This window comes from Paenibacillus albidus, from assembly GCF_014644435.1.
In the GTDB taxonomy this organism is placed as follows: Bacteria; Bacillota; Bacilli; order Paenibacillales; family Paenibacillaceae; genus Paenibacillus_AQ; species Paenibacillus_AQ albidus.
In genome coordinates this window covers 1-57444 of record NZ_BMKR01000030.1, presented here as the reverse complement: position 1 = coordinate 57444, position 57444 = coordinate 1, and the positions used below count along the sequence as shown (strand labels likewise).

Below are 57444 nucleotides of genomic sequence, written 5' to 3'. Positions count from 1 at the left end.
ATGACCGAATGAGTCTCGGCGCGTTCCTTGCCGATGAAACGGACACCGTTCAGGAATTCACCGGAGGTGACACCTGTGGCGGCAAAGATGACGTCGCCTGTGCCTACCATGTCCTCCATATAGAGCACACGTGTAGGGTCGGCGATGCCCATGCGGAGACAACGCTGCATCTCATAGGGCCCGTCCGGCAGCAGGCGTCCCTGCATTTCTCCGCCCAGGCATTTCATGGCGGCAGCGGCGAGTACACCTTCCGGCGCTCCGCCGGAGCCCATGTACAGATCCACATCGCTGTCCGGCAGTGCCGCAGCGATGGCTCCGGCCACATCACCGTGGCTGAGCAGCTTGATCCGTACGCCAGCTTCGCGCAGGCTGCCGATCAACTTCTCATGGCGTTTGCGGTCCAGCACCATGACGGTCAGCTCGGAGAGTGATTTGCCGCTGAACCGGCTCGCCTTCTGGAGAGTAAGCTCCACAGGATCTTCAATACTCAGCTTTCCTGCTAGCTCGGGGCCGCAGGCCAGCTTCTCCATATAAATATCGGGAGCATGTAGCAAGCTGCCCTTGTCGGCAATGGCAATCACGGACTGGGCGTTGTGCAGCCCGCAGGCCACCACCTCGGTGCCTTCCAGCGGGTCAACGGCTACATCGACCGAAGGGCCGTTCCGGTTCCCGACTTTTTCCCCGATATAAAGCATAGGAGCTTCATCCATTTCCCCTTCGCCAATGACCACGGTGCCGTCGATGGAGACGGAATCGAACATGGAACGGATGGCGGTGGTTGCCGCATCGTCGGCTGCATTTTTATCCCCGCGTCCAATCCAGCGGGCTGAAGACAAAGCGCCCAGTTCAGTTACCCGTACAATCTCAAGTGCCAATTCGCGTTCCATAATGTTTCCCTCCAGTGCGATTTTTGTATAATAGCCGTTCCTTCTGTACTATCCCGGGGGCCCCGCAAAGTAATCGGGCTAAGCATCGTAAGCATTAGCTTCACTTTGTGGGGTTTCTTTAGATGTAGCCCATAATAATTCCGGCAGTTTCTTCAATGGCTTTGTCGGTGATATCGATCACCGGGCAGCCCAGCTTGGCGAAAAGCGCTGTGGCATATTCCATTTCCTCGGTAATGCGGGCCAGGCTTGCATATTGGGAGCCGACGGGCAGGCCGAGCACCTTGAGCCGCTCGGAGCGGATCTTCAGCATATGCTCGGGGTCCATACTGAGCCCGATCAGCCGATTGGGCGGCAGACTGAGCAGCTGCTGCGGCGGTCCGATCTCCGGCACAATCGGATAATTGACCACTTTCTTGCCCCTGTGGGCCAGGAAGATGCTGAGCGGTGTCTTTGAGGTGCGCGACATGCCGAGCAGCACAATATCGGCTTTCAGCATGGCGCCGAGATCGCGGCCGTCATCACAGGCGACGGTGAATTCAATCGCCTCGATCCGGCGGAAATAATTCTCGTCGAGCTGATGGAGCAGTCCGGGCCGCTGCTGGGGCGAGTCATCGAAGGTGTCGATGAAGGCTTGCATCATCGGGCCCATGATGTCTACGATGCGCAGATCAAGCCGAACCGCTTCTTCGCGGATCATCTCCCGAAGCTCCGGCTGTACCAGCGTATAAGCGACAAATCCTTGATGCTGGGCCGCTTCTTCCATCAGCTTGCGCAGCTCCTCTTCATGCCTTACGTTGCCATATCTTCTCAGGGTGACCCGCTGATTCTGGAATTGGTGCAGGACCGCCTGTACTACAGCCTCGGCTGTGTCCCCTATTGAATCCGAGCAGATCGTTACGAAATGTGACGGTTCCTCCATGCGCTTTAGATTCCTCCCGTTATCCTTTGGCTTCAAGTTCGAGGAGAAGTTTTATGATGGAAGTTTTCGTCAGGCGCCCTATCACGTCCAGCTTCCCTCCGGCGTTCTCGCCGCTGCAGGGAACAACCACCGGCAAACTGTCTACCTCGTGAAAAATCATTTGGTGTGCGGCATCAAGCACCGCGTCATCCGGAGAAATCGTCACTACCTTGGGCTGGCGCGTCATAACCATGCTGACAGGCATGGAGACTGCACCGGGATTGCCGAGTGTTACTTTCAGGAAATCCTTGCGGGAAGCGACCCCGGCGAGCTTGCCGTCCCCGTCGCAGATAATCAGCGTGCCGACATCCTGCAGGAACAACATCACAACGGCATCCTGAATGGTTGTCGTCTCACGGACAATAATCGGCACGCTCTGGATGTCCTTGACCTTCGTCTCCTGGAGCAGATAGCTGCTGCCGAGACCGGACGAGGATTTTTTGCCGGGAAAATAACCTACCTTGGGTTTGGCGTCAATATATTCGAGCATGACCAGCACAGACAGGTCGGAGCGGATCGTTGGCCGGGTAAGATGCAGGCTTTCTGCGATCTGTTCGCCGGTAATCGGTGCTCTTTTCTTCACAATATCAATAATTTGCAATTGACGGGATGTCAGTTCGATCACAAGTTCCCTCCACTTTCCGGATACATGCGGCATTCCTGTTCTGAAAAGGAGCGCCGGATTGTCGTTCCCCCTTTCATTAATGCGTCATATTAGAAGTTTATATCCCTTTTCTTGGTTATATAATACGCAATAATGGTCATTAATGCAACATATAGTACGTCATATATCGGATTTTTTAGCAAAAGAGGCGTTAATCTTCGGTTTGGGCAGCATTTTTCTTAAAGCGCTCGCGTTCACCAGCACCGTCCCGGCGATAATCGTGACAATACCCAGGATCGTGATTACATTAACGGTTTCATTGTAAAAAAGTACGCCGACACCCACCGCTATCGGAGGGGAAACGTAAAGCCAGGTGGAAGGAAAGACCGGATTCGTTTTGCTGACTAGCCAATAGAACAGACTGTGTCCAACCATGGAGCCGACCACGGTCAGGTAGAGCAGGGAGCCGGCGGTGGGCAGCGACAGCAGGAATTCCGGATGGACCCGTTCGGTTGCGAGTGACAGAATGAACAAAAGCGCTCCGCCATACATCATTTGGGCCGCATTCAGGGCGATGGGCGAGACCTCGGACATGTTTGTGGATACTTTTTTGGAATAGATTGCCCCTATGGCATAGCCGAATTCCCCGATCAGAATAACAATGCAGCCGACGATCCACAGCGGTGAGACATCTACCGCGAGGTTGGGCAGCACCAGCAGCATAACACCGATGAAGCCGATGATGCAGCCATAGAGCGAGTGGGCTGGAGCTTTTTGACGGAGAAGGGCCGTTTGCAGCAGCAGAATCATAATCGGGCCGGTCGCCGACAGGATGGCGGCAAGTCCTGAGGAGACATATTGTTCGGCCCAATAAAGGGCGGCAAAGGTGGCGAAGGTTAAGGTCGCTCCGGTGAAGAGCATCTCTTTGCGCAGTAGCAGGGAGAAGCGGACTTTGCGTTTATAGACCATCCATAGAAACAGTACCGCTCCCGCCACAAAAAAACGCAGTCCGGCCGAGAAGAACGGAGGCGCCCCGGCATCCACGCCGATTTTGATCGCCAGAAAGGTAGTGCCAAAGACCAGACAGACAAGAGTGTACGCCAAAAGAATCATGTTATTCATATCCCCTTTAGAAGTTGTTCGTTAATCATATAGGCAAGGGGACAGAACAGATGGTAAGAAACAGAACAGATTTCAGCTGGAATCGTGTACAATACAATAATATGATTACTTCTGAAAAGGAGCTGAAGGTAAGGATGGAAAATACAACGGGGACAGAAACGAGCTACCCCTTATTCTTGCAGATTTATGAATTCATCCGGAACCGCATGGAGCGGGGGGAGTGGAAGGCGCATGATAAGCTGCCGTCTATCCGGGGACTGGCGGAAGAGCTCAAGGTGCACCGGCTGACGGTATTTAAGGCCTATCGGCAGCTGGCGGAGGATGGCAAGGTGTATGTCAAAGATAAATCCGGATATTATGTATCGCAAGGCGGCTCCCCGTCTCTTGTTGCAATGGATGGGGCAGACTTGACGATGGCGGCCGCCTTGAACTCCAACCGCCTGTCCGACATTCAGCGGCTGCCGGCGCAATATCAATTTTCGCAGGCGCTGATTGATCCGGGGCTGCTGCCGAACCTGTTCCTGTCCGAGTATGTCAAAAAAGTGTTCGATCTCTACCCAAAGGTGATGGGCACGTATTCCAGTGTGCAGGGAGATGAGGAGCTGCGCGAGACGCTCAGCTTGCATTTCCGGGAGCATCACCGGCTGCAGCTGTCCCGGGAGGAGCTGCTGATTACTTCCGGAGCGCAGCAGGCCATTAACCTGGTCGCGGACATCCTGCTTGGGCCTATGGACAGCATACTGGTGGAACGGCCTACGTACAGTCTGGCTATGGATATCTTTCGGCGGAAGGGGGCCCGGCTTGTTCCGGTGACCATTACACCGGAGGGCTACGACCTTGCGGAGGTGGAGGATTTGATGGCCCGGCATAAGCCGCGTTTGTTCTATATGAACCCTACTCATCACAACCCAACCGGGTATACGGTGCCCGCCTGGCAGCGCAAGCTGCTGGTGGAGCTGGCCGAGCGCTACCATTGTCTGCTGGTCGAGGATGATCCTTTCCGTGATATTTATTTTGCTGAACCGCCGCCGTTGCCTTTTTTTGCCTACGATACGGAGGGCTGGGTGATTTATATCAGCAGCTTCAGCAAGTATGTGGCACCTGGCCTCAGGATTTGTGCCGTGGCTTGCCGCTACCCGCTGATGGAGCGCCTGATTACGGCCAAAGCGTTGGCGGACAACGGGACATCACTGCTGAACCAGAAGATCTTCCTCCATTATTACACTTCACCCCGGCTCCAGCAGCACCTTGGCAAGCTGCGGATTGCACTTCAGGTCCATAAGGAGATTATGGAGGAGGAGCTGGCGGGGACAGGCTGGGAATGGACCGCTCCGCAGGGCGGGCTTAATCTGTGGGTGAAGCTGCCGGAGCAGCTTAAGGTGGAGGCTCTTTTTAGAGCAAGCCTCCGGGAATCGATTGTGTTTGTTCCGGGCGAGATTTGTGATGCGCTGGGGGAGATGAAGTCCTGGGTCCGCCTCAGCTACTCGTTCGTTAATGAAATCACGCTGCGTGAAGGGATGCGGCGTTTGACGGCACTCGCGAACCAGATCGAGTGAACATGCTCCCCGGTGGTTAACTTGGAATAATGATGTCCGGAACCTTGTAACTATCCTGCCATCCGGGTCGTCTGTAAGGAAAAGGAGGAGGGTGATGGCTATAAAAAACCTGTTTCGGAGTCCGCTTTTGATAATAATGAGTGTGCTGCTGATGGCAACGGCGCTGCTGACAGTGCGTCCGGAGGTCACATATGCATGTTCCTGTGTGGTGCCGGGAGCACCGCTTGAAGAGCTGGAGCGAAGCGCTGCTGTCTTTAGCGGAGAAGTGGTGTCCGTGGAAGCTAAACCGTCTGTTGTGCAATCCAGCGGTGACCCGGTCACCGTTACGTTTAACGTCCAGACCATCTGGAAGGGGGAGGTCGGGAGCACGGTTACAGTGACTACTGCGATGTCCTCGGCCAGCTGTGGCTTCGAATTTACGGAAGGGGAGAGTTATCTCGTCTACAGCCATAAAGGAGAGGGGAGTGATGGATTAAAGGTGAGTCTGTGCAGCCGGACCACACTGTTGTCCGGGGCTGCCGAGGATAAAGAGGCGCTTGGGCCGGGAATCTCTCCGGGGTCGCGGGCTACGCCTGCGGGTACAGACAATACCGGGATTAGCAAAGGCACTGCTGACGACAAAGGGACACCGATTCTCCTGTATGCAGGTTTGAGTCTGGCTGCAGTCCTGCTGATCGCTGTCATTCTGAGGGTCGTACGCCAAACAAACGGACGCGGGAAGAAGTAACGGGCGGCTTAAGCGGTTTGGTCACAACATAACCTCTCCCTATATCACGAAAAAGAGGCTGTCTCATTCGTAGAAATATCTACTCATGGGACAGCCTTGTATTTATCAAAGGTGATTAACCCTCACTTATACCCACCCGAACAACTGGGCAAGCTGGGCGACAGCAAACGTAACACCGATGGCGATGCCAAGCGGAATAACAGCGGAGAGCACGGACCATTTCAGGCTTTTGGTCTCCTTGTAAATATTCACGAGCGTGGTGCCGCATGGATAGTGCAGCAGCGAGAACAGCATCATATTGAGCGCGGTCAGCCACGTCCAGCCATGGCTCAGGAAGACCTCCTTGATGCTGCCCAGACTGTCGATGTCAACCATGGCACCCGAAGACATATAGCCCATCAGCAGGATCGGCAGCACGATTTCGTTCGCAGGCAGCCCTAGGATAAACGCCATGATAATAAAGCCATCCATGCCCAGCAGGTGGGCGAACGGATCGAAAAAAGCAGCCATATGATTCAGAACGCTTTCGCCGCCAATGAACACATTGCCCAGAATCCAGGTGATAATTCCGGCAGGGGCAGCAACGATGATAGCCCGGGTAAGCACATTAAGCGATTTGTCTTTGGACGAGATGAGAATCGTCTTCCAGATTTGCGGACGGCGGTAGGGCGGGAGCTCCAGCGTATAGTGCGTAGGAACACCGCGCAGCGCGGTCTTGGATAGGACCCAGGATACTGACAGGGTCACGATGATGCCGATCAGCACCATTCCCATCAGTACGGCAGCCGTGGTAAGTGTACGGAATGCGCCGGTCGCAGCGCCGCCGGCCATGAACAGCGAGGCCAGCAGAATCAGTGTTGGCCAGCGTCCGTTGCACGGCACAAAGTTATTGGTAAGAATCGCCAGCATCCGTTCCCGGGGGGATTCAATAATTCGGGTGGAGAGAATGGCGGCGGCATTGCAGCCGAAGCCCATGGACATCGTCAGGGCCTGCTTGCCGTGCCCGCCCGATTTCTTGAACAACCGGTCCATATTAAAAGCGACCCGCGGCAGATAACCGAAATTCTCCAGCAGCGCAAATACGGGGAAGAAGATCATCATTGGCGGCAGCATGACGCTGATCACCCAGGAGGTCCCCCGGTATAAGCCAAGCACCAGAACCCCATGCAGCCAGTCGGGGGCATGCAGGGCCGTGAAGCCGGCCGTCAGGTAGCCTTCGATGAAGCCAAATAAGGAAGCCAGCCAGCTCGAAGGATAGTTTGCCCCGGCGATGGTGATCCAGAAGACTACACCAAGGATCGCCAGCATGATCGGGAAACCCCAGATTCGGGAGGTGGCAATATTATCGAGTTTATAAGTGCTGTTCAGTTTCTTCCGGTCCTGGTAGCTGACGGCTTCGGCGCAGATCTCTGCGGATACACCGTAAATCCCGCTGACAATCTCGTCGCGGATAGTGCCGCCATCTGCAAGCTTTTGGGCTGCCGACAGCAGGGATTGAAGTGCATCAGGCCCCTTAGTGGCAGGCAGTGACTCCATGGCGGACCGCCTCCTTTGGATCTGGGATGGTTTGGCTGTTCATTCTATTCTGAAGCGAAGCCATCAGGCTCTCATCACCGTCCAGCAGCCGCAGGGCAATCCAGCGTGCAGGATAGCTTCTTCCTACAGTCTGTTCGACCATGGGCAGGAGCTGGGCAATTCCCCGCTCAATCTCCTCATTGTAGGCAATATGCAGCGGTTCTGCCGTATAGGTACCGCTTGCAACACGTTCGATCTGGTCCAGCAGGGCTTCTATACCGATTTTGTTCCGGGCTGATATGGCGACGACTGGAACACCAAGTCTTGCCGATATGGCCTCTAGGTTAATTTCGATGCCAAGCTTGTGTGCTTCATCGATCAGGTTGATGCACACCACGGCCCGTCCGGTAATTTCCAGCACCTGCAAGGCAAGATTGAGGTTGCGCTCCAGCGACGTTGCGTCAAGAACCACGAGTGTCACATCGGGCTGTTCAAAAATAATATAATCGCGGGCCGCCTCTTCATCGGCGGAGTTGGAGTACAGCGAATACGTGCCGGGCAGATCAATGGCGCGGTACAAACGGTTGTTATGGGTGAACTCGCCTTCCGCAGTAATGACCGTCTTGCCGGCCCAGTTTCCTGTATGCTGGCGCATGCCGGTCAGCAGGTTGAAAAGTGTGCTTTTGCCCGTGTTGGGGTTGCCTGCAAAAGCTACAGTATAAGGGGTCATATCTGCGCACCTCCAATCCTTTCTCCGAAAATCAACGAGCTTTCTTCCCTGCGCAAGGCAATCGTGGTATTGCTGATCCGAAAAGCGGTGGGGTCTCCAAGCGGACTGCGCCGGAGCACTTCAACCACATTGCCGGCCACAAAGCCGAGATCGAGCAGCCTTCTCCTCAGAACACCCTGCACTTCAATGCTGCGGATGCGTAAGCGGCTGCCATTCTCCGCTTCTGACAATGGAATAAGTATCGGCTTAGTCATCAGGCTCCCCCTTTTCATCTATGCGTTCATACGTTTTATATGATAAATCAAGCCCTCTGTTGTAGTTAGCCACAATAGTAGTATACGTATATAACTTTGTCCTTGCAACAAAAAAGTTTCCGCAGGGCAAAACAAAAACGGACATACCAAAAGCCCTTTGGGGAACCGGGTAATCCGATTCCCCAAAGGGGTACTGTTCCAGTTTAGTATCAGCTGTGCAACCGGAATTGGAGTTATCCTGCTAGCTCAAAAGCTGCCGAAATCCAGAGTGCGCCCGGTCTCCACCAAGGTTTTAATGTTGCTCATTATTTGTGGCCAGGCGTTGTCGCTGGGACCATAAGAGGGGTCGTCAGGGTGCCATTCATCATGGAGCAGCGTGAGCTTCGTGCAGCCTCCGACTGGCTCCAGCAGCCAGGAGATGCGGGACTCGTGGTTTTCTCCGCCTTTAAGGTATGAAGGGCCTACCTTATGTGTAAACCGCAGCGCCTTTTGCGGAGTAAGCTCCAGTAAGGTGCCGAAGACATGGAGCGTTTCCGGGCCTTCGGCACCGGGGCCGACATATTCGAACCGCTCACCGATCTGGAAGCTGGAGCGGATGACGCTCCCATAATAGATCTGCTTCACCATCTCCGGAGAGATGAGGCTCTCCCATACTTGTTCCGGTGTTCCGCCAACGTAGAAATCATATTTAAGCTCTTTCATCCATATTTGCCTCCTAAAAGTTGTCCTTAATGTCCAGGTCCCGGGCATAGTTCTACTATACAAAAAGATCACTGACAGTTGCGGTCAGTGATCTGCGGAATATTCATAAGGTGTAATGCTGCGCCACTTTCAGCGCAACGGCAGACATACGCTGCTTCAGGACAGCAGGCTCCGGAATATGCAGCGCTGTTCCATAAGGAAGCAGGAAATAGGGAACATAAGTTAGCAAGGATTCCTCATCCAGCAGGAACCGTGCCCTCCCTGGTCCACGCTCCGCCAGGGTATGCCCGAACAGCCAATGGCTGCATAGTTCATTCAAGACCCCCTCTGAAGCCTCAATGACAACGGGGATCAGGGGGGTTGCAGGGTCCTGGCCGGGAAGCAGGCTGCGCAGCAGGAATTCGCGGGCCGAGAATCCGGCAGGGCGCTCGAAGCTTGTCCCGGTACGGCATAATCCGCTGATCCGGTCCACCCGGAAGCTGCGGATTTCCCCGCGCAGGCGGCAATAAGCGACAAGATACCACTGGCCTTTCCACAGGACCAGCCCGTAAGGATCAACATCGCGCGGGGAAGGGGCTGTATGATTGCCTTTGCTGTATTCCATCTGCAGGGTGAAGCCGCCCGCCGCCCCTGCTTCCAGTTCGCGAAGGTTATCCTCCTGGGCTGCATTCGGCGTATGGAGCATTTCAATCCCTTGTTCATGGCGTTCCATCTGCAGCACTTGCCCGGGATTGCTGTACCGCTTTAATTTGGCAATGGCCCGGTCCAAAGCGGCAACATAAGGATAGCCGGTACCCCGGGCAAAGGTGGAGGCTTGCACAAGGGCCTGCTGTTCACCGGCATCGAAGAACAGGGGCGTTTCCTTGAAATGCTCGGGCAGGCTGTAGCCACCGCCATAACCGGCATCGGCCATGACCGGAACCCCGCTGGCACACAGCGCATCCACATAACGGTATACCGAGCGGACGCTGATCTCCAGTTCATCCGCAAGTTCTCCGGCGGTTCTTCTCCGCTGCTTAAGCATCCAGAGAATGGACAGCATATGATCGGCTTTGGACAATGAGATTCAAACCTCCTGCACGATCAACTCTTTTATACTTCAGTTGGACCGCTTTTTTCAAATTTCTTGACGTTATTCACCAGATGGGTCAGCAGGTTCAATTCTTCCCGCTTCACCTCCACAGCCCGGTTTATCTGTCTCAGCTCATCTTTAGCTTTACGGGAAGCAAGCTCGGCCTTTTGCACCTGTTTTTCATACTCCATCCTCTGTCTCAAGGGGATCAGAATACAATCATACACCTGTTCTCCATTCCGTTCTCTGACACCCAGGTTCACAAGCATGGGCACCTCATCGCCGTTGCTGGTTTTGAACAGCAAATTCATCTCTTCCACTTTCCCGTGGAGCTTAATCAGGGGTTCAAAGTAAATTTGAAAAATAATCCGGCTGGCACGGGTTAAGATCGACTCGAACGGCATTCCCGGAAGCTGGTTGACTTCATAATCGAGCAAATAACATAACGTTAAGTTTACGTCTATGATAACGCGGCTATGCGATAAAGAAAGGTAACCACATGGGGCTTCATCTATTCGTTTATCCATACTTCTACTGGACTTCCGTGACTGGGTGGGTGTGAGACAAATGTTCGGTGATCAACAGAATGGTCTCCTCCGGATGACTGACATGGGGACAATGGCCTGTCGCATCCATCAGCTGAAGCCTGCTGCCGGGAATCTTATGATGGACATAAGCTCCCACCTCAAGCGGTGCGATCATGTCTTCAGCGCATAAAAGAATAAGCGAAGGAACCGTGACCTTTGGCAGCACATCTCTGTAATCAGACAGAAAGGTTGCTTTGGCGAACCGCCGGGCAATTTTGGGGTCCGTAGCACAGAAGTTTTCTTCCAGCTCGCGGGCCAATCCGGGCCGCTCAGGATTGCCCATGACCACGGGGGCGAGATAATTGGCCCATCCCTGATAGTTGAGATCCATTAATTCAAACAAGGCCGCCATATCTTCCTGTTCGAAACCGCCTATATAATCAGGGAGATCATTAATGTAGCAAGGGGAAGGTCCGATGAGAATAAGCTGGTCGAAATGAACGGCGTTGCGGATGGAAGCAAGGATACCGATCATAGCCCCTACGGAATGACCGACAAAGATGGCATCTTGTATGTCGAGGGCTTCGCATATATCCAGCACATCCTGTGCGTAGCCGTGAAGATCACTGTAACGATCAGGGTCGTAAGCCCGGAGATCGGACTTGCCTGAACCGACGAAATCAAATAAAACAACCTTATAGTTATCTTCAAAGGCCGGGGACACATAACGCCACATGTTCTGGTCACAGCCGAATCCATGGGCAAAAATAATATGCTGTGTTCCTTTACCTGTTACCTTCACATGATTGCGAGTGAGGATCTGTTCCTTATTCACTAAAAAACTCCTCTGTAAGGTTATTTTATAGCATACTATAAGTTTTTTGTAGATGGATTGCTTGGAGTTTAGTATAGCATACTCGTATTCAAAGTTTTAAATTTAAAGCAAAGAAGACATTCGCAGCCGCAGATTTCCCTGCGAATACGAACGCCTCTTTCCTCTTCATAAAAGGCATGGATTACACCATCATTTTTTTGAGACTCCAAATATAACGCGATTTAACAATCAGGAAGAATACGCTTTGCAGAACCAAGTAGGCGGCGAATGTGACCAGCACGGAGCTGCCTACACCTGTATTCACCAGAGACGACATGACCGGGCGGACCACTACATAACTCTGAAGGGCCGAGACAAAGACTGGGATATAGAACAGGACGGCGATCTGTTTCGTTGCTGTAGCTGACATTTCCCGTGTGCTGAGCCCGATTTTGGATAAAGCGCGATACATCCGGATGTCCGCAGTCAGCTCGCTGTGAAGCTTGAAGTACAGAAAGCTTGCCGAGGACACGGAGAAGATCAAAGCCACAAAAATACTGACGAAGCTGATCATGGCTGTACTTTGTTTAAGAAGCATATACGTATTGGCCCGTGTGGTGAGGAAAAACGGCGTCTCGCTTTTTTTGCTCATCTCCGCATTCCATTTTCCGAGATTAGCCCCGGCAATGGCTTCCGGACTGTCAGCTTTGGGCAGTGCGCCCGTATCCCAGGCGGGCACTTTGTACGCATATTCGATCATCGGTGAAGCATTGGCTTCGGATTCGGCAGCAAGTGCAGTCTGTACCGTGTCCATCCAAGGCTCCGGAACTACCAGAATCGGAGCGGAGCTCTGAAAGAAAGCAAAGGCATCGGTTTCCAGAGACTCCTTGACAGTAAGTGCCGCTGCGCTTTGCTCCTTCAGAGTGACCATGCCATTGACCACATAATCGGCAGCGACTTGCTCCTTGGAGTCAATGAAGATCGCTTCGGAGTCAATCAAGATCGCTTCGTTCCGGCCCAGCTTGTTGTCTTCTTTCAGACCCAGGGAGGAAGCGAGCTTGTTGAATTGCTGCAGGCCCATAAGACGCAGGGTATGCTCCTTGCCATCGCCGGTCACGGCGGAGCTGTACAGGGTATCGATGCGGATTTCAGTATATTCGACACCGGCCTGCTCCAGCTCCTGATGAATCCTGTTGAGTTCTGTCTTCGAGTCAGGAGTCTGGTAATACGTCATGTTAACCGAAAAAGGGTTTTCGTGGTAGACGTCCCGCCCGGCCTGATTCAGAGACAATACCACCCCGGCCCCCATGCTGGCTAGTGCAGTCACGACCGTGATCATGAACAGAATCCGTGAGTTGTCGCGTAATTTGTAGCTCATCTCCGAAATCCAGAGCAGGCGGGTACCGCGCCAGGTGGATTTACGGCTGCGCTGCAGGAGACGGACGATGAACACCGACAGCTGGGAGTAGAAGAAATACGTGCCGGCTATCCCTGTTATGGCGGCTACTAGTAAAACCGTCGGCGAGCCTATCTCTATCTGCAGAGTAAAGAATCCGGTCGCCAGTAGTGCGGTGCCCAGCAAAGTCAGGAGAATAGAAGCTTTTGGCTGCTTTTTGGGTTTGGCATTGCCCTGCAGCAGCTCCAGCACCCTGTTCTTGCGGATGAACAGCAAGGTGAAGATCGAAATCACCAGGAAAAGGCTGATGAAGGAAATGGAAGTAATGAGTATGGCTTTAACCGGCCAATAAAAAGGCAGATCGTCAATACCGATGACCCGGGTGCTGAGCAGCAGGAACAGCTTGGACAGCAGCATGCCTCCGGCAAGTCCGGTTACGATAGCGAAGAAGCCAATCAGCATATTTTCCATAAAAATCAGCTTGTTGATCTGCCCGGGGCGTGCGCCCAGAATGGTCAGGAGCCCAAACTCCAGATTACGGGACTTCAGAAACGAGCTGATCGAATACAGCACAAAGAAGAAAGCGAATATATAAACGATGAAAGCCGCAATCTGCATGCTGGTGGCCGAGCTTGGCCCCATCTCACTGTTCGCCACTCCCGGATGATAGATAAAGACGGAATAGGCGAAAAAGATCATGACCATAAAGGAGCTGCTCAAAAAATAGGCGATATACGCCCGCGCGTTCCGGCGCACATTGTTAAACGCGAATTGAGGAAAGTTCATGGCTATTCCCTCCCCAGAACGATAGTGTATCGATAATCTTCTGGAAGAATGCCTGGCGGTTATCGCCACGGTGGATCTCGGCGGCCAGTTTGCCATCCTTGATGAAGACGATCCGGTTGCAGTAGCTTGCCGCCAGCGGATCATGGGTTACCAGCATAAGCGTAGCACCTGCCTGGCGGTTGATCTCTTCCAGGGATTCCATTACGATCCGCGAGGAATTCGAATCAAGCGCGCCGGTTGGCTCGTCGGCCAGAATCATGGCGGGCGAGGTGATAATCGCCCGGGCGATGGCTGTCCGCTGCCGTTGACCGCCCGAAATTTCATAGGTGCGTTTGTTCAGGATGTCCGTAATGCCCAGCTGTCCGGCCACGCTCTCCAGCAGGGTTTCCATCTCGCTGAGCTTGCGGTTGTCGAGCGTCAAAGGCAGGACAATATTCTCGGCTACGGTTAAAGTCTCCAGCAGATTAAAGTCTTGAAAGACAAAACCTAGCTGTTTGCGGCGGAACAGGGCGAGTTCTTTCTTATTCATTAGATAGGGGTTGCTGCCATTAATCAGAACTTCGCCCGATGAGGGCTGGTCAATGGTGGATACCATATTCAGCAGTGTGGTTTTGCCGCTGCCGGAGGGGCCCATAATGCCTACAAATTCACCGCTTTCAATGCTGAGATGGATATCGGTAAGGGCCTGCGTATGCACTTTGCCCGCATAGACTTTATTCAGTGCTTTGACTTCCAATACGTTCATTCGGTTCAATCCTTTCCTGTGGGAAACTGGAGTCACCCTTTCGTTCCTGGGTGTTGTAATCCTGTTTCCAATGTACAGGATGGAGAGGGGGCTGCGCTATGTATTTACCTTAAAGTTACCTTACAGTGTGTTTAAGATTACGTTCGCTTTTGCGGAGAGGAGCGCTTGTTGGTGCGGCGCAGCAGGATGGAGAACGCTAGCAGCAGCGGAACAGCCACCTGGAACAAGGGGTCAATTTTGAGACTCGGCCCAAGCCCAATGGCGATATGCTCCGTATAATTACGCGCCAGAAAAGAAGTTCCATAGATGACGGCACCTACGGGAAATACCCACCATTGCTCCCGCTTGCCGGTCAGCACACTTATTCCTTTAACCGCACAAAGAAAAAAGAGCATCATCTTGATCAGCAGCCCGATGAAGAGCTGAATAGTGACGAGAATGTCGAGCCGTTCAATGAATTTCAGATTGGACAAGGTCCGTACCACCTTAAGCAGGGGCAGCTGGCTGATCCCGGCTATCGTTGGGCCAAGCACAGCCATATTAACAATGTTCATGAAGATTAAAAAGAGACTGATGAGCGCATAAGCAACCAGCGATTGCTTGTAGGGCACCCCGGGTTTGTCCCATAAGCTCCACAGCATCAGGAATACAATCATTTGGCCGAAGGGAAACGATAAAATATCCGGCAGGGCCGTTTGTACCAGCATTCCGGGACTGCTTTCAAAGACGGGCAACAGCCTGCCAAGATCAATAGCCCCCATAATGCCCAGCAGGAGCACAATCACACCATAAAAGAACAGCACTAAGGGCAGCAGGATTTCGGGCAGCCGGAAGATAACCTCCGTGCCCTTCCAGATGGCATACAAGGCAATCAGCACAAACAGCAGCATGGTAAGGGAGACCGGAGTCCTCGGGAGCAGAGTCATTGCAGTTAATTCGCCGAGGTCACGCACATTACGCATCGACTGATAGGCGAAATACAGGCAATAGATACCGCCTAGAAGGGACCCGGAGAAACGCCCGAAATGGGCAGTGAGCATATTCATCAGATTTTGCCCGGAAGAATGCTTTTGAATCCAGAGCAGCAATAGCAGCAGCAGGAAACCGGCTGCTGCGCCGATGCTCATGGCCAGCCATGAATCCTGCTTGACTGTGCCGCCAATCAGGAACAACGGGGTGCTGCCAATCTCAAACAGCATAGTCATAAATATGACCTGCAAAGTAGATATCCGTTCCTTTTTTTGCATGGATTTCATCCTCCCAACCACTGGACAATAGCTCTTCCTGCATCCTCGAAAAGGAAGCGGTAGAGTGTAGAAACACTAAGATGCGGGGTGTTCGTTATACCGCACAGGTGCACGTAGGCACACCAGGCCAGGATAAGGCCATACCACAGCCGATGTTGCTTTCGTTTGTTTCCCCGCAGCATTTTGATGCCTATATAGAACGCGAGGGCATATAGTGCCAGAATGACAGCGAATTTCATGGGTATTCTCCTTTAGTCCTGCTGAATGGACTTGAAGGATTTGCTGCTAAGCCCTGTTCGTTCTATATCCATATGAACATGCGGCCGGATCTCAATATTCTGGAAGACCGTATCCCAGTTTTTGTCCTGCCGGATGCTCCTCCATCTTTTTTTGTCGCTTCTGTGAATCCTGACGGCAAACCCTGTAACATCGGCATTCAGCTTCTTCACCGACTTCCACGACTGCTCGACAACCTCCAGAATGTTGTTCTCTATGGATGTTTCCATCTCCGCGAGGGCAGCCTGGTTATTCAGATCCACTTTGCTTCCAATCTCGTGGATTACGCCGCTCCCCTTAATATGGATGTCCATGATGAAGTGGTCCCTGGCCCATCTCGGCTGAACGATAGTGGTTGATTTCTGGATCATATAACTGCTGTCAAGCTGCTCGCTGATTTGGGGCCGGGAGGCGAACGGGATCATGGCAGACTTTATAGTATTGGTTAAAAAAGACAAGCCAAAGGCCTCCTTCTGCGATAACCAGCCCACCATCTTATCGCCCTTCAGCACGCCAAGCCGGCCGAGAGCCAGCCTTGAAGGCAGGTTCGTCTGTCCGGTCTCGCTGGTTTCATCCATAATTTTGGAATCGGTCAGCATTAGTTCGGGAACGGCTGCGCATCCGGATTCCGAGGCCAGGTTCATGGCCAGCTCAAACATCCGGATACCGGGATAATAGGAGAGCAGCTTGGATTCCTGTTCTATCATGAGCTGGATGCCGGCTCCCTGATTTTTGGTAAGCTGCATCAGCTGATCAAGAACGTCCCCGGCATCGCCTGAATGGATAAAGACGTAGACGGTCTCCCGGGCATCCTGCTTCCGCAGAAAAATATCAAGGAGCGGGTTGATTCCCCTTTTTGCGAGCCGGTCTCCAATCACGGTAACCCTCGAATGAGAGGGGAACATTTCCCGGATGCTGGTCAGGTTTGATTTCTGAATGGCTTCCATAATTGTTTTTCCTTTAACCGTAAAGGTGATGAACGGAGGTGAGCTTGTGCTGCCGCCTCCGCTGCCGCCCATGCTGCTGGATCCTGAAGAGGGATTGATGATCTGATAGGTAGCCTTCCATTGATTGTCTTCCCAATCGTAGGCCGAGCCTGAGGTGATTCCCAGCTCACTGAGCTCGCGGGCATCCCAGCAGCCGGATAAGAGGCTTGTACATAACGGAAGGCATAACACACTGCAGAGCAGTTTTGTATTCAACAGCTTTCGCAGGTTCATGTCTCACACTCCTTTCTCTTGTGCCTGCTCCGGCGGAGCTTGACCACCAGCAGAACAGCCAGCGGGAGAATCGCATTGAACAGTATAAAGACCAGAAACCGCCCTTCCTTGTTATAAAGGTTAAGCTCAGCCTGGTCTTTCCAGGTATAAAGGCATTCCATGACAATAACCAGCCCCAGCGCAGCAATGAAAGGCCTGCTGCTGCTGACACGGAAAGTCTGCTTAAAGCACTCTACGGTAGCGAACAGGAAAATGGCGAACTTCAGATAGATGGCCATCACCCAATAGGAGATAAATAAAACGTCGAGATTCTCGATAAACCGCCCAATCTGAATAATGCTGGCCGCTGAGAATCCCGGATATGTTGTAAGCTTGATATACTGCGGTCCCAGCACCATCAGGATTGTAATGATGGAGAACAGCATCATTAAAGAGACGAATAAGAGACCCAGATACCCGATCAGGCGCGCTTTCTGCGGGGACCGCAAATAAGGGGCCAGGAAAAGCAGTACAGCCACCTCCGACATCCATGTGGAAGGGGTCAGGCTGGCCAGCAGTAACGAAGCAGCGGAATGATCGAACAGCGGAAGTAGACGGTGGATATTCATCTCCCCCCATAGCCCGCTTAGATAGAGCGGCACGAAGAACAGAAACAGGAGAATCACCAGGCTGTTCACTCTGGCCATGACCTCGATTCCCTTTCGTACCATATATATGGAAATCAGCAGAATCAAGGTGGCAATGACAGCGACCGGCGTTTTAAGCAGCACATTGTCCTTCACGAAATTGACGAATTCACGCAGAATAGTGGAGGAGGTATCCAAATAAAACAACAACAGCAGCAGGCCGAGCAGGACCGAGATGACGGGCGAGCTTTTTTCCCTGATCCAGTCCAGGAAGGGAGCCCCGTTGCTGAACCGGATTACACTGCCAATCACGAAAGCTATGCCTAATCCCGCCAGAGTAGGGGGAATAATCGCAATAACTGAATCCTGCTCCACATACTCCCCGATGATCTGCGGGAGAATGACGATGGCTGTAGGCAGCACAGTGGTCACTACCAGCATGGCTGCCTGTGTGGTTCCGATCTTTCCATTCATGGTGTATTCTCCCCCTCCGGTTTTTGCAGCTTTTTCGCCGGCTCGGGTTTTTGATGCTTGCCTTGTCTCCGGGTCTCCTTGCCCAAATTGGTCTTTGGGCGGATGGTCATATCCCATAACGGCACGCGGATAAAAATATCCTTGAGATACCGCGGAGTCATCGGCGCCACAGGCGACAGATAAGGTACACCAAACGAACGCAGGCCAGCCATATGAATCAGCAGCACCATCAGGAAGGACATAATGCCGAATAATCCCAGAGTAGCGGCGATCAGCATCATGATAAAACGGATGAGGCGAATGGAGTTGGCGATGGCCAGTGATGGAATCACGAAATTGGAGATCGCGGTGAAAGATACCACGATGACCATGGCAGCGGATACGAGACCAGCCTGTACGGCAGACTGGCCCAGAACCAGCGCCCCGACAATGGAGATCGCCGGACCAATAGTGCGCGGCATGCGAACTCCGGCCTCCCGTAGTACATCAAAGGTCAGCTCCATCAGCAGCGCTTCAGCCAATGCGGGAAAGGGCACGCCTTCACGCTGTGCGGCCAGACTGACCAGCAGAGTGGTGGGCAGCATTTCCTGGTGGAACGTAGTGACAGCAATATACAAGGCTGGAAGCAGCATGGACACAAAAAAAGCGGAATAGCGGATCAAACGTAAAAATGAGGAAATATCATAACGCTGATAGTAATCCTCGCTGGACTGGAAAAAGTTAAAAAAGGTCGAGGGAGCGAGTAAGGCAAAAGGGGTGCCGTCAATGATGATCCCAACCTGCCCTTCAAGAATGCCGCCGGCCAACGCATCGGGCCGTTCGGTATTTTGAATGGTGGGAAAAGGGGTCAGCCCGCCGTCCTGAATGAACTCCTCGATATAGTTGCTCTCCAGAATACTGTCCGTTTGGATGGCGTTCAGCCTGCGGCGGATCTCTTTCAGTACCTCTGCACTCGCAATTCCCTCCAAATAGACCAGGGCAACGCCGGTCTGCGTCCGTTCTCCGATTTTATACTCTTCAATCCGCAGGTCGCTGGTCTTCAATCTGCGCCGCAGCATGGCAGTGCCGGTGCGCAGGTTTTCAGTGAAACCTTCCTTGGGACCGCGAATAACCCCTTGGGAGGTGGGCTCATTAATACTTCTCTTCTCCCAGCCCGCGGTGTCGGCAGCCAGTGCTGTTGTCATCCCGTTGAACAGGATCAGTGTGTATCCGTCAAACAACATGCCGAGCAAGCTCTCCAGGGTTTTGCCTTCTTTGACACTCCCTATCGGTAGCATTTGATCCTTGACCAGGTTATAGGCATCCGTGGCCGTGATATCCGGGATCTTCGGAACTACAGTCTCCATTAGCGGCTGTAACACGGTCTGGTTGACCATTTCGCTATTCACCAGCCCGTCAATATAGATAAAAGCAAGAGGCGATGAGCTGAGTGATTCATTGGTGAAATGGCGAAAGACCACATCGGAGCTTTCACCGATTCGTTTGCTGATTTCCTGCACATTGGCTTCGAGGGAAACGCTGAGCGGCTGCGGGGCAGGTACGGAATGGGTGGGAGCGTCCTGTCCAGGGCCTTGGGCAGATGATTTTTTATTCATGTAGGCACCTCCTCATTGCTGCAATATGGCAGTTGTGGAGGTATTATCCCCTGGCTTGCTATTCCTTATTCTTCCGTTCACATTAGAGCGAATAAAATTTTTAACGACAAAAAGAGGGCACCGGGCCATAGATATGGCTCACGGCACCCTCCAGGGGTTATTAATTCTGCTGACTGTTGCTGGAAAAGGTAAGGTGCACGGATGTCCCTTCTCCCGCCCGGGACTGCAGCTCCACCTTGTGTCCGAGCCGGGAACAAATCTCACGCACAAGGTACAGACCCATACCGGTTGATTCGTGATACTGGCGTCCGCGCTCACCGGTGAAATAGGGATTGAAGACCCGCCTTAAATCCTCGGAAGAAATGCCTATGCCCTGATCAGTGATGCTCAGAATCGTATCGCTACCCAGCTTCTGCGCCGTGATAGTAACCGACTTGCCGGTGCCGGAGGTATAGTTCACGGCATTGGTCAGAATTTGGGTCAGCATGAACATCAGCCACTTGGCATCACTGTACACAACCCATCCTGCATCGACCTGAATGTCCGCAAGAATTCCCCGGCGGATGAAAAGCCTGCGGTTCTCGGAGACCGCTTCACTGACCGCCTGGCGCAGTGAAAGCAACTGGACCTGGAAGTCGTTCTCGAACCGGTCCAGTCTGGAAGTATAGATGACCATTTCCAGCCCTTTCCGCAGCCGCTCCAGCTCCTCCTGAATGCTTCCGGCCACTTCATCGTCGAGTTCCTGCAGCGTTAGCTGAATTACGGACAGCGGAGTCTTCATCTGGTGAACCCAGCGGTTAATGAATACAATATGCTGATCCATCGTATGAACATGTGTGTTCAGCTGCTCCCGGTGCTGGCGGTCAATGAGCTCCAGAAACTCATGCACCGCTTCGGGAAGCGGCGCGTTCCCGAGAGAATAGAGATATTCCCCGTTTCCTGAAGGGGGATGGCTCAGTGCTGTATATAATTTGCGGTGCTCTACATACCGGTATCCCAAATAAAGGATAAGAACTACGCTGCTTATGGATATCCCGTACAACACAATCGAGAACGGCCTGGATTCGCCGGAGAGCCAATACAGCACCGGGATCAGCAGCATCTGCACCAAGTAAAGGAGCAGCAGCGGAAGCTGTTCCTTCAGGAACAACTTCATAGCAGGTCACCGGAAATGCTGAACCGGTAGCCGGCGCCTCTTACCGTCTCTATCTTGTCACCGTGTCCCAGATCCTTGAGCTTCTTGCGGACCCGGGTGATGTAGACGTTCAAGGTGTTGTCATCAATGAAATGCTGGTCCTCCCACATCAGATCCAGCAGGCGCTCGCGTGAAACGACACGCCCTTCCTTCAGCAGCAGGGCCTCCAGCAGGATGGTTTCCTTTTGGGTAAGCTCTGTTGTCTGCCCTTCATATTGAATGACGTACCGTTCCGGATAAAGAGTCAGGCCGCCGGCATGCAGCTTGCGCTCTTCCTGGGTTTGGGCGTAAGAGCCGTAAGCCCTGCGCAGATGGCTGCGGATTTTGGCCAGCACCACCTCGTAGTGAAAAGGCTTGGTGATATAATCGTCTCCGCCGTTCTCCAGCGCCATTACCTGGTCCATTCCGCTGTCTCTGGCCGAAATAAACAGGATGGGGCACAGCGAAGTCTTGCGAATCTGGCGGCACCAATAAAAGCCGTCGTACCTGGGGAGATTTACATCCAGCAGCACCAGATCCGCTGAGCTTTCTTCAAACGTTTCCAGGACAGTGTTGAAATCCTCCACAATGAGGGTCCGGAAATCATATTTGGAGAGGTATGCGCTGAGCAGGCCGGCCAGCTTGGCGTCATCCTCGATAATCAGAATTGTCTCCATGTCACCACTCCTTTACCTGTTATACAGTAACACGGCCAGGGAAAATCATGCAAAACGAAAAAATCAAAAACGGGGTGAAAAAACGCCGGAAACCTCTGGATGAGCAAGACACATCCAAGGGTTTCCGGCGATTTGCATGCAGGGGAGCATTATTGCGTCTTGACTACAATCGCATTGCTGATCAGGCGTCCCGGAGCGGTCAGATATTTGCCGTTGTAATAAAGGCCGCTGGATGCGCCGCCATCCAGGTTCATGGCCTGGTATGCGCCGGCCTGCTTCATGATTCCCGCCAGCTGCGGAATTGTGGCTCCGCCCGAGGTCAGCAGAATCAGCTTGTGGTCGCGCGTCAGACCAAGTGCGCTCCGGGAACCTCCGCCGGTGAGGATTTTGGGGTCCTTGAAGCCCTCAGCCGTTACGTTCAGCGAGACTTTGCCGTTCACGAGGAGACGGGGACCAGCCTGCAGTCCGCTTTCAATGGCGCCTGCATTGAAATGCTTGGTAAAGTCAAGGCCGGGAATAATATCCGCCAGATTATTGCGGTCGAGGGTTAAGATTGCCCGGCGGTCGCCAGAGCTGTTCTTGAGCATTTTGCCGCCGCTGACAATATAACCGTAAGGGGCTTTGTAGCTTCCTTTGGTATAGGCATCAAAAAATGTTCCATTAATAGCAGCCACTGCGCCGCTGCGTTTGGCCAGGCTGTTCAGCGCCTCTACTTTGCCGACCGTGTTGCCGGCCAGAATGACATCGAGATTAACCTTCGGATGCAGCAGGGATACGGTAACAGTCTGTACCCGGAAGGATTTGCCGCCTACCTTATAAGTTTGGTTCGCACTGACTACAGCGGGTGAAGTAGGCTGAATCAAGGTCCCGTTAAGTACAGGCAAGGTCGCTGCAGCCTCTCCATCAGCAAGCGTCAGGGAAGAGGACTCCTTGTTCCAGGTAAGCTTAACCCCAAGAGATTGGCTGATTAATGAGAGCGGTACATATGTGGTTCCATTATCCCTGAAAGCAGGATGGGATAAGGTTACTTTTTTGCCGTTGACGGAAGCGGTGGTTTGGCCCAGTGTGAGCGAGATGGACACATCTGCCTTTTCAAGCTGGATGCGTTTTTCGGCAGGGAACCATTCTGACCGGATACCGGCAAAATCGGTCAGAAAACGCAGCGGTATGTAAGAGTGATTATTTTTGTCCACGTAGACGGCATTTTTGGGGGCTGCTGCGCCGGCGGCGGACTGTCCGGTGGAAACACCGGCGACAAGAAGGATGAAGGCGAGAACAAGCTGGACTGGCATTTTTTTCATGGTACAAATAATCTCCTTTGGCTCTAGTGGCTTGGGTTTGGCGTATCTTCGCAAGACGCCCGGCCGTATTTGTGTAACACGGCTCTGTACTATTATCGGCATTTACTGCAAAAAAATGAAAACAGGCTGAAAGAACTGGGGGCCCGGAACGGACGAATTCCAGCGCCGTTTCGGTTTGTCCAAATGGGGAATACATATGCATGAAAGGCAGCGTTGGTTTATAATCTAAGCATCCTCACTCTGCAGGGGTGACTCAGCTTTGCTATAGGGAAATTCACCTCTTAAAATCGTAAAGAGGGCCCTTTTAGTCATTTTAGAGGGAATGGCGCCCGTTAATATCGCCCAAATCATTCTCTATCAGGCCTTATCATGAAATTAGCGGGTACCATTCCCTATCACAGCGCGTCAACTACTAAGATTACAAAGGCGGTTAGCTTAATGACAACCATAGGCTTGATTCGGCACGGCAGCACGTACTGGAACAAGGAAGGACGGGCTCAAGGGCATACGGACAATACTTTGGATGAAGAGGGCTTGCAGCAGGCTGCGGCGATTGCGGAGCGCCTCAGCGGGGAAGCCTGGGACTTTATTTATTCAAGCGATCTGAAGCGGGCAAGACAGACAGCGGAGATCATTGCGTCGAGGCTGGGTCTGGACATCGCCGGTCTGCTGCCGGGTATCCGGGAGATGAACGCCGGTCAGATTGAGGGGACGACGGAGAAGGAACGCCTGGCGCGCTGGGGCAGTGCCTGGAAGAGCCTGGATCTTGGGCTGGAAGCGCCGGAAGCCGCCCAGCTCAGAGGCAGCCGCACAATTGGAGAGATTGCCATGAAACATCCCGGACAACGGATATTGATCGTCAGCCACGGCGCGATTCTGCACAACAGTCTGAGAGGGCTTGTACCGGGCATGGATCTGAGCGAACTGCTTAAGAACACTTCCATTACCCGGATCACTCAAACGGACGGAGTCTGGAGTTGTGGACTGTATAACTGTGTGGAGCATCTGCATCTGTAAGTTAGTTTTCTCCCGTCGGCCTGTTCTCCGCAATGAACCTGAACCCAAAAGTAGCGAGTCCCTCAATAACTGGAGACTCGCTACTTTTACGCTTTCAGATGAGACTGGCACTTGGCCAGGAGCTTTTCACTGCATTTAGTGCAGCAGATGGCGAGTAAATAGGGCTTATTTTCAATCTGACTGCATTTGATGCATTAGGAACAGCCAAAAGGTTGGAAGACACCTATCTTTTTAAATATCCAATGTACGAAATACATCAGAAGGCACTTTCAAACGCTCCAGGAGCGATTTGGCTGCACCAAATACATTAAAAGCGAATTTGATCCCTTTAGAGCAGGGTTCTGATCTTGTCCAGGTCGCTGCTGCATAAAATGTCCAGGTGGGCGCTAATTTTCTCCGGGCTCCAGTCCCACCATTTCAGCTCCAGCAAAAGGTTGATCAGCTCGTCATCGAAACGTTGCTTCAGGAGCCTGGCCGGATTGCCGCCGGCGATGTGATAAGGCGGAATATCCTTGGTTACTGTGGCATTTGCGGCAATAATAGCTCCGTCTCCGATCGTAACTCCGGGCAGGATCGTAACATTTTGTCCAATCCAGACATCGTTGCCTATTACCGTATCCCCTTTGTAGGGAAGATCCGATAATTGTGGTGTTGCTTTCTCCCAGCCATGTCCCATAATATTAAAAGGATAGGTGGTTACCGAGCCCATCCGGTGGTTGGCGCCATTCATGATGAATTCTACACCTGAAGCGATGGCGCAGAACTTGCCAATAATCAGCCGGTCGCCGATAAAATCATAGTGATGAGTAACCCGTTCTTCAAAAGGCGCTCCGTTCGTATCATCATAGTAAGAATACTCTCCTGCGATAATCCGGGGATTGGTCACGATATTTTTGATGTAACGAATTTGTTTAAGCTCGGGATTGGGATGAATATCATGGGGGTTTGGACCTCTATCCAACATGGTGAAAGACCTCCTTTGAAATAAAAAATCACTTGCTGCGTTCAGAAAATGTCCAACCGAGTGAATGTACACTTAAACTGCCGGGCTAATGCTTTTATTATACGACAACAACAAAGGAAGTGCAGTTAATGGAAGAAGTACAAAATTACCTACTGGCCATGTCCTCCATACTGATCGCTGGAATTGCAGTCTACTCGGTACTCTTGATCCTGGGGATTCCCAGTTTAACGCAAAGAACCAAAGCGCTGCGAACCGGCGTAGTGGTTATTATTATAGGTGTTGGGCTCTGGACGATGCATGCCCTGGGCTCGTTGTCCTTGCAGGGGAAACCAGATTTCCGGGAGGGGGTTCTGTTTCCCTATGCGGTCTACGGCATAACCATTGCCGTGCTGCTGTTTCTGTTCTCGCGGCTGCGGCTGCTGCTGGGGGAGAGGGACCAACTGAAAGAACTGGCCTACAAAGACGCCTTAACCGGCCTGCTGAATAAAAACGGCATGGACCACTTCTGGGATCACTGCAAGGAAAACGAACAGCTGGCCGTTTTGTTTCTCGATCTGAACCGCTTTAAATCCATTAATGATACGCTTGGGCATCATGTAGGCGATCTGCTGCTGGAAGCGGTAGGGGGCAAGCTGAGCCAGTTCTCCAGCAAAGGGAAACGTCATATTTTTCGGGTAGGCGGGGACGAGTTTGTCATTGTCGCCAAGCGGTGCAGCCAGAAGGAAGCTGAACAGCTGGCTGTGAAGATTCTGGAGACAACGACCTGCAAATACAAGCTGGAGCAGCATCATCTGTTCGTGTCAGCCAGTATCGGGATTACATTAAGCCACGGCAAAACCGAACGCGGCCGGCTGCTCAAAGAGGCCGACACCGCGATGTACAACGCCAAACAGCTTGGCACCGGACGGTATTCCGTCTACAAGCCGGATACGGCAAACGCAGATTATGCCAAATGGTATGGCAATTTCAAGGCCAAGTGAGTGCCGGCCATGCACACCAAACAAAAGGGCTGCTCCAGCCGCCATGTACTTAGGTACATAGCTCACGGGGCAGCCCTTAAATGTTAAGCTCCCGCGCCTGGAGCTTGTGGTAAATTCACGCTTTTCCTGCGCTCTTTCATCAGGAGCAGGCAGAGCAGCGCGACCGCCATACTGGCCGCTGCACAGTAGAAGAGAACGGCATAGCCGAATAGATCAATCAGCAGCCCCAGGATGGGAGGGGAGCTGATCGCCGCCAGGGAGGACACCAGATAATACATGCCCGTCCGTGTGCCGATGCTCTCCTCAGTCCCTGTAGCGACTACGTAGGGATAGGAATTGATATTGATGCAGGCCCAGAACATGCCGCCGAGCAGCAATAGGCCCCGCAGTACCGGCAGATCGCGTGCAAAGCCAACCAGCGCAAAGACCAGCATCAGCCCGCAGACCCCGATGATGATGAGCTTTTTCTTCCCGAACCGCCCGCCCAGCCAGCCGCTAGGGATGGCGAACAGTACGAAAGCGAGCGAGAAGAACGTGAGGGAGAAGGAGGCTGCCTTTTCACTTAAGCCCAGATGATTTTTGCCATAAAGGGTAAAAAGGGTCTCTACCCCCTGATAGGCTACGAACCAGAAAAATATGGCCGCCAGCAGAAATACCGTTGTGCGGTCCAATTGTTTTTTGAATGAGATCCGGGAGGATTTCCCGGGAACGGCGACGACGCCGTGGGCTGGATCGACAGCGGCTGCTGTTGCCGGGGTTAATGTGTTGTCCCCATGGATGCCGTCCCGGTCCTCCTTGATATAACGAGATACGATAAAAAGGCATAACAGCGTGATCATTCCGGCTGCGATAAACGGCAGCGCAGGGTTTGAGGCATACAGAATGGAGCCTGCACCAAAGGCCAGAATCGACCCGAAGCCGCCCATGAAGTTAATCAGTCCGTTGGCCTTCGTCCGCTGTGCATCCGGGGTAATATCGGGCATCAGCGCAACGGTCGGCGAACGGTATAAGCTCATGGCCAGATTCATCAGCATCATGAACAGCAGCAGCGTGAACAGTCCCGTATGATACGGAATCAGCAGGGTCAGCACTGCGGCGGCAGGCATGCCGATCATTAGATAAGGCATTCTGCGCCCATACCGGGTAACGGTACGGTCGCTGCGGTTGCCGATCCACGGCTGAAGGAACAAGGCGAAGTAATTATCAAGGGTCATCAAGAAACTGATCAGGGCTACACTGTGTACATACTTTTCCAGGAAAAAAGGAACAAACGCGTTATATAAGCTCCACGTAATGCTGATGCTGAAAAAGCCGAAACCGAGCAGCCAGATCTTTTTCACGCATTCACGCTCCCTTGTCAGCCAGCAGTCCGGCGAGCAGGTCCGGATGATCGGTAATAATTCCCGACACGCCCGCTTCGATCAGGAATTTCATCCGGTCGGGGTCGTTGACGGTAAAAGGATGGTAGACAATGCCTAGCTCTGCTGCCGCTGCGACGAATTCGGGAAGGACCGCTTGATGATTGGCATGCAGCGCATCGGCTGAAAGCGTAGCGGCGTAATCCCATGGGCGGTAAAGCCCCTCCATATACAAAATACCGGTGCGGATCTCCGGCGCCAGCGATTTGCAGTAGGCCAGCGAATAATGATTAAAGCTCGACAGCACAACCCGGTCGCTCATACCAAAAGCTCTCACAGCAGCAATGACCTTCTCCTCCATCCCCGGATACAGGAATGTGCCATTCTTGAGCTCGATATTCAGAATAGTGTCCTCCGCCTGCAGCAGCTCCAGCAGATCCTCAAGCACAGGGACAGGCTCGTTCTTGAACTGCTCGCTGAACCAGGAGCCGGCATCGGCCTCCAGCACTTCGCGCAGGGTCTTGTCCTTGATATACCCGGTGCTGTTCGTCGTACGGTCCAACGTCTCATCATGAATGAGGACAAGTGCACCATCCCGGGTCATTTGAACATCTGTTTCAATACCGGTTGCACCCAGTACCAGCGCTTTGCGGAAGGCCGCCATCGTGTTCTCCGGACAGGCCGCCGATGCGCCGCGGTGGGCAAAATTTATTAGACTGCTCATGAATTGAATTCCCTCCAACTTATCTTTTTTAAGGATGCCCAGGCAGGTTTGGGCTCTCCCTTCTTATTCCACGCCGGTCCCAAAAACCCTGTCCGAAATCTCCGGCAGGGTCTTTTTTCTTGAAATTTAACACAGCCCTGACATTCTGCAGCGGGCAGCACGGTTTATTCCGTGAGCAATTGCAGCACCGCAGCCACACATTCTTCCGTGGTCTGCTCTGCCGTACGCAGAGTGAGCTCGGGTTGTGCCGGAATCTCATAAGGGTCGGAGATTCCGGTAAAAGCGGGGATTTCACCGGAACGCGCTTTAGCGTAGAGTCCTTTGACATCACGCTGCTCACAGATCTCAAGCGGACAGTCTACGAACACCTCCATGTACCGGGGAAGTGTCCGGCGGGCGTATTCCCGCATTTCCCGGTAAGGACTGATGACGGAGACGATGGGGATCACGTCATTGCGGCTAAGCAGTCCGGCGATGTATACAGCCCGGCGGATATTCTCCATCCGGTCCTCCCGGCTGAAGCCGAGGCCTTTGCAGATGCTGCTGCGCAGCTCGTCGCCGTCGAGCCATTCGACGGCCCGTCCCTGCTCCCGGAGCTTCTCTGTGAGCAGGGAAGCGATCGTGCTCTTGCCGGCCCCGGAGAGGCCGGTCAGCCACAGGACGGGTGCTTGTTTGCTCCGGCGGCTCATGGGCTTGGCACTCCATAAGGAATCCGCTCCAGCAGGCCCGAGCCGTAGACCTTATGCAGCTCCAGTCCAGGCATGTGAATATAGCCGATATAACAATCGCACAGGTTCATGCGGCAGGCCCGCTTGGCCGAAAGGCCTTCCAGACCGTCACGGTACAGGTTGCCGATGACGCTTCTGTCCTTGTAGCAGCGTTTGACGCGTCCGGCACCCTGAACATAAAATACACTGCTGCCCGCCTGGCAGGCTTGGCCAAGGCTTTCATAATCTCTGGCATTTAGGCCGAAATGCGGATCGATCCCGCTGAGGAAAACGAGATCCTCGGCGGTATAATAGTCCGGCCTGTCCTTGTAGGCATTTACCCACAGATAGATATCCTCCGGCAGAACTGCCCGCAGCGAGGAGAGCGCTGCAAAAGCGGTACGGATGCCCACGCTGCCCACACTGAACGGAACTCCATGGCGGTGCAAGGTCAGGCATTGCGCCAAAAATGTCTCTTCCCGCACCTGACCCGGGTGGTAAGTGGCCCAGAAGGCGGTTTTTTCTTTCTGAAGCTCTGAAATAAAGCTTAAATCTGCTGACAGATTGGTCTGAATAGCGACCTTGTCGACATGGTCCATGGCGCTTAAGTCGGCCAGCGCTTTTTTGTACCAGCGGTGAATGAGACCTTCTCCATACGGATTAAAAAAGATCGACAGCCGGTGGCCCGCAGCGCCTTGTTCCCCCGCCCATTGCACGAACCTCTCCACGCCCTCGCGGTCTTTGGCGAGTGTGGCGGCGCTGTCCCTTGTTTTGCCGAAAGGACAATAGGGGCAGTCATAATTGCAGGATGTAAGGGAACCCCGGTAATACAGCACGGCCTTCATGGCAGGACGAACCTTTCCATGCGGCCGCGAATCTCACCGGAGATGAACCAGTCACCGATCGAGTCGGAGTAGCCCAGCCCTTCCGGAGTCAGTCTCAGCACGCCATCCGTTTCCCGGGCAAGACCCGAAGCTGGCAGCAGGGCGAGCTCTGGGAAATCCTGCCAGACCGTTGTTCCGAAACGTCCGCTATAGTCGGTAAGCGCCAGACCTTCACTGTGCAGGATGGCTTTGAGAATAAAACGCCGTTTCTGCTCCCCGAGGCTCAGCATAATGCCATAATCGGCAGTATCATAATGTTCGGCTGCCACATAGTCGGCGATGATGCTTTCCGTGGCTTTGCGGCTGACTCCGTAGCGTGAGGCATAATGAACATTCCGGGTATAGGAACGTGCGCCGCAACCCAGCCCAACCATGCCTTCTTCCTGGCAGCTGTAATCGAGGATCGGCTTGTCCGTTCCGGCCGCCTCCTTGGCGAACCGGCGCATCGAATACTGGCGGTAGCCGTGCTGCTCAAGCAGCTCGCAGGCCGCGTTGTAGCACTCGATACGGATATCTTCCTGCAGGCGGATCGTATCCGGCTTGACGATGGTATGCTCCCGTGTATACAGCGGATAAATGAAGATTTCTTCAGGCGCATAAGCCAGCGCCCGGTTCAGCGAATACACCCAGGATTCCACGGTTTGTCCAGGCAGGCCATAGATTAAGTCCAGATTCAGAACCGGAAAATCGTACCGGCCAAGCAGCTCAAGCGCCCGGTAGACCTCGTCCGGCTGCTGCGGACGGTAGATCGCCGCCGATTCGGCAGCCACAAAGCTCTGGATGCCCATGCTTACCCGGTCTACCGCCGCATCCTTCAGAATATCCAGCTTCTCCACAGAGATCGTCTCGGGCGAAGTCTCCACCGAGATGGAGGTTGTGCCGGTGTCCAGCCCCATGATGTCCACAGCGATGCTGAACAGGCGGCGAAGCTGATCCGCTGCAAGCAGCGTGGGCGTACCGCCGCCGATGGCGAAGCGGGCAAAAGGTTTATGCCCGGTGAACGCCGACCATTCCCGTGCCTGGCGCTCCAGCGCGTCCACGTAGCGGGTGTGCACATCGGCGCGTTTGTCCGGCAGCGTGAACAGGTTGCAGAATCCGCAGCGCGCGCCGCAAAACGGGATATGCATATAAAGGAAAAAAGACTCCGCCGGCTCGCTTTGCCACAATTCGGCAAGCGGCAGCGGCGGCTGAAGGTCGCCGTAGGCGGTTTTATGCGGATAGGAGTACAGATAAGAGCGGTAAGGTGAAGCGGTAATGTCCGCTTTCCATTGCCGGACTTTCTCCCCGGAGAGGGACAATAGATCTTCCCTATGGAGGAGCGGAGGATGTAGCGGTGACGTCATAACAGTACTCTCTCCTTTCGGAATAACTTCAAGCTAAAATGGCCTGTTGAGGCTCCCATTACAGGATGAACTCACGGTACGGGACGTTCCAGACCGTCTCATGGGCTAGCCGGTGTCCCTGATAGCCGTCTTCGCCATAGGCTGTGCCGTGGTCGGAAAAGGCCAGGCAGAAGACCGGATTACCGCGTGCGCGCAGCGCTTCGAACAGCCGGCCCAGCTCGCCGTCCACATAACGGAGCGCCGCCCGCTGGCTGTCGACGGAATCCTTCCGGGCCCCCGGCAGAAAGTAATAATTCGGTCCATGAATGGCCGAAACATTCAGGAACAGGAACAGCCGCTGCGTAAGCGGTGTTCCCGCGAGCAGCTTGAGGGCATGGTTCACCTGATGCTCCGTGGAGCGCGGGTTGGTGACGCCGAAGGTCATCCGCCAATAGCTCTGCTGGAAGTAGCCGGGCAGCACGCGGGCGAGCGGATTTTTTTTGGTGAAAAAAATCACGCCGCCGATGCATACCGTCCGGTAGCCCTCGGCCGCCAGGCCGGAGACGATATCCGGCGTGTCGAACAGCCAGGTATGAGGGTGGGTCTTCAGGCCGGTATTCCGGGAATGGAACATGCGGATATGCTCCGACTTATCCGTTGTTGCCGGCGTTGGCAGAAAGCCGCCGAAAAAAGCATGATGCGCGGCATAGGTGAAGCTGCCGGGTGTATGCCTTTTCTCCCAGGGGCCGGTTCCGCACAGGTTCGGGCAGTTGGCCTCCTCCAGGACCGCAGCGTCATAACGCAGGGTATCCAGTGTAATCATTACAATGTCGTGGGTGCCGACAATGGTGTTCATGTCTGTCATGGTGATCCATCCTTTAATGGTCCGGCGAGCACCTTCATCTCCCATTCATAGGTGCCGTACCCCCGGTAGTCAACCTCGTACAGCAAATCGCCGAACGGGTTCACGTCGGCGACATAGGGCTGCTGCGAGTTCTTCGATACGAGCACGTCGATACCTGCTATGGCGGAGAGGGGAAAAGCAGCCAGTGCCGCCTCAGCGGTGCGTCTGATGCGCGACCGGGTTTCTTCGCCCAGCCCGGCCTCCGCAAGGGACATCCGCTTGCTGCGCAGATGCAGGTTTGTGATTGGCGTGCGGCTGACGCGGGCGACGGCATGGCAGGCTTCCCCGTTGACCACCAGCTGGCGGACATCGAAGGACCTGCCGTCCGGTCCGGTTTTGGGGATCCACTGCTCGGCATAAGCGCCGTGGCGGCACAGCCAGTCGATGATGCCGGAGATGGAGGCGGTGTCGGTGTAGCGCCGCAGCTTGCCGGAATTGTAGTAGAGCGGGGGCCGGGTAATATAGTCCTCAACTCCGACCGTGGTGATGGCGATTTCGGCCCCGGTAGTTGGGTTGATCTGATAGGCAATCACACCCGACGCGGCTGAGCCGCAGGCCAGTTTGATGAAGATGCGGTGCATCCGCTGCATGCTCATGGCTTCGCGGAGCGACGCATAATCTGCAGGCCCATGCCCACCCTCCAAGGGCCGGGGAATCGGCACTCCGCTGCCAGCCAGGATCTGCTGGGCCCGCCGTTTGTCGGTCATCGCGGCAATCTCCGCCGGGTCATTGATCCATAGGGCCTGCGGGAACATGTCGGCAGCTTCCCGCTGGAGCCGGGCCAGCATCCGGCAGTAGCCGCGGAACCACTGGGACGGGTGGTGCAGCACACCGGGTTGCGGCTTCAGCCGCCCGGCAGCTGCCAGGCCCAGTGGCCGGGGGTCGGGTCTGGCGCCGAAAGGATGCAGGCCATCGTCAACATCCCCAGCCTCCGAAGAGCCGAGCGCGATCAGAGCCTGCTCGGTCTCGAAGCTGCCGCCCGGAGAGTCCAGCCGCAGCAGCGGCGGAGCGGTGCCTGCCGCGGCCCAAGGCAGCTCCCGCTGCTGCGCGGCGAGCAGTTCCTCCAGCGTGCGGCCTTCCAGCAGCCCGGCATACGGAACAATAAGGGCAGGCGGCTGGCCCAGCCGCTGCCGCGCCTGCTGTATGCCGCCTGTCCGCTTGTCGCCGGGGTTGCCGAAGACAATCAGCGGGCGCAAGGGAGCGTTACTCCGTAATGGACGGATAACGCCAGTCCTCGTCGTCATCGGTTTCCTGCTTGTCGCTGACATCTACGGGCAGTCCGCTGCTCTGCAAGCGGGCGACCATCTCAGCGGACATATAATGATGACTCAGATTCAGCGCCTTAAGTTTTTTGATCCGCTCACTGGCCAGCAGCGCTTCCGCACCCTTGTCACTGAGGGTTCCGAGGGATAGATCCAGCGTGTCAAGCTGGTCCAGAATAGGTGCATCCGCTACAGCTGCGGCAATCTCATCTTCGATTTCGCTATTTTTTAATCCTAAATAGGTAAGTTTCGGGAACTTTCCGGGTTCGGTCAGAGGGAGAATGTCCTGAAGGCTGCCATCAAAGCCATAATTATCGACACCGAGATACAGCTCCAGCTTGCGCAGATTTGGCAGTTCGCCGGCGGCGATCTCTGCCAGTACACTTTTGCCCAGACCGCCGGTGATAATAATCAGTTCTTCCAGCTTGTCGTGCTTCAGTTCGCTGAGGCTGAGATCATTGCCGCCTTGTATCGTAAGCGACTGGAGTTCCGGGTATGCGGCCAGAAGCGGCGACAGATCACTTTGGGTAATCCATGAAATCTCGCATTCCTCGTAGTCCATTTCGCCGATGAAAAGCTTGCGCAGAGCCGGAAAACTGGTGCTGTGCTTGACCAGGGCTGCTACCACTTCCTCCGCGCTGTTCTCGTAAGCCTGTCCCCAATCGCCGATAATCAGGCTGCTGAGTGCCGCACTTTCAGGGCTGCTGCTTAATTTCTCGATCTCGGAGCCTATCCTCTGCCCTGCTTCAAATTCGTCATATCCAATGCTAAGTTTCACTTCCGTCACAATAGATCCCTCCCGGAAAAAATTGACTTCAAAACTACCCTATCATTTGGAGTTAGGGGAGTCAAATTAGGTGCCGGATCATTGTATTCAGAGGAAGGATTACGCTAGACTGAGAGGGTCGGGCCTATGAATTTGCGGGGCCGCCCATTTTAGAGAGAAAGAAGAGATTCCCGTGAAATATTGCCACGAATGTGGAACAGAGCTGCTGCTTAAGGATTGTAACGGGGAAGGAGAGGTCCCTTTTTGCAAGGCGTGCGGAAGCTTTAGATTTCCCGTCTTCAGCACGGCTGTAAGCACAGCCGTATTAAACAAAGAGATGAATAAGATTCTCTTAATTAAGCAGTATAACCGGCCTGATTATATTCTGCTGGCAGGTTATGTGAATAAAGGAGAGGATGCCGAAAGCACGGTTGTGCGCGAAGTAAAGGAAGAGGTGGGGCTCGACATCATTTCCTACCAATATATGCGCAGCCTATATTTTGAACCGTCGAACACGCTGATGCTGAATTTTATAAGTGTTGCGGATTCGGAAGATTTAAGCAGAATGGACAGGACAGAGGTGGATGATGCAGCGTGGTTTACTTTTGAAGAGGCGGCCCGGAATATTAAAAAGAACAGCTTAGCCGAAACCTTCCTCTTAGCGATCATTAAGAGTCTGGATGCCGGGAAGGTCACCCTTCAGCCGGCAGCTGTGAAAGGAGACTAAGCCGATGAAGATTTATCAGTTCACCCAAGAGGCGGGCAAAGCAATCGAAGCCTTCGGCAGCCGGGAGCTCCATATGTCGAGAATACTCTCGGAGGCATCTACTCCACACATAGGCTGTATGTATTTGGGAGAGAACGGACGGGTTGGGTGGCATCAGGCGGGAGTCCCGCAGCTATTCCTGGTGGTCAGCGGAGGAGGCTGGGTTAGGGGTGGCGATGGGCCCGAAGTATCCATCCGAGCAGGATATGCTGCATATTGGGAACAGGGAGAGTGGCATGAGACGCGGACGGATAACGGATTGACGGCGATTGTGATAGAGAGCGAGAGTCTGAACATTGCCATGATCCCCATACAAGAATAACTTTAAGCATTAATAAAAAGAGCAGCGTGAATTTCGTTATAGACTGCGCCACCTGCTGTGATCTATCCTGTTCCTGTGCAATGCGCTCAGCGCAACTGATGAAGGGGGATAATTGATATGATCGTGGATACATTGAACCATCTGCTGGAGAATGAGGCCGCTTTTGGAGATAAGCTGAAGAGAGGGCTGCAATTCCTGAGAGATACCGATTTTACGGGTTTGGCTGCCGGACGCCATTCCGTGAACGAAGAGCTGTTCTATTTTGTGAATGAATATGAGACAAAAGCTGCCGGGGAGTGCTTCTGGGAAGCGCATCGGGTCAACCTGGATGTTCATTACATTCTGGAAGGCACGGAGAGGATTGGGTATTCCGCCATCGAACGGCTTCAAGTCACCGAGGAATATAATGCGGAGAAGGATGCGGTTTTTCTGAGCGGGGAGCTACTATCGGCAGTTGTGGCCGGGCCGGGCGATGTGGTCATCTGCTACCCGCAGGACGGGCATATGACCGGGATTGAAGCGGGGATGAAGGAAGCTGTCCGCAAGATTGTGTTGAAAATTAAATTGTAGGAGACAAGGGGGGCCGCAGAGGCTCCTCTTTTTTTGGGAATAGGCTTGCCAATAGAATAGATAGCCGCTGGAGGTATTTATGCGTCCCTGTCAAGCAGGGACCTGTTGGTCATGGACTCACTGGCCCCTATATTGTCTAAAAGATATTCTTCTGAGGTTTGGCGGACTGAGAAGCCGTTATTTGCTTACTTTCCAGGCATTTTTCTTACGCTTATGGCAAATAGGGTCCTCTGAGTCCGTCCGGGATGGGAAAGAGCCTGTTTTTGCAAAATAGCGGATTCTGAGTCCGTCTGAGTCCGATGGTATTATAATGGCGGCCGAGACCTGGCTTCGGAGGTGCAGGACCCGCGTTATGCGGAGCTATACGGGTCCGCGCAGCCCTGTCATGGGGATCTGGCCTATCCGCTGCCCGTCTTGCCCCCAAACGAGGAATTTCTCGATGACTGGCTCGCCAGGACCTGTGATCTGATTGACGCTACGCCTGCTGGGTTCGGAAGGAAGGTATTCAGTGGAGCCGGACGGTGAGGGCCTGCTGGTCCGGTTCTCTGAAGCAGTGAAGGAATAAGGCATACTGGTGCTGCGAATCGAATATGCACCGGCTGATCCATATATGCGGTTCCTTCATCTAATAACTTCTTCACGCTGCCCGCAGGCTGAAATCCATAGGCGCCATAAAGAGCCGAAGCGAAACCGATGCCGCCCAATTACGAACAGCAGGGAGCCGTGGTCGTGGAACAGCACGGTGGCTGTTTCGGTGGGTAACAGGACATCGGCATAAAGACGCTGCCACATGGCGGCGTTTTTGCTTGCGAAAGTCTGCAGCCACCCGGCGGCTTCGCGCTCTTTGCCAACCAGCGACCCAGGGTATGCATACGCTCTTCAAGGGGGCAAAGAAATTGAAGGTAAGTGTTGGCGCAACCGCGGAAATCTTCCTGTAGAGCACCTCGTCCGCATTGGCCAGAATAATCAGATCCGGGCAAGCGGCTTATAGATTTTGTGCAAAGAGTGAAACATGCATTTAATTTCTTATTAACATCTTGATAATATCAAAAATACATGTTAATATATTGTTAATAACAAATTGTTAATAACAGGAGGTTTTGATCATGTTCGGATGGAAATTCGTGAAATTCCAACCCAGTGATTATGTGCTGAAGGTCAAGAACGGTAAGGTGGTCCGTGAGGGTGTGGGCCTTTCCTTTTACTATTATGCGCCTACTACTTCGGTGGTGGTTGTACCCGTCTCCTCGATTGATGTCCCCTTCATGTTCGAAGAGATTACGAACGACTATCAGACCGTAACGGTGCAGGGGCAGCTGACTTACCGGATCGTGGATTACCGCAAGACCACCCAGATCCTCAATTACACGTATAACCTGAAGAAAAACACCTATCTCTCGGATGATCCCGGCAAGCTGGCCCAGCGGGTGATCAATATTGCCAAAGTGCTGACCAAAAAGCAGCTGGAGCAGCTGCCCCTGCGTGAGGCGATTCAGTCGAGCGAACGGCTGGCCAAAAGTATCACGGCCGAAATTGCCCGCAACGAGGAGATTGAGAAGCTTGGCATTGAGCTTATGGGCTTGTCGATCCTGGCCATTGTGCCGAATAAGGAAACCCTACGCGCACTGGAAGCCCAGGCCCGGGAAGAGATTCTGCGTAGCGCCGACAATGCGCTGTATGAACGCCGGAATGCCTCGATCCAGCAGGAGAGGCGCGTCAAGGAGAATGAGCTGAACACCGAAATTGCTGTAGAGACCAAAAAGAAGCAAATTCGGGAAACGCAGCTGGATGCGGAACGATCGGTGAAGCAGAAACAGAATGAAATGAAGGAAGAGCAGCTGAGCTTCGATACCGCGCTTGAGGAGAAGAAGCAGGAGCTGATTGAACTTACCGTGACGAATAAAAGAGCGGAAGCGGATGCGAAGGCCTATGAGCTGTCGGCGGTCATGAACGCGCTGCAGGGTGTGTCGCCAAATGTGCTTCAAGCATTGACGAATGTAGGGATGAAGCCGGATAAACTGATTGCGATCGCCTTCCAGGAGCTTGCCGAAAATGCAGAGAAGATTGGCCAGCTGAATATTACCCCGGATCTGCTGCAAGGCATAATGTCGGGTTCGGCCGGGAACGGTTCGGGGGCGGCGAGAGGAGCAGGAGGAAGATGAGTACACGGGGATCGGAGAATAAACTCATTCTGATTAAACGCAAGACCCGGCTGGAAGAAATTGTGGTCCGTTATAATACGACCCAGCAGGCCCAGTTCTATATTGAGCGGTTAGGCGCGGACTTCAGCGATTATATTGCCGAGGACCGCAACTACAGGAATGCTGTGGAGACGGCAGTAATGGAGCTGGGTTCCCTTGGCCGTGTACAGCTGCTGGAGCGTGAGCATGTGCCAAACTTTATCTTTGGCGATGAGGATACTGTGGTGGTGCTGGGCCAGGATGGCCTGGTCGCCAATACGCTGAAATATCTGCACCGTCAGCCCCTGATCGGAGTCAACCCCGATCCGCAGCGCTGGGATGGCGTACTGCTGCCTTTCACCGTCAAGGATTTGCGGCTGGTAGTGCCGGACGTATTTCACCGCAGCCGCCCCATCAAGGAAGTGACCTTGGCCAAGGCAGAGCTGAATGACGGACAGAGCTTATACGGAGTCAACGACCTGTTCATTGGCCGCAAGACCCATGTCTCTGCGCGTTATCAGCTGCGCTTGAGCGGAATCGTGGAGCAGCAGTCTTCGAGCGGAATAATTGTCTCCACCGGCATGGGCTCGACCGGCTGGCTGAAGAGTGTGCTGGCCGGTGCCGCCGGTGTAGTCCGGGGGGCAGCCCAGCTGTATGAAGGCGCTGAGATGGACATTGCTTATCATGCAGAGACGCAGGGAACAAATCCAGCCGGGCAACGCCAGGCCTGGGATGATCCAAATCTGTATTTTACGGTGAGGGAGCCGTTTCCGAGCAAGACGACTTCTGCGAATCTGGTCTTTGGAGCGATTCGTGGAGACAGTCCGCTGCAGATCACTTCGCAGATGCCGGAGAACGGTGTGATTTTTAGCGATGGGGTGGAGAGTGACTTCCTTGAATTCAACTCGGGGGTGGAAGCAACAATTAGCCTGGCGGAGAAAAGAGGACAGCTTGTGGTGTAGGCAAATAACTTATGACACCCTAAGTATGGCAAAAGGCGAGCGGGAGAACCCGTTCGCCTTTATGGACGCCGCAGCCCTAACTTATTGGAAGGGGCGGAATTGATTCATGCCTGAACCCGGCTGTTGATTCATGGATCCGGAGTTGTCGGAAGTCCCCATAACTGAGTGCATTTGCGGACGCATTGGGGAATGCATCATCGGAGTATGCATGGTGGAATGCATCGAAGGCTGGAAAGGCTGCGGGTTAAAAGAGGGGATGAACCCGCTTTGTTGAGTGCTTTGCTCCAGCTGTCTGCAAATTTGCGAGATCTGCTGCATTTGCTGCATGGCAGTTTGATGTCCATGCAGGGCATTCTGGATTATTTGGGCAGCCTTGCGCTCACGCCCGGCAATTTCCTCTAATTGTACGGCATTTTGTTGCTCCTGCTGGAGCAGTTGCTGATACATTTGGCTTGCTTGCTGGGTTTGAGTCATCAGTTGCTGAATAATTTGCTCGCATTGCTGAATCTGGCTCGACAAATTTGGATTCAAGTGGTTGTCCTCCTTGGAGTGTTTAGGATATCAAGCGAGGTTATTATCTGTGTGCATCGGCAGACTTATGCAACAAATTAGAGGAAGGTTACGATTCTGCAATCTCTGAGTCAACGGCGGACGGACGAGGTGATAAGAAAAGGTACAGGCTGAGGTGCAACTTCCCAGGGCCTGGAAGCGTCAGTGATACATAGATTAGAGGAGCAAGAACTTTGGGGAGGAATCATCATGATTAACTATGCAGTGAACGACGATTTTAAGAAGGAGGCGCCACGGCTGCTTAAGCTGATGCTGGTGTTTGTATTTCTGCTGACTGTGTGTTTGAGTGGGACAGCCGGGACGGCAGAAGCTGCGAGCTCGGACCTGATTATCGTGAATAAGAAGACCAATAAGCTGGCCTTTTTCAGCGATGGTAAGCTGGTGAAGACCTTCCCGGTAGCGACCGGCAAGTCGAAAGAGCTGACTCCGGAAGGCAGCTTCCCGGTTGTGGTTAAAGTCAAAAACCGCCCGTATTACAAAGAGAATATTCCCGGCGGTGATCCGGCCAATCCGCTTGGCGACCGCTGGCTGGGGCTGGAAGTGAACGGCACGAAGGGAACGACCTACGCCATTCACGGCAATAATAATGAATCTTCCATCGGTAAATATGTAAGTGCAGGGTGTATCCGCATGCATAATGACGATATTCATTGGCTGTATCCGAAGGTAGCCAGAAATACGAAGGTGGTTATTACCACCTCCAGTCTGGGTATGGAGACCTTGGCAACCAATAATGGCTATAAGCTGGGAAGCAAAAGTTTTGCCGGAAGCATTATGCTTAATGGCGTGTCCACCAAGCTGAAGGACCCTTTTATGCTGAAGAATTCCAGAGTATATGTTCCGCTTCGGGAATCCGTGGCTGTACTTGGCGGGACCTTGCAGCGTGATGCGGCATCCGGAGCCTTGATCATCACTGCCTTTGGACGGACGGTGAAGCATGTACCCTTGACGGGAAAGGCAACGGTCAACGGAAAAACAGTCACCATGATCCCAAGCCTTGATGAGAATAACCGTCTGATGCTGCCGCTCGGCAGCCTGCCCGCTCTGCTGGGGCTGGACGTGGAGTGGAAAGCAGGGAGCAAGACAGCCGTGATTAAGAAATAAATGAAACAAATGCAAGAAGACTTGCATTTGCTGGAAAACATCCCGTATAATGAACACATTCAAATACGGACAATACGGAGGACTTCCCGACTGATGAATAACTAACACGTTTCCTAGCTCAACCATCCAACTTGTGAAAGTGTATATACACAAGCTGTGGAGCGCCTTTATTGGGCGGTTATGGTCAGGGATACGTGTGTCTGTCGGGGAGTCTGCGATTGCTTATTCATTTGAATTCAGGTCCACTTGTACAGGGTTATTCTGTGTTTGCAGATGCCTTGTTTGCATGGACTATTCAAAGCATCGCTCCCCTTCCATACGATATTCGACCGCAGGCCGCTGGCTGCGGTTTTTTTATTGTGCTCATTCGAAGGGGAGGAATCCATATGACCATTATTAAAGTGAAAAACGTACGGAAAGAATGGGAGGGCGTTACTCTGTTCGCGGACGTCACCTTTGAGATTGCGGAAGGCGAGCGTGTGCTGTTGTTCGGGCGTAATGGCATCGGCAAAACTACGCTGCTCCAGGGATTGCTGGGGCGTCTGGAATTTGAGGAAGGCAGCGTCTACCGCTCGCTGCCGCCGGAGGAATGGGGGATGCTGGATCAGCAGCTGGAGATCGGGCCGGATGTAACGGCCTTGGCGTATGTTCTCTCCGGTTCCCATGAGCTCTGGGCGATCAAAACCCGACTCGAATGTCTAAGCCTCAGGCTGCAGGCCGCTGGCGGAAAGGACATAGCGGCGCTGGCCGCGTATGGCGAGGCTTACGAACATTATCTGCAGCTGGACGGCTACGGCTGGGAAGCCAAGGCGGAGAAAAGCCTTGCGCAGCTGAAGCTTGCGCCATCCGTGTGGCATACGCCATACCATTCCTTGAGCGGCGGACAGAAGACACGCGTGCAGCTCGCGGGCTTGCTTGCCCGGGAACCGCGCTTATTGATACTGGATGAACCAACAAATCATCTGGACGGGGAAACCATGGAATGGCTGGAGCAGTGGTTGTGCGGCTATCCGGGAACTGTGCTGTACGTCTCGCATGACCGCATGTTTATTGACCGGACGGCAACCGCGATTCTGGAGCTTGGTGCGGACGGCTGCCGCCGGTATGCGGGCGGTTATACGCAATACCGGGAGCAAAAAGCGGTGGAAGCCCGCACCCTGCAGACACAGGCCAGGAAACAGGCCTTGGAAGAGGAGAAGCTGCTGGCGAGCATCCGGCGTTATGCGGAATGGTTTCAGCAAGCGCATAGGGCTGCAGGGCAAAATGATTTTTTGCGGTCCAAATCGAAAAAAAATGTCTCCCGGCTGCATGCCAAGGAAGCGGCGCTGGAACGACTGAACAAGAACCGGGTGGAGTTGCCCAGGGATACACCGAAGCTGCGCATGCATTTGGAGAGTGGGGATTTTGAAGCAGACACCCTGCTCACTCTGGATCAGATCGGCTTTGCTTATACGCAGGGGGTTCCTGTGCTGGAGGGCTTTAATCTGTCACTCCGCCGGGGTGAGCGGCTGGCCCTCCTTGGGCCAAACGGGGTTGGCAAATCTACCTTGCTGAAGCTGATGGCCGGGATGCAGAAGCCGGACCAGGGGGAGATCCGCCTTCATCCCCGGACGAAGATTGGTTATTTTGCGCAGGAGCTTGACACGCTGGAGGAGTCCTCCACTATTCTGGACAGTCTGTTGGAGCTTCCGGGGATGACTCAAGCGGAGGCGCGGACAATTCTCGGGTGCTTTTTATTCCGGCGGGATGACGTATTTAAGAAGATTGGGGATTTGAGTATGGGCGAGAAATGCCGCGTTGCTTTTGTCAGACTGTATTTTGGCAAATCCAACCTGCTGGTACTCGACGAACCGACCAATTATCTCGATATCGATACCCGGGAACGGGTGGAGGAGGCACTTCAGGCGTATCCAGGCGGATTAATCGTTGTTTCCCATGACCGCTACTTGCATACCCGGGTCGCGAACCGGCTGGTAATACTTAGACCCGAAGGTGAGCCGCAGTTTTTCCCTGGGAGCTATGAGGAATATATGTCCAAGGACCGGAGCCGGACGCTGACGGGTACCGAGCAATCCCGTGAGGATGAGCGGGGTTTGCTGGAATTGCGGCGGATACAGCTGATTCAAAGCAAGGCTCCAGAGACGGAAGAGGCACGTAAAATGTTGATGGCCGAGATCGCAGCGGTACAGCAGCGGATACGGGAGATTGGGGAAATGGTGGAGGGGAAAGGGTGATTTATGGCGATTTCTTTTTGTGATTTTAGAAGAACGATTGTGGATAAGCGATAGCGTTCGCGTCCATCCTACTCCAAAAACAAGGGGTGTCCAAAGCAGCCATTTTAAAGCTTTGGGACACCCCTTTACGTTTTGATCATGGGCAGCTTGTTTCAACAGGCGAAGGGGAAAGGAGGCCATCAACCCACAGCAAGCACTGCCTCCATAAAGGCCTTCAACGCGGAGTCTTTGCTCTGTTCCATCCATTGCTCCAGCCGGTCCTCTTGCCCCTCCGCGTACCATTGCAGCTTCTCCTGAAGCTGCTGCTCGAACAGCTGCGGCTGCCGGGCCTTTGCTGAGATCAGCTTTCCGATCATCAGCGGCCAGCGGTTGCCGCTGCCGCCAAAGCTGTGATCGGGGTAACGCCCGGCAAGCTCCAGTACTGCGTGAAGCGGAGCGCCTGCGTACAGCTCAGCCGCCAAAAAGCTGCCGATGAACCGGTGGCTGTCGTCTTGCTCCAGCGCAATGGCGAACTGCTGTCTGGCTTCCTCCAGCTTCCCTTGCTGCATTAGCGCAGTGGCGTGAACCGAACGTACATATTCATTGGGATCTTGCCCGCTTAATTGGAGATATTGTGCATAATACTTGTTGTATGACACCCAGTCTTTTTGTTTATAGAAGAAATGGGACAAGGTGAAGGCATAATCCTCGTTCGGCTGAAGCAACATCAGTTGTTGGAGCAGAGGCAGGGTCTCCGCTTCTTCCTGTTTATCCTCATTGATCGAGGCCCGTGCATCCTTCATCCGGTATAACATATGCATGGCATGAATATCCTGCGGATTGATGTCATAGTCCTGGCGGTAAGCCTCCAGGGCCTGATCCAGTTTATGATCCAGCAGCAGCCGGTCCGCGGCGGTAAGTGTCCGTTTCTGAAGGGTGAAGAAAGGCAGATTGCCCATAGTATCCTCATCCAGTCTGTAACCGTTGCTGCGGGTTAACAGATTTCCCTCTGCATCATAAGCGTCCACACTCCAGGATAAGTGGCCCGGGCTCATAAATCCCAGGACAGAGGCTGGTTCGAGCGATTGCCAGTCAGCTTTGCTGCCGTAGGAAATACCTGTACTTTTATAGTACAGCTCGTCAACCGGAATCGATATTTGGTTACCCTCTATATGTTCCCGGATCACGCTGCCGTTTGACCCTCCGTCCTTCGGCCAGATATGCCCGGTGAGGCTGTAATAAGCGGCTCCTTTTACGGCTTCCCACTCAAAATCCACCTTCTGTCCGCTAAGGGCCACCTGATTAACCGGTGATTTCAGCTCCAGCAATGGCTGCAGGACAAGCTCCTTGTTCACTTGCTCACCCGGCTTGATCTCCAGCCAGTCATCCGGCTGTGTAGGCCAGATATAGCCGTCCACCTGCTCGAAGCTCAGTCCAAGATGAAGCTGGTAGAACCCCGGAATGACCCCGTGAAATTCAAAATGGCCCTGCTCATCCGTAACGATCCGGTACGGTTCGGCATCGGTCACGCTATGGTTGACCTCGCTTTCTGTCCGCAAGAATACACCTGCACGCGGAATAGGGGTGCCATCACTGCGTCTCAGTGTTCCCGATACGGCAGCAGGCTGGGTCTTCTCCATATCCATTGCCGATCTCAGCGCTGTCTGCAATGATTTCAGCAGCATTTCCGTGGTCGATCCGCTGCTATCTGCTGCTTCAGTTCCGTTATAGATTGAGCTATCCATAGTTTTCCAATACTCTTGGTAACTTGTGAGCCCGCCACTCACAACATCCAGGGCTTCCTTGGCTTTGCCCTGTGCAAAGAGGATACGGCCCAAGAGGGCATCATACCGTCCCCCTTGCTCCGCATCCATAAGTGAACGGGAGGTGTCGGCTTGATTCAGAGTAGAAGCTGCTAAGCCAATATCCCCCTGGTCCAGTGCCCGCTCTGCCCGGTAGAGAGTAAGTTCACGGGAGATGGGAGCGGAAGGGGCGACCCGTTCCCCGGCGGAGGCCAGGGCCTCTGCAATGGATCCGCTTTGCCCCGCAGCAGCATACTCTGTAGCCAATTGTTTCAAGGCCCGCACCATACGTGCATCTGCCGGACCTTTGCGGATATACTCTTCCAGCAGTGTTATCCGGTCCTCAGGAAGCAGGGGAGAAACATCCGCTTCCTGGCGGGAACCCGTCTGGCTCATAGACGCTCCGATATACACATCGAACCGGGACGGAAAGTCATTATGGGCAGTATCCAAGACCTTTTCCTGAATCAGCTCCATGCGTCTGCTGCCGGTGGCAGCGTTGATCTGCTGCAGCAGTTGTTCACGGGCAGACCCTTCAGAAGAAAGGGCAGCACGGTTCTCCTGATCAGCCCGGGAGGGATTAAATGTAAGAAGAAAAGTGATCAGCAGAGTGGCTGGCAGCAGAAGCAGCAGGACAAGATGTTTGACTTTTAATCTAATCTTCATGCCGTTTCACCGCCTGCTCATAGATATCTTTCCAATAGGTGTTGCCGCCTGCTTCGATCAGCACCCGGTGTGCAGGAGGCTGCGGTCCCGGATGATTCGGCTGTCCGGTCTGCAAAGGGCGAATCACCAGCACGGTCACAAGAATAACCACACTTAACGCCCCCAGTGGCCCTGGCGAAATCTCGATCTCCCGGTTCCAGAGCGCCGACAGGCGGGCTCCGAAGGCCCGTGGGTGCGTCTGCCGGATCACCTGCTCCTGCGCGGAGAAGCGGATCGGCTCAAGCTCTTCGTCCATTCGCTGTTTGATCTGCTCACGTTCCGTCTTCATCGCAAGGGTTCCTCCTTCGCCAAAGCTTTTTTTAACAGCTGCCGTCCGCGTGACAGCCGTGACTTGATGGTATTCTCTGCCGTATCCAGCTGGGCTGAAATTTCCCGGATACTCATGTCATGAAAATAATAAAGGACGACACATTCCCTGTAGATATAATCCAGACTCCGCACGGCTTCGGTTAACTGACCATGCTGCCACTTTTTTATAAAAAGCTCCTCCGCAGCCTCGGCAGTGACGGGATCATTGCTTACCGGGTCAACATGCTGCGCAGCCGGGAAGATGTTCCGCCAGCTCCAGGTCCGCTGCCGCATCCGGCAGCGGTTAATGACAATTCGGATCAGCCAAGGTTTCAGGTGTTCCGGGTCCTGCAGCTGTCCGATTTTGGCATAAGCCTGAATAAAAGTGTCTTGCACAGCCTCTTCTGCGGTCTGCCGGTCCTTGAGCAGCAGGCAGGCTGTCCGCAGCAGCATATCCCCGTATTCATCCATCAGTTGGCGGAGAGCGGACTCATCTTTAGCCAGTAATCTCTCTATGATTTTCAGCTGCGGCTCCCCTCCCTCTATGTATAAGATGCGTGCTGCAGAGTTTTGGTTGCACGGATAGAGACGATAGAACTTTAAATTTAAGATAGAACGACTGTGGCAGGCCTGTTATTTGGTGCAGGCTCACTGTTTCATGAATCTGCTCTGGAGCATCACCTGCCCCTGCTGCTATAATGAGGCATGTAACACCGTGCGAAAGAAGGCTATGCGATGTATATTGAGCTCAACGAAAATGAATTTAAAGTAACTGCCGAAGGCTTAACCATTGAACTGCTGCCCAAGGAATTTGCCCTTTTTGAGTTCTTATACCGCAACAAAGGGCAGACCTTCAGCCGGGAACAGCTGTTGGATAAGGTGTGGCCGCTGGAATACCCGGTGGAACGGACCGTGGACGACCATATTTATCGGCTGCGAAAGAAGCTGGTTTCTTTGGAAGGGCTGGTCCTAAAGACTGTTCGGGGATTCGGCTATAGCCTGCTGGTGCGGAATATGGATTCCGCAGTGGAAGTGAACCCAACCACGCGTGACCCCGAGCTGAATCAGCGGATAAGGGATGTGTTCGGCAAGTACCATACCTACGGCCAAGGTCGTTCGATGCTGGCCCTTGCCCGCCAGCAGGATGTACTCGGCTATGAGCTGGCCCCGTTTTATTCGATATATATCCATTTTGTGGAGGGGGATCTGGAATGGCTGCTGTATACCCAAGAGGTGCCTTTAGCGGAGCGAATGTATTACCTGGTATTGTGTCATGCCTTTTTGGGTGAACCTGAGAAAAGTCTGCGGTATTGCGAGCAGGTGCTGGATCAACAGCTGCTGCACCCCAATCAACATATGGAAATGAAGATCCTCAATATTCTGGATGTGTATGCGCTGGCAGGACAGGTGGACAAGGCGCTGGAACGCTTACAACTAACCTATACCATTATTGCTGAGCCCGATTATGAGAATTTTGTTCCTTCGGTAGCGATTACGGAGATGTTCCTGCACCTTGTAAAGGGAACGGAGGATTCTGAGATAGCTCTAATAGCGGAGAAGATTGAAGATGAATGTTTAACGACCAAGCCCTTTTTGCGTGAAATTGGCAGTTATAAAGTAGTAAAGGGCTTATGGGAATTACGGGGCGGGGAAGGGCGGGAAGCCGAGAAGCTGCTGGATGAAGGGCTGCATGTATTGGACCGGTCCGGATTTATCCCCCTGCGGATGTATTCGCTGCTGCGGATCCGTTATTTCTCGCATCTGTTTCCTAAGGACGGAGCTTTGCTGAAGAAATACAGAGTTCTTTATGAAAAAGAACAGGAAAGGTTTGGCTTCCGCAAGCTGATCGGACCGCTTGAAGCAATGATGAGGAAGACTTTGAACTCCCTCTGATGATCCTCTGACATTTCTCCGTTACAGTAATCTCATGTTTAAGCATGAGTTTATGATGATATGGGGGAAATGAGATGACGGCATCACAACAGCCACGCTCCAGCTTACTGCATAACAAAGTATACATGCGGGTTTATACTGCTTTTGCAGCGGCGACCTTTGGGGATTGGTTCGACGCACTGGCGATTCAGGTCCTGGTGGGATACCGCTGGCAGGCCAGTCCGCTGATGCTCGCCCTGATTCCAGTGGCGATCGCATTGCCCAATGTTCTGCTCGGATCTGTGGCGGGTACCCTGGCCGACCGTTTGAACAAACTTACGCTGATGCGCATGTGTGACCTGCTGGCTGCGGTTTTGACACTTCTGGTGCTGTTCGCACCGAATATGCTGTGGTTATTGCCACTACTTGCAGTGCGTTCGGCAATCTCTACCTTGAACGTGCCTGCCCAACAGTCATTGACACGAAACCTGGTGCGGGAAGACCAATTGCTTCAGGCTACATCTCTCAACGGTCTCGTGAATCAGGGTTCCAAAATTGCCGGTCCCCTTCTGGGAGGGGTAGCGTTGTCCATGCTGTCGCCGCAGTGGTGCATTCTGTTGTGTGCAATCTTCAGAGTATGTTCCTACTTACTGCTCCTTACTGTCAAAGATGCAGAGGCGGGTAACGTGCACCAACGCATGGATCAAGCGAGTGGTCCTGAGGCCCCATCACCCGGGAAAATTCCTTTCGGCACTCTCTGGAAAGAAGGCTGGAGCTTTATCCTGCACAGCAGGCTGCTGTTGGCCACAATGCTGTTCGGATTTATCGGCACCTTGGCGATCCAAATGATCGACTTCCAATTCACCAGTCTGTTCCGGGTGCTTGCGCCCAGTGAGGAATCCATGCTTGGCTGGATGGTGGCGGCGTGTGGTGCAGGGGCCATTCTCTCGATTATGGGGATGGGCCGGTTGAAGCAGGACGCAGGTTATGGCTGGAAGCTGGGAAGCGGATATATACTGCTGGGTCTCGCTATTGGAGGGCTTGGCCTGCTCCCTGCCGGAGTCTCAGTTGTTCCTGTACTGCTGTTGGGATTCTTGCTGGGGCTGGGCAACGGCATGCTCATTATCACGTTTAACTACTGTCTGCAAAAAGAAACTCCGCCCCACATGACAGGCCGCATCTTCGGCATTCAGAGCACACTTATGGGTGCGGTGATGATTATTGCCCCACTGCTTGGCGGACTGCTTGTGGAGGCAGCCGGTCCGGGCCGTGTGTTCGTAAATTTCGGGATGGTTATTGTACTGATTGGCTTATTGGGTATCGGTCTTGGGCGTGTGTTATGGCCAACGCGGCAGTACAGTCCGATGGACCCGGCAATTAGTAAGCAATCGGCCGTTGGCGAATAAGAGATTAAAGAATGCCAGGTAAACAACGGAGGAGGTGGACGATCATGCAGCTAACTCAGCTAACGGCTCTGGAGATTCCTTGTCTGCAAGGGGCTACAGAGATCATTGAAATTAAAAAAGGATACTCTACGGACCGTAAATTCAGAGTGCAGCTGGAGAACGGAAAAGTTCTGGTGAGAAGCTTTGACATGGCGCAGGTTGAAGTGAAGCGCCGGGAATTTGAAGTGTTGAAGGCCATGGAGCAATATAACGTCCTATGCAGCAGACCACTGGAGTTTGGGCAGATGATGGAGCTAGGATGGGGCTACATGGTGTTAAGCTACGTGGAGGGGGAAGATGGGGCCGACCAGCTTCCTCATTATCCGGTGGAGCAGCAGTATGCAATTGGATTTCAGGCTGGGCAAGAGCTCGATAAGATCCATCAATATCAAGCACCAGAGGGAACCGTGTCCTCTTGGTATGACCGTAAGCTGCCCAAGCATAAACGGTATGTAGAACAATATAACCGTCTGGGGATTAGGTTCAAGGGGGATGCCCAGGTGCTCTCTTTTATTGAAGAGCATCTGGAGCTGATGCGGGACCGGCCCAATCTGTTCCAGCACGATGATTATCATGTGGGGAATCTGATTGTCAGCGGGGGCAAACTCGCGGGAGTGATTGATTTTAACCGCTATGATTGGGGAGATCCTGTGCATGAGTTTCTGAAGGTGGGGATGTTCAGCACAGAGACAAGCATTCCGTTCTGCATCGGCCAGATTCGCGGCTATCATCAGAATCAGGACCCGGATGAGTCCTTTTGGAAGCTGTATTCTCTCTACATGGCGATGTGTCTGATCTCCTCGGTAGTCTGGATACAGAAAGTGAAGCCGGAAGAGACAGATCTGATGCTGGCTACCATCCACCGGGTGCTGGAGGATCATGACGGGTTCGAGCGTTTGATGCCGAAGTGGTATGCGGCGGGGGATATAGGATTGTAAAAAATACTGCCCGTTGTTAGGGGTCCGGCAGATCAAAGGGTTGGTTAATAAGTCCTCTTACCCGAGGGCTTTTTTATCGTTTAGGAAATGATGCAATGCGAAAAATATGGATATCCTGGAAGCTTCAGATGATATAGCGGTGCAGGAGGATTGGGCTCCATCAGCGGAGTGAAGCGGACAGAGAAGATCCTATTTTGCGGAAAAGTCTGCTTTCCTGGCGAATTCGGACTCAGGAGCCGTTATATCGTTCGTTTGAGCCTAGAATGAGGGGAGATGGGACAATTAGCGGAATCTCTGTCCGTTTATCCTGCTGAATAGACGAATCCTCTCCAATTAACGGATTTCCTGTCCGCATCAGCCGAAGATCGTGAAGGGACCTCATCGTGTCCGCAGAGGGACCCACGCCAAATCGCACAGTCAACCATTGTCTTAACCACGCTATATGGGCGAGAGTTGCGCACGTTGTACAACAATGTGGTTCTAAGCAAGCCAAATGACGATAATCTTGCCTATTATACAATAATCCGGGCCTCGTTAAGCTCCGAGTTGTTATTCACCCGCCAGGGGTGATTTTGTCCCTAGTTTTGTATGATTAGAGGAAACTGAAGAGGGTCGGAGAAAGTGTAGTGTTAGGTAATGTAGACAAGGCAATAAGGGAGGACAAAGATGAAAACTTATATTTATATGGTAAGGCATGGCGATTCTCCAAAAGCGGCAGGAACGGAGCGGACGCGTGGGCTTTCGGTTCAAGGAGAGGCGGATGCCCGGACAGTGGCCGCATTATTACGCAAGGAAGGCCTGAATGCCTTCTATTCCAGTCCCTACACTCGTGCAGTGGAGACGATAGCCGGGCTGGCGCAGGAATTGGAGCAGGAAATACATAGCGTAGAAGATCTCAGGGAGATTCTTTTCTCACCCGAATATCACAACTGGACAGATCAAGAGCTGCATACCATACTCAGGCAGATGTTTGCAGACCCGGATTTTACCTCACCCGGAGGAGAGTCCAGTCGGGAGTGCCAGGAACGGGCCATACGTGTGATACATGAAATTTTGAAGACTCATAAAGGACAATGCATTGCTATCGGCACCCATGGCATGGTTATGTGTTTGATGATGAATTATTTTGACCCGTCGTATGGGTTGGACTTCCTGTGGAATACATCCAAACCGGATATATACCGGATGGAGTTTCAGGGGATGGAGCTTAAGGGAGTGGAGAGGCTTTGGGGGACGGAGTGAGTTGTCCAGGCGAAATCACTAAAGATAAATGATCAAAAGAAATACGTAACATTTTCCTGATATATCCTGTCTTTCTATAAAGGAGATAATCGGAAAATGAGAGGAAACAGGAGAGCTATTATTATAATAACAATAAGCACGGCATTTATTTTGATTGGAATCATGGGTGTGGTTGCGGTAAGAAGCTCAGATTTATTCAGTCTTATCAACCACTTCCGCAGCTTCACGGTAACCGTAGATAACCGCTCCGATTATGATCTGGGGTCGGTGGAGACGGGGGTCATTAGGGGGTTTTCCAATGGACAGATTATAGCCAGTGGCTCGAAGGATAAGCTGGGTAAAGAGATCAAAAGCGGCCAAAAAATAACGATCAAACCCGATCTCCATCTCTCGGGTGAAGGCGGGATTTACCTGGAGTATACCGATTCCAGAGAGGGCAGCTCCGCTCAGAGAGTGGCGGTATGTTCTTATACAGAGTTTTTGTCGGGATCATCCAAGGTGACCATTAACAATGATGAAGTAACAGTTAAAGAGGACTGCAGCTAACAGAGGGAAACATGTCTTAATATGACCATCGCATGTTATGAACATGGTGATAGGGATTCAATTCAGCAGATTCACGATTTTGCATCGCAGGTGTTCAAGAAAAAAGCAATAAAGAGGGGGATTATCCTGTTCCCATCCTGAATTAAGTAAAGCATGTATTTTTATAATGGAAGCTAGCTTTGAGAACATACTATAAAGGTGAAAGAGGTCCATTTATGTTTGATTATATAAGCGTCCATTCCAATGATTACACAAAAAAAATAAAATCGATGGTTTTGGAGCAATACTTAACTCGTAATGTGGGATTCACAAAAATTAGTCACCTCACGTTTTGTAAAGAAATCAATGGGAAGCTTGTAAGATTAACAGGTATCCCTGCAAACCCAGATGGGAGTTACGCATTTAACACACTTAATGGTATTGAAGAAGTGAATTTAATTGAAATCGATGTGCCCAGATACATTGATGACACTATAGAACTAGCGATTTCTGGAATTGCAAGCTCGATTGCTAAAGAGTTTTCATGGATAATAGACGACGATCATGGATTGAACTAACGGGAAACGCTAGTTTAATACAGCGGGCAGATTAAAACCTCTCCTTAGAAGCAAACTAGATTTAATAGCTTCTAAAGGGAGGTTTTGTTATGAACTTAAATGAGTTGTGGAGTTTGTATGAGGCTGACAAACGCATTCAAGGGTTCAGTCCAAAAACATTAAAAGAATACGCCTTACAGCACAAGATGTTAGTGATGGAGCTAGGCAATCTCGATGTCACAGAGGTAACGTTAACCATACTGAAGGAGTACTTGGCAAAGCAAGCAGTTCGTTTGAAGCCAAACAGCCTTGGTCATCGAATTCGTTTTGTTCGTTCTCTTTTCCGGTATGCTTATGAAGAGACGTATCTGACTTCAAATCCTTCTCTAAAATTAAGAGAACCCAAATTAGATAAGCGCATTCCTAAGTTTTTGATTGAGGAAGACGTCATACACTTGAAAATCTCATGTCAGTCACTCAGGGAAAGAGCACTGCTTGAGTTTCTCTACAGCACCGGCTGCCGGGTTGGGGAGGTAGAAAAAATCAACATCGAAGACCTAAACTGGGAGAACTGCTCAGCAATCATAAATGGCAAGGGATCGAAGCAAAGAGAAGTTTACTTTACGACAGAGTGCAAAGTATGGTTAAAGAAGTACCTGGCCAGCCGTGAGGATTCCTGCAAAGCCTTATTTGTTACCGATACGCATCCAACAAAACGAATGGCTATACCTACGATTAGGTGGGCAATAAAACGGCTTGCAGATCGGGGAGAACTTGAAGTGAATGTGTACCCGCATCGCTTTCGACATACTTATGCATGCCAACTCCTTGATAATGGTGCTCCATTAGATTTCATTCAAGGAATGCTCGGTCATGAGAAGGCATCGACCACTCAAGTCTACGCACAACTCCGCGGCGAACGTCGGAGAGAACTTTATCGACGATACTTTTAGTTTGTAATGGCGACGGATCAGCTTTAGAATTCGTCGCTATTCAACTAAATGCCAGGTTAGTTGCAACGACGATGTTATACTTGGATTAGTAATTAAGTTCACCATAGCTGCAGCCGTGCTTCCAGTATCTTAGTCATCTGTTCGACCATCTCTTCTGGCGTATACGGCATGGATTCGACGATCCACCATTCAATCAACCCCGTAACGGAAATAGATAAGAATTGCGCCATCACATCTCGATGGATACCCGTTTCCAGATTCATGTAGTTCACCACCACGGTGATATTTCCCTTAATGAACTGTGTCATACGATGTCTGAAAGTTGGACTGCCTTTGTTGGTCATCAACACGCGGTAGATCGATGCATGCTCTTTCAGATACGTGAACGCACGAATCAGCAGCTCCCGGGATAGTTCAGTGGCTACTCTTTCCTCCTGTAAACAGCTGTCAACAAGCATCATCAGATACGTCTCCACGCTCTGTTCCAGCAGGTCATATTTGTCTGTGAAATGCAAATAGACTGTTCCGCGGTTGACATTGGCCCGATCCGCAATCCCTTGAATGGTGATCTTCTCAAAATCCTGCTCCTCCAACAACCCGATGAACGCTTGCATAATCATTTGTCTTGATCGCTCGATGCGTCGATCCATGTTTTTCCCCTCTTTCTTGAACATATCCAGCTTTCGTTGTTCATTTCTCAACAAAAGCAGTTACGATTAGCCATTGCGCTTGCTTTAGTTCCAATGATACCTTGATTGTAGTACACAGGTGTTATATATTCAACATCTGTTAATTGCATGGGGAGGGGACTATATTGAACATACTTGTGTACGGAGCAGGTGTGCAGGGAAGCTATTTAGCGCACGTCCTAGTACGGGGCGGTCATGATGTGACCGTGTTGGCAAGAGGAAAGCGAGCGGAGGAACTGGAAGAGAAGGGAGTGGTCATCCGGCATTACTTTCAGCGCAAGACAACCTTCGATCCGGTTCGTGTGATTCGTACACTTGAGCCTGGTGACTTGTATGACTTGATCTTCGTCATGATGAAATATTCGGACTTTGGGGCTGTGCTGCCGATCCTCGCGAACAACGATAGCCGCAATATTATACTGGTTGGCAACAATATGGATACTTATGCTATGCAGGACTATTTGAAGGCTGGGCGGTCACCCAAGCAGGTCGCATTTGGATTCCAGACTACCGCTGGTATTCGTGCCGATGGGCAAGTCATTTGCATCCGTGGCGGCCATGGGCAGATGATCATCGGGGGATTGAACAGCCCCATTCCGTTCCGCTCCCTGCTGGAGCAGGTATTCAAGCGAACCAAGTACAAGCTCAACTATCATGATCAGATCGATGACTGGCTAAAAAATCACATGGTGTTAGTCGTGCCAATGAACATGGTCATTCTGTTCCATGGCTTCCAAATGAAACAGGTTGTTCGTGACGACAAGAGATTGCGTCAGTTGGTGGCGGCGATGGGGGAGGGCTTTCACGTACTGGATTCATTGGGTTACCCGCTGACCCCGGTGGGTCAAGCATCTTGGATTATCCGGTATCCACGCTTAGTTCGCTGGGCCCTAAAGCTTTTCTTCTTGCTCCCGATTAGTCGGTTGATTGATGGGACGGATGTGGAGCTTAATGCGTTGAATTACACATTCGCCGAGTTGAGGACCAGGTCGGATGTGCCTACGCCGAACTGGGATGCTTTGGAGGCGGAGCGGATTATCCAATCGTAGTTGCTGCGATTTGCTGCCCCCGCTATTGGAGTAGGAATCGAATAGATACAAGAAGTAAATTAGAAAAAATTCGTGAGGCTCAAAGAAAAGAACTAAGTATGCCGATTCGAAGTCAGCCCCTAAAAACACGATTGAACTAACGAGAAACGATAGCTCAACAACCAGATCTATAGCGTAAAGATAGAAGGCTGCCGGTAGATCGGTAGCCTTTTAAGCTATTGGGCAGGTTAGTTGAACCAGAATATGAATTGGTGTCGAGGGACAAGAACTTGTACCGATTACCGTAAAGGTCAAGAACATAGTCCGATTGCCGATTAGATGTTTGTCTAACGATTATCAACTAAATTGCCCTTGAAACAAGCTTTAGATAAAATCACTGATCGCATAAATTGATGGTACAAAAACAGATGTGACAGTGCCGCTCAAGGAAGTTGAAAAGATAGGGCAGACGAGTCACGTTGAATGTTGCGTTAGGATGGATAGGCTGAAAGATTGATCAATAAGGATGCATGCGATTCGCAAAGCTAATAATTTATTGTTATCCTTGATAAGATAAAAAGATGTTTAATAAATTAAAATAGATGAGGGTACATGTTATGCCAAAAAACGATAATATGCTAGCAATTCTATGGATGCTGAATTCGGGCATAAAAATGACTGCAAAACAAATATCCGAAAAGTTAGAAATAAATATAAGGACAGTTTATCGGTATATTGATGCACTATGTGCCAGTGGAGTGCCTATAATATCCGACACAGGTCATAATGGCGGGTATAGCTTGCTGAATAATTTTATCAAAGCACCCCTGCTATTTGATATTGAAGAAAAAAAGGCGCTTCTTCAAGCTGCTGTTTTTGCAAAAGAAGCTGGATACCCTTTGAGTGAGGCATTAGGCAATGCGACATCAAAATTGAAAATGTATTCGAATCAGGAGCAGGAAAGTATACTTAGTCGTCATTTAGCCGGATTTGATGTTATAAACCGCATGGGAGACCCTTCCGTTCAGCCGGCATTGGTGGAATTGGAGCAGGCTGTAGCAAACGAATTCTCTGTAGAAATTGATTATCGAACAAGCCATGAAGAACAACCCGAGAATAGGGTGATAGACCCTTATGGAATGGTTTACTGGAACAATAAATGGTATACTATTGCATTTTGCCACCTAAGGAATGAGATCCGCAGCTTTCGGGTAGAACGGATTCTACAGATCAAGCGTACTCAAATAAGATTTAAGCGTTCCAAAGCTTTTTCAGCCCGTGAATTTTTTATGCAAAATTTGTTACCTGATTTAGTGGGCAAGGATGGGTTAATTCCTTTAATTATCGGAGGCAGGTCAGAGTCATTAGATGACTTATGTCTGCATTGGTTTTTGGGACATCATCTGAAAGAGCGGACAACAAATCAAGCAATCTTTTTACTTGAGGAAAAATCAATTCATACATATATCCCATATTTTCTCCTATCCTACGGAAAATCCATTCATGTAATCGAACCACAGAGTTTGAAGGACAAACTTGTTGATGTTGTGTCGGAGTTAATGGAGTATTATCAAATTCAATAACTTCACTGACAGTAGATGTCAGTGAAGTTATTTTATAATGATGACAATCATTGATTACCGAGATGGTTGGTATCATTTGATAAATTGTAAGATAAGGAGAATTTTCAAATGAATGATATGTTATACCTTTATGCGTTTTACACAATGGCAGACTGGGGGAATACTTAACTGCCGAATTGAACTCGGGATGATATTATAGGGCCAGCCTCATCAAAAACAGTTACCCTGAGAATTGAAAAGACGGTCTGACATCAAACTGAATGATTGCAGCAATCCAATGAAGGTATAAGCATAAAATTGATATGTATAATCATTTAAAGGAGGAGTAAAAATGACTGAAAACATAAAATATACGGCAGTATCAGGTAAATATACAAAGAATGGTACACCCAATGGTGTTACATCTATTACCCCATTTATAACAGTGAAGGATCCTTCTGAAGCAATAGAGTTCTATAAAATTGTTTTCAATGCAAGGGTGAAGGATATTACCGAACATCCTGATGGAAATGGCAATAAAATGATTGTTCATGCGGAATTAGATTTTGGAAATGGTTTTTTGCAACTGGGGGCAGCTAATCCGGCATATCAATTGGCCTTGCCGCCAGATGAAGACAATGCATGTTATTCTTTAGGAATTTACGTAAATAATGTTGATCAGGTAATTGAAAACGCGGTATCAAGAGGAGCAAAAGTAAGGGAACCGGTTATAAACTTTGTTTCAGGTGATCGATTCGGAAGTATTTTGGATCCTTTTGGAGTAAGATGGTCTATTATGACTCGGATTGAAGATTTGTCAGAAGAAGAAAGTAGTCGGAGGGTCGCTGAATGGGCCAAAAGCTTTAGCGTAGAATAAATGCAAAAATCATTTTAACAAAAAGTGTTAATAAGACAATATAATGAAATGATGTACAAAGTCTAAAAAATGAGCTGAATATTGGAGTTTGAAATAATCCCCTCTAAGGTAGAAGCATTCAAATATACCTTCGGAGGGGGGGGAAGTCCTCTAATAATTTGTTTATCATCAATAAGCTTAGAAGAAAGAAATTAATGTGATTGGTAAATATGCTTGATCTAAAATCTTGCTTCATTACTTGAATAGACATCAAAACTTGAAGGATGCGTTGACTCGTTACATTTACGATCATTTCTCTTATGAAAATAAAAGTTAATTGTTAAACTCCCTCAATATAATTTAGTTTTCTCACTCAGGCTCATGAATTCGCAGGATTTCAC

General features: G+C 51.9%; 57 protein-coding genes (1 of these 57 only partly in view). 21 read left to right on the top strand and 36 right to left on the bottom strand.

Annotation, left to right across the window (positions count from 1 at the left end; translation table 11 throughout):
• The 4 genes from glpX to IEY53_RS25590 form a co-directional block, all read right to left on the bottom strand.
• Nucleotides 1-887, bottom strand: the 5' portion of a protein-coding gene (gene glpX, locus IEY53_RS25605) for a class II fructose-bisphosphatase (protein ID WP_189030043.1). It extends 109 nt beyond the left edge of the window; 887 of the gene's 996 nt are visible here — the first part of the coding sequence; it begins with the start codon at nt 885-887; its stop codon lies off the left edge, out of view.
• A 118-nt stretch (nt 888-1005) separates the two neighbouring features.
• Entirely contained in the window at nt 1006-1806 is an 801-nt protein-coding gene (locus IEY53_RS25600; protein WP_189030041.1) for a pyruvate, water dikinase regulatory protein, read from the bottom strand.
• Nucleotides 1807-1825: 19 nt separating this feature from the next.
• Nucleotides 1826-2470, bottom strand: coding sequence for a helix-turn-helix transcriptional regulator (locus IEY53_RS25595; protein WP_373293936.1), 645 nt, complete (start codon nt 2468-2470; stop codon nt 1826-1828).
• 159 nt (nt 2471-2629) lie between these two features.
• On the bottom strand, nt 2630-3562 hold the full coding sequence (locus IEY53_RS25590) for a DMT family transporter (RefSeq protein ID WP_189030037.1): 933 nt from the start codon (nt 3560-3562) through the stop codon (nt 2630-2632).
• Nucleotides 3563-3705: 143 nt separating this feature from the next.
• Between IEY53_RS25590 and IEY53_RS25585 the strand changes: the two genes are divergently transcribed.
• Both IEY53_RS25585 and IEY53_RS25580 read left to right on the top strand, forming a co-directional pair.
• Nucleotides 3706-5127 carry an aminotransferase-like domain-containing protein gene (locus tag IEY53_RS25585; RefSeq protein ID WP_189030081.1) on the top strand — a complete coding sequence of 474 codons (1422 nt, stop codon included), beginning with the start codon at nt 3706-3708 and terminating at the stop codon, nt 5125-5127.
• A gap of 94 nt (nt 5128-5221) precedes the next feature.
• Entirely contained in the window at nt 5222-5854 is a 633-nt protein-coding gene (locus IEY53_RS25580; protein ID WP_189030035.1) for a hypothetical protein, read from the top strand.
• A gap of 126 nt (nt 5855-5980) precedes the next feature.
• On the opposite strand, the gene IEY53_RS25575 is transcribed toward IEY53_RS25580, so the two are convergent.
• The 17 genes from IEY53_RS25575 to IEY53_RS25495 form a co-directional block, all read right to left on the bottom strand.
• Nucleotides 5981-7390: a nucleoside recognition domain-containing protein gene (locus IEY53_RS25575; RefSeq protein WP_189030033.1), complete on the bottom strand. Its 1410-nt coding sequence runs from the start codon at nt 7388-7390 to the stop codon at nt 5981-5983.
• Nucleotides 7368-8099: a FeoB small GTPase domain-containing protein gene (locus IEY53_RS25570; protein ID WP_189030031.1), complete on the bottom strand. Its 732-nt coding sequence runs from the start codon at nt 8097-8099 to the stop codon at nt 7368-7370. The genes IEY53_RS25575 and IEY53_RS25570 overlap by 23 nt, the downstream gene beginning before the upstream one ends.
• Nucleotides 8096-8353: a FeoA family protein gene (locus tag IEY53_RS25565; RefSeq protein ID WP_189030029.1), complete on the bottom strand. Its 258-nt coding sequence runs from the start codon at nt 8351-8353 to the stop codon at nt 8096-8098. The genes IEY53_RS25570 and IEY53_RS25565 overlap by 4 nt, the downstream gene beginning before the upstream one ends.
• Nucleotides 8354-8599: 246 nt before the next feature.
• Nucleotides 8600-9055, bottom strand: coding sequence for an SRPBCC domain-containing protein (locus tag IEY53_RS25560; protein WP_189030027.1), 456 nt, complete (start codon nt 9053-9055; stop codon nt 8600-8602).
• 103 nt (nt 9056-9158) lie between these two features.
• Nucleotides 9159-10115 (bottom strand): helix-turn-helix transcriptional regulator, encoded by a 957-nt coding sequence (locus tag IEY53_RS25555; protein ID WP_189030025.1) that lies wholly within the window; start codon nt 10113-10115, stop codon nt 9159-9161.
• A gap of 32 nt (nt 10116-10147) precedes the next feature.
• Nucleotides 10148-10654 (bottom strand): nitrogen regulation protein NR(II), encoded by a 507-nt coding sequence (locus IEY53_RS25550; protein ID WP_189030024.1) that lies wholly within the window; start codon nt 10652-10654, stop codon nt 10148-10150.
• A gap of 4 nt (nt 10655-10658) precedes the next feature.
• The gene (locus IEY53_RS25545) at nt 10659-11489 is read right to left on the bottom strand and encodes an alpha/beta fold hydrolase (RefSeq protein ID WP_189030022.1); all 831 of its coding nucleotides are present in this window, start codon (nt 11487-11489) and stop codon (nt 10659-10661) included.
• 181 nt (nt 11490-11670) lie between these two features.
• Entirely contained in the window at nt 11671-13650 is a 1980-nt protein-coding gene (locus tag IEY53_RS25540; RefSeq protein WP_189030020.1) for an ABC transporter permease, read from the bottom strand.
• The gene (locus tag IEY53_RS25535; RefSeq protein WP_189030018.1) at nt 13625-14395 is read right to left on the bottom strand and encodes an ABC transporter ATP-binding protein; all 771 of its coding nucleotides are present in this window, start codon (nt 14393-14395) and stop codon (nt 13625-13627) included. The genes IEY53_RS25540 and IEY53_RS25535 overlap by 26 nt, the downstream gene beginning before the upstream one ends.
• A gap of 137 nt (nt 14396-14532) precedes the next feature.
• The gene (locus IEY53_RS25530; protein WP_189030016.1) at nt 14533-15642 is read right to left on the bottom strand and encodes a GerAB/ArcD/ProY family transporter; all 1110 of its coding nucleotides are present in this window, start codon (nt 15640-15642) and stop codon (nt 14533-14535) included.
• Nucleotides 15643-15647: 5 nt separating this feature from the next.
• Complete coding sequence (locus IEY53_RS25525) at nt 15648-15881, bottom strand: hypothetical protein (protein WP_189030015.1); 234 nt, start codon at nt 15879-15881, stop codon at nt 15648-15650.
• 12 nt (nt 15882-15893) lie between these two features.
• On the bottom strand, nt 15894-17138 hold the full coding sequence (locus IEY53_RS25520; protein WP_189030013.1) for a Ger(x)C family spore germination protein: 1245 nt from the start codon (nt 17136-17138) through the stop codon (nt 15894-15896).
• Nucleotides 17135-18238: a GerAB/ArcD/ProY family transporter gene (locus tag IEY53_RS25515; RefSeq protein ID WP_189030011.1), complete on the bottom strand. Its 1104-nt coding sequence runs from the start codon at nt 18236-18238 to the stop codon at nt 17135-17137. The genes IEY53_RS25520 and IEY53_RS25515 overlap by 4 nt, the downstream gene beginning before the upstream one ends.
• Complete coding sequence (locus IEY53_RS25510; RefSeq protein WP_189030008.1) at nt 18235-19833, bottom strand: spore germination protein; 1599 nt, start codon at nt 19831-19833, stop codon at nt 18235-18237. Before IEY53_RS25510 ends, IEY53_RS25515 begins: the two co-directional genes overlap by 4 nt.
• Before the next feature lie 160 nt (nt 19834-19993).
• Entirely contained in the window at nt 19994-20989 is a 996-nt protein-coding gene (locus tag IEY53_RS25505) for a sensor histidine kinase (protein ID WP_189030006.1), read from the bottom strand.
• On the bottom strand, nt 20986-21684 hold the full coding sequence (locus IEY53_RS25500; RefSeq protein ID WP_189030004.1) for a response regulator transcription factor: 699 nt from the start codon (nt 21682-21684) through the stop codon (nt 20986-20988). The genes IEY53_RS25505 and IEY53_RS25500 overlap by 4 nt, the downstream gene beginning before the upstream one ends.
• A 149-nt stretch (nt 21685-21833) precedes the next feature.
• On the bottom strand, nt 21834-22985 hold the full coding sequence (locus IEY53_RS25495; RefSeq protein ID WP_189030002.1) for a phosphodiester glycosidase family protein: 1152 nt from the start codon (nt 22983-22985) through the stop codon (nt 21834-21836).
• A gap of 438 nt (nt 22986-23423) precedes the next feature.
• Here IEY53_RS25495 and IEY53_RS25490 point away from each other — a divergent pair, with 438 nt between their 5' ends.
• On the top strand, nt 23424-24002 hold the full coding sequence (locus tag IEY53_RS25490) for a histidine phosphatase family protein (RefSeq protein WP_189030000.1): 579 nt from the start codon (nt 23424-23426) through the stop codon (nt 24000-24002).
• A 328-nt stretch (nt 24003-24330) separates the two neighbouring features.
• On the opposite strand, the gene IEY53_RS25485 is transcribed toward IEY53_RS25490, so the two are convergent.
• Nucleotides 24331-24966, bottom strand: a complete 636-nt coding sequence (locus IEY53_RS25485) for a Vat family streptogramin A O-acetyltransferase (protein ID WP_373293933.1) — start codon at nt 24964-24966, stop codon at nt 24331-24333.
• 128 nt (nt 24967-25094) lie between these two features.
• Between IEY53_RS25485 and IEY53_RS25480 the strand changes: the two genes are divergently transcribed.
• Entirely contained in the window at nt 25095-25946 is an 852-nt protein-coding gene (locus IEY53_RS25480; protein ID WP_189029998.1) for a GGDEF domain-containing protein, read from the top strand.
• An 83-nt stretch (nt 25947-26029) separates the two neighbouring features.
• Here IEY53_RS25480 and IEY53_RS25475 read toward each other — a convergent pair whose 3' ends face one another.
• From IEY53_RS25475 to IEY53_RS25440, 8 genes are all read right to left on the bottom strand, one after another.
• Nucleotides 26030-27286 carry an SLC45 family MFS transporter gene (locus IEY53_RS25475; RefSeq protein ID WP_189029996.1) on the bottom strand — a complete coding sequence of 419 codons (1257 nt, stop codon included), beginning with the start codon at nt 27284-27286 and terminating at the stop codon, nt 26030-26032.
• Between the two features lie 4 nt (nt 27287-27290).
• Nucleotides 27291-28028 carry a glycerophosphodiester phosphodiesterase gene (locus IEY53_RS25470; protein WP_189029994.1) on the bottom strand — a complete coding sequence of 246 codons (738 nt, stop codon included), beginning with the start codon at nt 28026-28028 and terminating at the stop codon, nt 27291-27293.
• 164 nt (nt 28029-28192) lie between these two features.
• A complete protein-coding gene (cysC, locus tag IEY53_RS25465) occupies nt 28193-28717 on the bottom strand; it encodes an adenylyl-sulfate kinase (RefSeq protein ID WP_189029992.1) in 525 nt (174 codons plus the stop codon).
• Nucleotides 28714-29580: an STM4011 family radical SAM protein gene (locus IEY53_RS25460; RefSeq protein ID WP_189029990.1), complete on the bottom strand. Its 867-nt coding sequence runs from the start codon at nt 29578-29580 to the stop codon at nt 28714-28716. The genes cysC and IEY53_RS25460 overlap by 4 nt, the downstream gene beginning before the upstream one ends.
• Nucleotides 29577-30962, bottom strand: coding sequence for an STM4012 family radical SAM protein (locus IEY53_RS25455; protein ID WP_189029988.1), 1386 nt, complete (start codon nt 30960-30962; stop codon nt 29577-29579). The genes IEY53_RS25460 and IEY53_RS25455 overlap by 4 nt, the downstream gene beginning before the upstream one ends.
• Nucleotides 30963-31020: 58 nt before the next feature.
• Nucleotides 31021-31806: an STM4013/SEN3800 family hydrolase gene (locus IEY53_RS25450; protein ID WP_189029986.1), complete on the bottom strand. Its 786-nt coding sequence runs from the start codon at nt 31804-31806 to the stop codon at nt 31021-31023.
• A complete protein-coding gene (locus IEY53_RS25445; protein WP_229696352.1) occupies nt 31803-33041 on the bottom strand; it encodes an STM4014 family protein in 1239 nt (412 codons plus the stop codon). Before IEY53_RS25445 ends, IEY53_RS25450 begins: the two co-directional genes overlap by 4 nt.
• A gap of 7 nt (nt 33042-33048) precedes the next feature.
• Nucleotides 33049-33894 carry an STM4015 family protein gene (locus tag IEY53_RS25440; RefSeq protein ID WP_189029982.1) on the bottom strand — a complete coding sequence of 282 codons (846 nt, stop codon included), beginning with the start codon at nt 33892-33894 and terminating at the stop codon, nt 33049-33051.
• Nucleotides 33895-34066: 172 nt separating this feature from the next.
• On the opposite strand from IEY53_RS25440, the gene IEY53_RS25435 reads away from it, so the two are divergent.
• The 3 genes from IEY53_RS25435 to IEY53_RS25425 all read left to right on the top strand — a co-directional run bounded on the left by IEY53_RS25435 (nt 34067) and on the right by IEY53_RS25425 (nt 35531).
• Nucleotides 34067-34600, top strand: coding sequence for an NAD(+) diphosphatase (locus IEY53_RS25435; RefSeq protein ID WP_189029980.1), 534 nt, complete (start codon nt 34067-34069; stop codon nt 34598-34600).
• A 4-nt stretch (nt 34601-34604) separates the two neighbouring features.
• Nucleotides 34605-34961, top strand: a complete 357-nt coding sequence (locus IEY53_RS25430; protein ID WP_189029978.1) for a cupin — start codon at nt 34605-34607, stop codon at nt 34959-34961.
• A gap of 117 nt (nt 34962-35078) precedes the next feature.
• Nucleotides 35079-35531 (top strand): NanQ anomerase/TabA/YiaL family protein, encoded by a 453-nt coding sequence (locus tag IEY53_RS25425; RefSeq protein WP_189029976.1) that lies wholly within the window; start codon nt 35079-35081, stop codon nt 35529-35531.
• 398 nt (nt 35532-35929) lie between these two features.
• On the opposite strand, the gene IEY53_RS25420 is transcribed toward IEY53_RS25425, so the two are convergent.
• Nucleotides 35930-36235, bottom strand: coding sequence for a hypothetical protein (locus tag IEY53_RS25420; protein ID WP_189029974.1), 306 nt, complete (start codon nt 36233-36235; stop codon nt 35930-35932).
• A 402-nt stretch (nt 36236-36637) separates the two neighbouring features.
• On the opposite strand from IEY53_RS25420, the gene IEY53_RS25415 reads away from it, so the two are divergent.
• The gene (locus IEY53_RS25415; RefSeq protein WP_189029973.1) at nt 36638-37693 is read left to right on the top strand and encodes an SPFH domain-containing protein; all 1056 of its coding nucleotides are present in this window, start codon (nt 36638-36640) and stop codon (nt 37691-37693) included.
• Nucleotides 37690-38673, top strand: coding sequence for a diacylglycerol kinase catalytic domain-containing protein (locus tag IEY53_RS25410; RefSeq protein WP_189029971.1), 984 nt, complete (start codon nt 37690-37692; stop codon nt 38671-38673). The genes IEY53_RS25415 and IEY53_RS25410 overlap by 4 nt, the downstream gene beginning before the upstream one ends.
• An 81-nt stretch (nt 38674-38754) precedes the next feature.
• Here IEY53_RS25410 and IEY53_RS35340 read toward each other — a convergent pair whose 3' ends face one another.
• Entirely contained in the window at nt 38755-39204 is a 450-nt protein-coding gene (locus tag IEY53_RS35340; RefSeq protein ID WP_373293932.1) for a hypothetical protein, read from the bottom strand.
• A gap of 228 nt (nt 39205-39432) precedes the next feature.
• Between IEY53_RS35340 and IEY53_RS25400 the strand changes: the two genes are divergently transcribed.
• Both IEY53_RS25400 and abc-f read left to right on the top strand, forming a co-directional pair.
• Nucleotides 39433-40347, top strand: a complete 915-nt coding sequence (locus tag IEY53_RS25400) for a L,D-transpeptidase family protein (RefSeq protein ID WP_308424257.1) — start codon at nt 39433-39435, stop codon at nt 40345-40347.
• A gap of 386 nt (nt 40348-40733) precedes the next feature.
• Nucleotides 40734-42581 (top strand): ribosomal protection-like ABC-F family protein, encoded by a 1848-nt coding sequence (gene abc-f / locus IEY53_RS25395; protein WP_189029969.1) that lies wholly within the window; start codon nt 40734-40736, stop codon nt 42579-42581.
• A gap of 179 nt (nt 42582-42760) precedes the next feature.
• On the opposite strand, the gene IEY53_RS25390 is transcribed toward abc-f, so the two are convergent.
• The 3 genes from IEY53_RS25390 to IEY53_RS25380 are packed head-to-tail and all read right to left on the bottom strand — an operon-like array spanning nt 42761 to nt 45847.
• Nucleotides 42761-45028: a carboxypeptidase-like regulatory domain-containing protein gene (locus IEY53_RS25390; protein WP_189029967.1), complete on the bottom strand. Its 2268-nt coding sequence runs from the start codon at nt 45026-45028 to the stop codon at nt 42761-42763.
• Nucleotides 45018-45356 (bottom strand): hypothetical protein, encoded by a 339-nt coding sequence (locus IEY53_RS25385; RefSeq protein WP_189029965.1) that lies wholly within the window; start codon nt 45354-45356, stop codon nt 45018-45020. Before IEY53_RS25385 ends, IEY53_RS25390 begins: the two co-directional genes overlap by 11 nt.
• Nucleotides 45353-45847 (bottom strand): sigma-70 family RNA polymerase sigma factor, encoded by a 495-nt coding sequence (locus tag IEY53_RS25380; RefSeq protein WP_229696350.1) that lies wholly within the window; start codon nt 45845-45847, stop codon nt 45353-45355. The genes IEY53_RS25385 and IEY53_RS25380 overlap by 4 nt, the downstream gene beginning before the upstream one ends.
• A gap of 264 nt (nt 45848-46111) precedes the next feature.
• Here IEY53_RS25380 and IEY53_RS25375 point away from each other — a divergent pair, with 264 nt between their 5' ends.
• The 7 genes from IEY53_RS25375 (at nt 46112) to IEY53_RS25345 (ending at nt 52908) form a co-directional block, all read left to right on the top strand.
• The gene (locus IEY53_RS25375) at nt 46112-47269 is read left to right on the top strand and encodes a winged helix-turn-helix domain-containing protein (RefSeq protein ID WP_189029963.1); all 1158 of its coding nucleotides are present in this window, start codon (nt 46112-46114) and stop codon (nt 47267-47269) included.
• A 74-nt stretch (nt 47270-47343) separates the two neighbouring features.
• Nucleotides 47344-48654, top strand: coding sequence for an MFS transporter (locus IEY53_RS25370; RefSeq protein WP_189029961.1), 1311 nt, complete (start codon nt 47344-47346; stop codon nt 48652-48654).
• 44 nt (nt 48655-48698) lie between these two features.
• The gene (locus IEY53_RS25365; protein WP_189029959.1) at nt 48699-49631 is read left to right on the top strand and encodes an aminoglycoside phosphotransferase family protein; all 933 of its coding nucleotides are present in this window, start codon (nt 48699-48701) and stop codon (nt 49629-49631) included.
• Nucleotides 49632-50297: 666 nt separating this feature from the next.
• Nucleotides 50298-50873 carry a histidine phosphatase family protein gene (locus IEY53_RS25360; RefSeq protein ID WP_189029957.1) on the top strand — a complete coding sequence of 192 codons (576 nt, stop codon included), beginning with the start codon at nt 50298-50300 and terminating at the stop codon, nt 50871-50873.
• Between the two features lie 96 nt (nt 50874-50969).
• Nucleotides 50970-51419, top strand: a complete 450-nt coding sequence (locus tag IEY53_RS25355; protein WP_189029956.1) for a hypothetical protein — start codon at nt 50970-50972, stop codon at nt 51417-51419.
• A gap of 215 nt (nt 51420-51634) precedes the next feature.
• Nucleotides 51635-51976, top strand: a complete 342-nt coding sequence (locus IEY53_RS25350) for a hypothetical protein (protein WP_189029955.1) — start codon at nt 51635-51637, stop codon at nt 51974-51976.
• Nucleotides 51977-52065: 89 nt separating this feature from the next.
• A complete protein-coding gene (locus IEY53_RS25345) occupies nt 52066-52908 on the top strand; it encodes a tyrosine-type recombinase/integrase (protein WP_189029954.1) in 843 nt (280 codons plus the stop codon).
• A gap of 98 nt (nt 52909-53006) precedes the next feature.
• On the opposite strand, the gene IEY53_RS25340 is transcribed toward IEY53_RS25345, so the two are convergent.
• On the bottom strand, nt 53007-53558 hold the full coding sequence (locus tag IEY53_RS25340; protein ID WP_189029953.1) for a TetR/AcrR family transcriptional regulator: 552 nt from the start codon (nt 53556-53558) through the stop codon (nt 53007-53009).
• Between the two features lie 164 nt (nt 53559-53722).
• Here IEY53_RS25340 and IEY53_RS25335 point away from each other — a divergent pair, with 164 nt between their 5' ends.
• The 3 genes from IEY53_RS25335 (at nt 53723) to IEY53_RS25325 (ending at nt 57064) form a co-directional block, all read left to right on the top strand.
• A complete protein-coding gene (locus tag IEY53_RS25335) occupies nt 53723-54646 on the top strand; it encodes a ketopantoate reductase family protein (RefSeq protein WP_189029952.1) in 924 nt (307 codons plus the stop codon).
• A 596-nt stretch (nt 54647-55242) separates the two neighbouring features.
• Nucleotides 55243-56208, top strand: coding sequence for a helix-turn-helix transcriptional regulator (locus IEY53_RS25330; protein ID WP_189029951.1), 966 nt, complete (start codon nt 55243-55245; stop codon nt 56206-56208).
• Nucleotides 56209-56539: 331 nt separating this feature from the next.
• Nucleotides 56540-57064: a VOC family protein gene (locus IEY53_RS25325; protein WP_189029950.1), complete on the top strand. Its 525-nt coding sequence runs from the start codon at nt 56540-56542 to the stop codon at nt 57062-57064.
• Nucleotides 57065-57444 lie beyond the last annotated feature (380 nt).

Excerpts from the sequence above, each read along its gene's own strand:
- IEY53_RS25600 (WP_189030041.1), bottom strand. The coding sequence starts at position 1,806 with ATGGAGGAACCGTCACATTTCGTAACGATCTGCTCGGATTCAATAGGG.
- IEY53_RS25590 (WP_189030037.1), bottom strand. The coding sequence starts at position 3,562 with ATGATTCTTTTGGCGTACACTCTTGTCTGTCTGGTCTTTGGCACTACC.
- IEY53_RS25585 (WP_189030081.1), top strand. The coding sequence starts at position 3,706 with ATGGAAAATACAACGGGGACAGAAACGAGCTACCCCTTATTCTTGCAG.
- IEY53_RS25580 (WP_189030035.1), top strand. The coding sequence starts at position 5,222 with ATGGCTATAAAAAACCTGTTTCGGAGTCCGCTTTTGATAATAATGAGT.
- IEY53_RS25575 (WP_189030033.1), bottom strand. The coding sequence starts at position 7,390 with ATGGAGTCACTGCCTGCCACTAAGGGGCCTGATGCACTTCAATCCCTG.
- IEY53_RS25570 (WP_189030031.1), bottom strand. The coding sequence starts at position 8,099 with ATGACCCCTTATACTGTAGCTTTTGCAGGCAACCCCAACACGGGCAAA.
- IEY53_RS25565 (WP_189030029.1), bottom strand. The coding sequence starts at position 8,353 with ATGACTAAGCCGATACTTATTCCATTGTCAGAAGCGGAGAATGGCAGC.
- IEY53_RS25560 (WP_189030027.1), bottom strand. The coding sequence starts at position 9,055 with ATGAAAGAGCTTAAATATGATTTCTACGTTGGCGGAACACCGGAACAA.
- IEY53_RS25550 (WP_189030024.1), bottom strand. The coding sequence starts at position 10,654 with ATGGATAAACGAATAGATGAAGCCCCATGTGGTTACCTTTCTTTATCG.
- IEY53_RS25540 (WP_189030020.1), bottom strand. The coding sequence starts at position 13,650 with ATGAACTTTCCTCAATTCGCGTTTAACAATGTGCGCCGGAACGCGCGG.
- IEY53_RS25535 (WP_189030018.1), bottom strand. The coding sequence starts at position 14,395 with ATGAACGTATTGGAAGTCAAAGCACTGAATAAAGTCTATGCGGGCAAA.
- IEY53_RS25530 (WP_189030016.1), bottom strand. The coding sequence starts at position 15,642 with ATGCAAAAAAAGGAACGGATATCTACTTTGCAGGTCATATTTATGACT.
- IEY53_RS25525 (WP_189030015.1), bottom strand. The coding sequence starts at position 15,881 with ATGAAATTCGCTGTCATTCTGGCACTATATGCCCTCGCGTTCTATATA.
- IEY53_RS25520 (WP_189030013.1), bottom strand. The coding sequence starts at position 17,138 with ATGAACCTGCGAAAGCTGTTGAATACAAAACTGCTCTGCAGTGTGTTA.
- IEY53_RS25515 (WP_189030011.1), bottom strand. The coding sequence starts at position 18,238 with ATGAATGGAAAGATCGGAACCACACAGGCAGCCATGCTGGTAGTGACC.
- IEY53_RS25510 (WP_189030008.1), bottom strand. The coding sequence starts at position 19,833 with ATGAATAAAAAATCATCTGCCCAAGGCCCTGGACAGGACGCTCCCACC.
- IEY53_RS25505 (WP_189030006.1), bottom strand. The coding sequence starts at position 20,989 with ATGAAGTTGTTCCTGAAGGAACAGCTTCCGCTGCTGCTCCTTTACTTG.
- IEY53_RS25500 (WP_189030004.1), bottom strand. The coding sequence starts at position 21,684 with ATGGAGACAATTCTGATTATCGAGGATGACGCCAAGCTGGCCGGCCTG.
- IEY53_RS25495 (WP_189030002.1), bottom strand. The coding sequence starts at position 22,985 with ATGAAAAAAATGCCAGTCCAGCTTGTTCTCGCCTTCATCCTTCTTGTC.
- IEY53_RS25490 (WP_189030000.1), top strand. The coding sequence starts at position 23,424 with ATGACAACCATAGGCTTGATTCGGCACGGCAGCACGTACTGGAACAAG.
- IEY53_RS25485 (WP_373293933.1), bottom strand. The coding sequence starts at position 24,966 with ATGTTGGATAGAGGTCCAAACCCCCATGATATTCATCCCAATCCCGAG.
- IEY53_RS25480 (WP_189029998.1), top strand. The coding sequence starts at position 25,095 with ATGGAAGAAGTACAAAATTACCTACTGGCCATGTCCTCCATACTGATC.
- IEY53_RS25470 (WP_189029994.1), bottom strand. The coding sequence starts at position 28,028 with ATGAGCAGTCTAATAAATTTTGCCCACCGCGGCGCATCGGCGGCCTGT.
- cysC (WP_189029992.1), bottom strand. The coding sequence starts at position 28,717 with ATGAGCCGCCGGAGCAAACAAGCACCCGTCCTGTGGCTGACCGGCCTC.
- IEY53_RS25460 (WP_189029990.1), bottom strand. The coding sequence starts at position 29,580 with ATGAAGGCCGTGCTGTATTACCGGGGTTCCCTTACATCCTGCAATTAT.
- IEY53_RS25455 (WP_189029988.1), bottom strand. The coding sequence starts at position 30,962 with ATGACGTCACCGCTACATCCTCCGCTCCTCCATAGGGAAGATCTATTG.
- IEY53_RS25450 (WP_189029986.1), bottom strand. The coding sequence starts at position 31,806 with ATGACAGACATGAACACCATTGTCGGCACCCACGACATTGTAATGATT.
- IEY53_RS25430 (WP_189029978.1), top strand. The coding sequence starts at position 34,605 with ATGAAGATTTATCAGTTCACCCAAGAGGCGGGCAAAGCAATCGAAGCC.
- IEY53_RS25425 (WP_189029976.1), top strand. The coding sequence starts at position 35,079 with ATGATCGTGGATACATTGAACCATCTGCTGGAGAATGAGGCCGCTTTT.
- IEY53_RS25415 (WP_189029973.1), top strand. The coding sequence starts at position 36,638 with ATGTTCGGATGGAAATTCGTGAAATTCCAACCCAGTGATTATGTGCTG.
- IEY53_RS25410 (WP_189029971.1), top strand. The coding sequence starts at position 37,690 with ATGAGTACACGGGGATCGGAGAATAAACTCATTCTGATTAAACGCAAG.
- IEY53_RS25400 (WP_308424257.1), top strand. The coding sequence starts at position 39,433 with ATGATTAACTATGCAGTGAACGACGATTTTAAGAAGGAGGCGCCACGG.
- abc-f (WP_189029969.1), top strand. The coding sequence starts at position 40,734 with ATGACCATTATTAAAGTGAAAAACGTACGGAAAGAATGGGAGGGCGTT.
- IEY53_RS25390 (WP_189029967.1), bottom strand. The coding sequence starts at position 45,028 with ATGAAGATTAGATTAAAAGTCAAACATCTTGTCCTGCTGCTTCTGCTG.
- IEY53_RS25385 (WP_189029965.1), bottom strand. The coding sequence starts at position 45,356 with ATGAAGACGGAACGTGAGCAGATCAAACAGCGAATGGACGAAGAGCTT.
- IEY53_RS25380 (WP_229696350.1), bottom strand. The coding sequence starts at position 45,847 with ATGGATGAATACGGGGATATGCTGCTGCGGACAGCCTGCCTGCTGCTC.
- IEY53_RS25375 (WP_189029963.1), top strand. The coding sequence starts at position 46,112 with ATGTATATTGAGCTCAACGAAAATGAATTTAAAGTAACTGCCGAAGGC.
- IEY53_RS25370 (WP_189029961.1), top strand. The coding sequence starts at position 47,344 with ATGACGGCATCACAACAGCCACGCTCCAGCTTACTGCATAACAAAGTA.
- IEY53_RS25365 (WP_189029959.1), top strand. The coding sequence starts at position 48,699 with ATGCAGCTAACTCAGCTAACGGCTCTGGAGATTCCTTGTCTGCAAGGG.
- IEY53_RS25360 (WP_189029957.1), top strand. The coding sequence starts at position 50,298 with ATGAAAACTTATATTTATATGGTAAGGCATGGCGATTCTCCAAAAGCG.
- IEY53_RS25355 (WP_189029956.1), top strand. The coding sequence starts at position 50,970 with ATGAGAGGAAACAGGAGAGCTATTATTATAATAACAATAAGCACGGCA.
- IEY53_RS25350 (WP_189029955.1), top strand. The coding sequence starts at position 51,635 with ATGTTTGATTATATAAGCGTCCATTCCAATGATTACACAAAAAAAATA.
- IEY53_RS25345 (WP_189029954.1), top strand. The coding sequence starts at position 52,066 with ATGAACTTAAATGAGTTGTGGAGTTTGTATGAGGCTGACAAACGCATT.
- IEY53_RS25340 (WP_189029953.1), bottom strand. The coding sequence starts at position 53,558 with ATGGATCGACGCATCGAGCGATCAAGACAAATGATTATGCAAGCGTTC.
- IEY53_RS25330 (WP_189029951.1), top strand. The coding sequence starts at position 55,243 with ATGCCAAAAAACGATAATATGCTAGCAATTCTATGGATGCTGAATTCG.
- IEY53_RS25325 (WP_189029950.1), top strand. The coding sequence starts at position 56,540 with ATGACTGAAAACATAAAATATACGGCAGTATCAGGTAAATATACAAAG.